Below are 56,729 nucleotides of genomic sequence, written 5' to 3'. Positions count from 1 at the left end.
TGTCGTCGAGCGTGACCGGGCGCTGCAACCGGGCGGCGAGCACCTCGCAGATCAGGTCGGGCACCTGGCCGCGCGGCCGCTGGCCCTTCAACCAGCGGGCGACCGCGGTGTGTTCGTAACGCAGCGAGAGCCCGCGTGCCTTTCCGGCTTGGTTGACGTGCGCGGCGAGCCCGGCGTGCGAGATGCCCGCTTCGTCGAGGATCGCGTCGAGCAGGGTGTTGGGCTGCATGGCTGCCCTCCGGCGGGCTCGCGGCGGACGGGACGGATGGTGCGCGTGGTGGCCGAGGGGCGCCGCGCGGCGGCCGACCGAACCTGGCGCGCCGTCACCCACCGCGTCCGTGGGAGCGGTAGCGGCTACTCCGTGCAATCACGCTGTCCGCAGATTACCGCGCCTGCCGCATTTGGGACCCTTCCGTTCACACGGGGTGTGAATCGACTGCCCCGATTCATCCCGTGCGTGCTCTGCCACCGCCCACCGCACGCGCGCTTGACTGGCAGTCCTGAAGGTCCGCGGATCGTCATCTCCCCCTCGACACCTGACGATCCATCCGCAACGCCGTCCGTCCGCCGCCTGCCCGACACACCTGCGGCGGGACGGACGGCGTTCTGCCGTCCGTCCCCATGCGTGGCCTGCGCGGCCGACGGCCACCACGGCCCTCTTCAAGGGGCGCGGGGAACTGCGCGCTGAGCCACGACGAGACCGGTGCTGTCGCCACCGACCCGACGGGGCTCTTGCTGTCGTGCCCGGTCTACCGGCCGGTGTCGGGCTGAGCGCGCAGTTCCCCGCGCCCCTTTCGGGCGCCTTCGGCGCCTCTCAAGGGCAGCGTAACGGCCGAGGGAAGGCGCCTACGCGCCGCCGCGCAGCACCGCCCCGTAGCGCTCGGTGGCGAGCGCCACCGCCGCGTCGCGCGCCGCGCTGGCCTCCTCGACGGTGAGCGTGCGGTCGGCGGCACGGAAACGCAGCGCGTAGGCCAGCGACTTCTTGCCCTCCCCGATCTGCTCACCGGTGAAGACGTCGAACAGCCGGAGGGACTCCAGCAGCGGGCCGGCGCCCTCCCGCAGCACCTCCTCGACGCGCGCGGCCGGCAGGTCGGCGTCGACGACGAGGGCGACGTCCTGGGTGGCGACCGGGAACGTGGAGATCCGCGGTGCCGGGACGAGCCCCTCGCCGGCCTCCTGGAGCCGGTCGAGGTCGAGCTCCATGGCACAGGTACGGGCCGGCAGCCCGAGGGCCTTGACCACCCGTGGGTGCAGCTCGCCCGCGTGCCCGACGACCTGGAGGGACGCCCCGGCACCGTCGGGCACGACGACGGCCAACTCGGCGCACCTGCCCGGGTGCCACGGCCCGTACTGCCCCTTGCGCACATGCAGGTCGGCGCCCGCCTCCCGGGCGATGGTGCGGGCCGCCTCGATCGCGTCGGCCCAGTCGGCGGGCCGGCCCCGGCCCCACCAGCCGGCCTGCTCGCGGCCACCGGCCAGGACGACGGCGACATGCCGCGGCTGGACCGGGAGCGCCTCGGTCAGCGCCACGATCTCGCCGTCGCCGGGACGCCGGTCGACCGGCAGCCGTGACGTGATCCGCTGCTCCTCACCGGAGTCGAAGACGCGGGGGTGGAAGACCAGGCCGGTCTCGAAGAGCGCCAGGTCGTTGCTGCCCCGGCCGTCGTTGCGGCGCAGCGCGCCGAGCAGGCCGGGCAGCAACGTGGTGCGCAGCGCCGGCTCCTCGTCGGAGAGCGGGTTCACCAGCGTGACGACCCGGCGGGCCGGGTCGTCGGCGTCGAGCCCGAGCTGGTCGAAGACCTCGGTCGAGACGAACGGGTAGGTGAGCGCCTCCACGTAGCCGGCACCGGCGAGCGCGCGGCCGACCCTGCGGTGCAGCCGCTGCCGGTCGGTGAGGCCGCGGCCGGCCGGCGGCCGGGGCAGCGTGGAGGGCAGGTTCTCGTAGCCCTCCAGGCGGATGACCTCTTCGGCGAGGTCGTTCGGGTCGGTGAGGTCGGGCCGCCACGAGGGCACGGTGACGACCAGCTCGTCCTGGCCCAGCACGTCGCAGCCCACCTGCTGGAGCCGGCGGACGACGGTCTCGCGGCCGTAGGCGAGGCCGGCGACGCGGTCCGGGTGGTCGGCCGGGATCGTGATGGTGCGCGGCGTGCTGGGGGCCACGACCTCGGTGACACCCGGGTCCGCGATGCCGCCGGCGAGCAGGACCAGCAGGTCGACGGTGCGCTGCGCGGCGGCGGGCGCGGCGAGCGGGTCGATACCGCGCTCGAAGCGCCGGGACGCCTCGGAGGACAGCTTGTGCCGGCGTGCGGTGCGGGCGACGGAGATCGGGTCGAAGTGCGCGGCCTCGATGACGACCTCGCTGCTGCCGCGTACCCGGCCCGTTTCCGGGTCGGGCACGGCGTCGGCGATCTCGGTGTTGGCACCGCCCATGACGCCGGCGAGCCCGATCGGGCCGCGGTCGTCGGTGATCACCAGGTCCTCGGGGTCGAGGGTGCGCTCGACGTCGTCGAGGGTGGTGAGCTTCTCGCCGGGCTTGGCGCGGCGCACCCCGATGGCGCCCGCGATGCCGGCCTTGTCGTACGTGTGCAGGGGCTGGCCGAGCTCCAGCATCACGTAGTTGGCGATGTCCACGGCCAGCGAGATCGGCCGCATGCCGGCCTTCTGGAGGCGCCGCTGGAGCCAGATCGGGGAGCGCGCCTCCGGGTTGAGCCCGGTCACGGTGCGGGCCGTGAAGCGGTCGCAGCCGTCCGGTTCGGCGATGGTGACCGGGTGCCCGAGGGCGTTGGCCGCCGGCACGTCGAGCAGCGCCGGGTCGCGCAGGGTGAGCCCGTAGGCGATGGCGGTCTCCCGGGCGATGCCGCGCATGGACAGGCAGTAGCCGCGGTCCGGGGTGACGGCGATGTCCAGGACCTCGTCGACGAGTTCCAGCAGCTCGATGGCGTCGCTGCCGATCTCGTGCTCGGGCGGCAGGACGATGATGCCGTCGTGGTCGTCGCCGACGCCCAGCTCCCGGCCGGAGCAGATCATGCCGCGCGACATCCGGCCGTAGGTCTTGCGCTCGGCGATCTGGAAGTCGCCGGGCAGGATCGCGCCGGGCAGGGACACGACGACCTTGTCGCCGACGGCGAAGTTGGTCGCACCGCAGATGATCTCCTGCGGCTCACCCGTACCGTTGCTGGTGCCGACGTCGACGGTGCAGTACCGGATCGGCTTCTTGAACTCGGTCAACTCCTCGATGGTCAGCACCTGGCCGACCACCAGCGGGCCCTTGATGTCGGCGCCGAGCTGCTCGACGGTCTCCACCTCGAGGCCCGCCGAAACCAGTCTGGCCTGCACGTCACGGCCGGTTTCCGTCGCCGGCAGGTCGACGTACTCCCGCAGCCAGGAAAGCGGGACCCGCATCAGATCTCCATCCCGAACGGCCGGGTGAACCGGACGTCAGCCTCGACCATGTCTCGCATGTCTTCGATGTTGTGGCGGAACATCAGCATTCGTTCGATCCCGAAGCCGAAGGCGAATCCGCTGTACTTCTCGGGGTCGACGCCGCAGGCGATCAGCACGCGCGGATTGACCATGCCGCAGCCACCGAGCTCGATCCAGCCCTCGCTGGAGCAGGTGCGGCAGGGCCGGTCGGGGTTGCCGACCGAGGCGCCCTTGCACACGTAGCAGAGCATGTCCATCTCGGCGGACGGCTCGGTGAAGGGGAAGTAGTTGGGCCGCAGGCGGGTCTTCATGTCGGGCCCGAAGAGCGACTGCACCATGTGGTCCAGGGTGCCCTTCAGATCGGACATGGTCAGGCCCTCGTCGACGGCCAGCAGCTCGATCTGGTGGAAGACGGGGGTGTGCGTGGCGTCCAGCTCGTCGGTGCGGTAGACGCGGCCGGGGCAGACCACGTAGACCGGCAGCTCACGAGCGAGCAGGGCGCGGACCTGCACCGGCGAGGTGTGGGTGCGCAGCACGATCCCGGAGCCGGACTCGTCGGCGGCGTCGCCGCCCTGCGGCCCCTGCACGAAGAAGGTGTCCTGCATCTGCCGGGCCGGGTGGTCGGGCGTGAAGTTGAGCGCGTCGAAGTTGAACCACTCGGCCTCGGCCTCGGGTCCCTCGGCGATCTCGTAGCCCATGGCGACGAAGACGTCGGCGACCCGCTCCATGAAGGTGGTCAGCGGGTGGCGGGCGCCGGGCGGGGTGCGGTCGTAGGGCAGCGTGACGTCGACGGACTCCTCGACGAGCACCCGGGCGTCCCGCTCGGCCTCCAGCTCGCTCTGGCGGACGGCCAGCGCCTTGTTGACCGCGCCGCGTGCCTGGCCGACCCGCTTGCCCGCTTCGGCCTTCGCCTGGGGCGGCAGTGCGCCGATCTCGCGGTTGGCGAGCGCCAGCGGGGAGGTGCCACCGGTGTGGGCGGTCTTGGCCTCCTGGAGCTGCTGGAGGTCGGCGGCGGCCGCGAAGGCGGCGAGCGCCTCGTCCCGCATGCGCTCGATCTCTTCCGGTTTCAGTGCCTCGACCTCGACGGGGTCGTACGACTTGTTGGGTGCCGACATCTCTTTCCGTGCTTCCGGTTGGCTTGGGGCACCCCCAGCGGCAGCTGAGGGTGGATGGTCCCCGTTTGTCGGTGTCCCGGCGCGTGCTGCGCCCGGCGGTCGCCTCGCGAGGGGCCGGCTCGAGGCCGGCCGGGGCTTGACGGGGGACGCAAGGGTGCCAGGGGCCGAGTCTAACGGGGTGGTGGTGCCCTGCGGTGCCCGCGGGATCCCTGGCGGCCTCAGGAGAGATAGGCCGGGATGCCCGCGGGCAAGGTAAATCGGAACTGCGCGCCGCCGCCGGGGGCGCGTCCGACGGTGATGGTGCCGCCGTGGGCTTCGACGATGCCCTTGACGATGTAGAGGCCCAGGCCCGTGCCGCCGCGCTTGCTGCCCCGCCAGAAGCGGGTGAAGACGCGGTTCATGGACTCCTCCGGAATGCCGGGACCCTCGTCGCTGACGGTGACCGTGGTGCCACAGCCGGCGCGCTCACGCGGTTCGGCCGACGGCTCCAGGTCGATGGTGACAGTACCCTCCCCGTGCCGCACCGCGTTTTCCAGCAGGTTGCTGAGCACCTGGTCGATCTTGTCCGGATCGGCCCACAGGTCCGGCAGGGGGTGGCGGACCCGGAGCAGGAAGCGGTCGGCGGGGCGACCGGCGGCGACGTGGGCCTGGATGTGGCGGGAGACCGCGGCGCCGATGTCGACCGGCTGCCGCCGCACCTCGAGCCGTCCGGAGTCGATCCGGGAGATGTCCAGCAGTTCGGCGATCAGCCGGGTGACACGGCCCGCGTCGGCGTCGACCGTCTCCAGCATCAGCCGCTTCTGGTCGTCGGTGAAGCGCTCCCACTTGGCCAGCAGGGTCGCGGTGAAGCCCTTGACGGAGGTGAGCGGGGAGCGCAGCTCGTGGGCGACGGTGGCGATCAGCTCGGCGTGGCTGCGCTCGGTGCGGCGGCGGGCCTCGGTGTCCCGCAGCGAGACGACCACCCGCCGTACCGGGCCCTTGGGCCTGGCGCGCACATAGGTGGCGGTGACGAGGACTTCCCTGCCGCCGGGCAGCAGCAGGTTCCGCTCGGGCTGGCCGACCCGGATGGCGAGGCCACCGTAGGGGTCGGTCAGCCGCCACCAGCGGCGGCCTTCGAGGTCTTCGAGGGGTAGCGCGCGCTCCAGCGGGGTGCCGAGCGCGTCGGCGGCACGGGTCGCGGTGATCCGGGCGGCGGCGGCGTTGAAGCAGACGACGGTGCCGGTCTCGTCGGCGATGACGAGGCCGTCGGGCAGTTCGTCCGGGTCGTAGCCGTGCGGCTCGGTGCCCGGCTGGTCCGCCTCCGCGCGGTGGGGCGTCCGCGGGCGCGGCGCCTGCTGTTTCTGCGCTGGCCTGCTGGTGCCGACGCCCATCCCCGTACCCCGCCTCTCCGACCCGTGATGGGGGTGTTTCCCGTGTCGAGCACCTGTTCCAGCACAGTCGAGGGCTCGGGGAGGCCCCCGAACCGGCCACACTACTAGCCTTCGGTGACGCTGCGGCACCCTCCGGCGGCGCGCTGTGCACGTGCGGAGGCGTAGAGGCAGACGGCGGCTGCGGTGGCCAGGTTCAGGCTCTCCGCCCGCCCGTGGATGGGCACGCGCACGACGGCGTCGGCCAGCGCCCTGGTCTCTTCGGGCAGCCCCCAGGCCTCGTTGCCGAACACCCAGGCGGTGGGCCCGCCCATGGTGCCCCGGTCGAGTTCGGTGTCGAGGTCGTGCGGGCCCGCCCCGTCGGCCGCGAGCACCCGCACGCCGGTCTCCCGCAGTGCCTGCACCGCGGTGTCGACGGGCACGCCGACGGCGACGGGCAGATGGAAGAGCGAGCCGACGGACGCACGGACCGTCTTCGGGTTGTAGAGGTCGACGGAGGCGTCGGTGAGCACGACGGCGTCGGCTCCCGCGGCGTCCGCGCAGCGCAGTACGGTGCCGGCGTTGCCGGGGTCGCGCACGTGGGCGAGCACGGCGACGAGCCGTGGCCGGGCGGCGAGCACCGCGTCGAACGGCGTGTCCAGGAAGCGGCAGACACCGACCAGGCCCTGCGGGGTGACGGTGGTGGAGATGTCCGCGATCACGGCGTCATCGGCGAGGTGGATCCGGGCGCCCTGGTCCCGGGCGTCCCCGATGATCTCGGCGTACCGCTCGGCGGCCTCGACCGTCGTGAAGAGTTCGACGAGTACCGGCCCGGACCCGCTCCGGTGCGTCACCGCCTCCCGCACGGCCTGCGGCCCTTCGACGAGGAACCGCTGCTCCTTGCCGCGTGCGTTCCGCTTGACCAGCCGTCGGGCGGCGGTCACCCGCGGGGAGCGCGGCGAGATCAGTTGGGGAGCGGCGGGCATGGGGCACCTTGGGTCTGGTCTCGGGGCCGGTCTTGGGGCTGGTCTTGGAGCCTGCCTCGCAGGGCCCGGCTTCTGGGGAGTCCAGGCTCTGGAGGTCCTGGCTCCTGGGCTCTGGCACTGGGGGAGGCCGTTCTTGGCTGTCCGGAGCGTGTCGGGGCCCCGACACGCTCCGGACCCGCGAGCCTGTGGCCCGCGGGTCCGGAGGTGTTACGGCATGAACCGGGCGTCGCCGATCAAGCCGCCTTGGGCGCGTTCACATCGCTGGGCAGGGCCTTCTTCGCCGCCTCGACGAGCGCGGAGAACGCGCTCGCGTCGTTGACCGCAAGGTCGGCCAGGATCTTGCGGTCCACCTCGATGTCCGCGGCCTTCAGACCCTGGATGAAGCGGTTGTAGGTGATCCCGTTGGCGCGGGCAGCGGCGTTGATGCGCTGGATCCACAGCTGGCGGAAGTCGCCCTTGCGCTTCTTGCGGTCGTTGTAGTTGTAGACGAGGGAGTGGGTGACCTGCTCCTTCGCCTTGCGGTAGAGGCGAGAGCGCTGGCCGCGGTAGCCGCTGGCCTGCTCAAGGATCGCCCGGCGCTTCTTGTGGGCGTTGACTGCCCGCTTGACGCGTGCCACGTGTTAACTCCTTGTAGCGGGGCCGGTGTGGGGTGTACTCATCCGGCCCGGTATCGACTTCGGTCCCGGTTTCGCGTCGCATGGCCCGGATCGGGCCGCGGCGTCACTTGCCGAGAAGCTTCTTGATCTTCTTGGCGTCGCCCGGGGCCATCTCGGCATTGCCGGTGAGGCGCCGCGTCAGACGGGACGACTTGTGCTCAAGCAGGTGGCGCTTGCCAGCGCGCTCACGGAGCACCTTGCCGGAGCCGGTGACCTTGAAGCGCTTCCTGGCACCGCTGTGCGACTTGTTCTTCGGCATGGCGCCGTACTCTCCTCGTCTTGGCACTCCGATGCCCGGTCCGCCGGGCCGGGCATCTTGGAAGTGTCAGATGTATCGGTGGGTATCTCTCCCGGGACCGGCTCTCCCGCTGCCCCTAGGGGCCGGGGAGAGGACCCCGGGACTCAGGCCTCGGCAGGCCGCTCGGCGGGCTCCTCGTCGGAAGCCCCACCGCGACCCAGCCGCTCGGCCTTGCGGGCGGCCTGAGCTTCACGGGCCTCGGCCATCGCCTCGGTCTTCTTCTTGTGCGGACCGAGAACCATGATCATGTTCCGTCCGTCCTGCTTCGCGTGGGACTCCACGAAACCGAGGTCCTGGACGTCCTCCGCGAGGCGCTCCAGCAGTCGGTAGCCCAGCTCGGGGCGGGACTGCTCACGGCCACGGAACATGATCGTGATCTTGACCTTGTCGCCCTGCTTGAGGAACCGGACGACGTGACCCTTCTTGGTGTCGTAGTCGTGCGGGTCGATCTTCGGCCGGAGCTTCATCTCCTTGATGACCGTGTGCGCCTGGTTCTTACGCGCCTCACGGGCCTTCATGGCCGACTCGTACTTGAACTTCCCGTAGTCCATGAGCTTGCAGACGGGCGGACGGGCGTTCGCCGCGACCTCGACCAGGTCGAGGTCGTACTCCTGCGCAAGCTCCAGGGCCTTGGCAAGCGGGACAATCCCGACCTGCTCGCCACTGGGACCGACAAGTCGCACCTCGGGAACGCGAATCCGGTCGTTGATGCGGGGCTCGGCGCTGATGGATCCTCCTCGGTAGCACCGCGCGACTCGCCTGGCGGACGGCCGCGCAACGTTTTCGTGTCTGTAAGACCTAACCGCGCCGGTACATGAAAAATGCCCCGGACGATCGCAAACGGGGCTCCTGTCGCTACCGGAGCACCGCACGCGTCGCGGGGCGCATCGGGCGGGTCGCGTCGTACGACGCTGCCGCCTGACCGGTGACCCGCCGTCCTCTGGACGGCCAGGTGGGAGATCGGAGCCTCCACTTGCGGGCCGGGCCCTGCCCCGCGGTTCGTCTCGCAAGTGCCTGCGAGCGATCGCGTGTGACAGTGTCCAGCCGGTCGTTACACAAGGTTAGCAGCTTCGGGCCGGTGCGGCTAACCGCGGGCACCGGAATCCCCGCGCCGGTCCGCAGGGACCGTGGCCCCGACGGGCCCGTTCGCCGTGCTGGCCCGCATCAGCCCGCCGCACCCCGGGCAGCCGCCGCCCGACCGCCGCGGGCGCCGGGCCCTCCGGCAGGCGCGGTGGGGCCTATGGTGGGGGCCCATGAGCGACGTCACGTCTTCCTCTCAGGTCACCGACGACCCGGCCGGCGACGGGGAGAGCCCCGATTTCGACACCCTGACCCGCGACATCGCGGACGTTCCCGCGGTCGAAGTGATCACCACGGTCGCGGTCCATCTGATGAGCGCAGCAGCGGTCAACCTCGGTCTCGCCGAGGGCGGTGCGCAGCACAAGGACCTGGACGAGGCCCGCAAGCTGATCCAGGCGCTGGCCGGCCTGGTCGAGGCGAGCGGCACGGACATCGGGGAGTTCCACGCGGCCCCGCTGCGGGACGGGCTCAGGTCGCTCCAGCTGGCGTTCCGCGAGGCCTCCGGCATCCCGGACGCGCCCGGGGAGGGCCCCGGCGAGGCGTACACCGGGTCCCCGTCAGCCTGACGGCCCGAGCGGGCGTCCGCCGCGCACGTGGCCGGGTCGGGACGCCCCCGGCCGGGGTTCAGGGGCTGGTCGTGGAGCGCTCGTACAGCGGGGCGCCCGCGGGGCGGTGCTCCGCCGGCAGCACGGCGAGGTCGAGGCCGCGCACCAGACGGGCCCGTAGCGTCTCGTCGGCGGCGAGCCGCCGCGCGAGCCCCTGCACCGCGTCCGCCGGCCGCTCGGCCGCCGGGTCGAGGACGAGCGCGAGGGTCCCGTCGGCGGGACCGGGCCCGAGGTGGGCACTGCGCACGGCGGGCTCGGCGGCGACGGCCGCCCGTACCGCCGCGCGCACGGCCCTGTCGGCAAGCGGATCGGCACCGCCCGACGGCGCCGCGAGGGACCGCAGCGCAGACCCGGTGAGCTGGTACGGAACGGGGCCCGCGAGGTCGATCACGATCGTGTCGGCCTGCTCGTGCAGCGCCGCTTGGAGCGCCTGGTGCAGCGGTACGGCGACGGGGCGGGCCGCCGGGTCCCAGCGGGCCAGCGCAGCGGTGGACGTGAAGGCGGGCAGTGCGGTGCGGCCCGCGGCCCTCAGCGTGGGCACCGCCATGTCGCTGGACTTCTCGCGCCGCAGCCCGGCCGCCGGGCCCTCGCCGACCTCCTCGGCCTCGCCGAGCACGGCGACGACGGGAACGAGCAGCCGGGCCTCCCGGAGCGCGTCCAGTACCGGCTGTTCGGCGGAGCGGTCCGCCGCCCACGCAGCGAGCGCCGCAGCCAGCCGGGGGTCGGCCGAGCCGTCGTCACCGGAGAAGCCCGAGTCGGGGATGTTCTTCTTCGCCACGGTCATCGACCCTATCCGCAGCCGGCGCGGGCGACGTCCGCCGGCCCGTACCGCGCGCAGGGGTCATCCACCGCTGGCGCCGGCTGCCGAACGCTGCCCCCGCTCACCACGCGCCCACGCGCGGGCACGGGAACCGTCAGAAGTCGTCCTTCTCCCGCAGGCTCCAGCCCTCCAGCAGCCGCCGCAGGCGCGGCGGAACACCCCGCCACAGGAACACGCCGGCGACGAGGAGCAGCGCCCCGAGGCTGCCGGCGACCGGGCCCACCCAGTCCATGGGGTCGCTGTCCGGCGCGTCCGGGCCGGGGCCGAAGTACTTCGCGCCGTACGCGGCTGCGTGCAGCGAATCCGGCTTCAGGCCGGCGCCGGCCTTGATCGCCGCTGCGGGGTCGACGAGGCCGTACCCGCGTGCGTCGTCCCGGCCGCCGTCGGGGGGTTCCCCGGCGGTGTCCTCCAGGAGCTTCTTGACCTGCGCCGGTGACAGATCCGGGTGGGCGGCGCGCACCAGGGCGACGGCGCCCGAGACGAAGGCGGATGCGGCGCTGGTGCCCCAGCCCTTGTAGTAGTGGCGGTCGGGGTCGATCAGGATGACGTCGACGCCGGGGGCGCTGACCGTGGCGTACCAGCGGCGGGTGGAGAAGCCGGCCCGGTCGTCGTAGCGGTCGACGGCGGTGACGGCGATCACGCCGGGGTACGCCGCCGGGTAGGAGATGTGGTCGCCCTTCTCGCCCCCGTTGCCCGCGGAGGCGACGACGACGGCGCCCTTCTTCAGGGCGTACTGCACGGCGGCGTCCTCGGAGGCCTCCGGGTGGGCGGAGGCGGAGTCGTCGCCGAGGGAGAGGTTGATGACGTCGGCGCCGTGGTCGGCGGCCCAGCGGATGCCGTCGGCGAGGGAGCCGCCACGGGTGTCGCGGGCCCTTTTGCGCTTCGGGTCGCCGTCCTCGAGGATCACCCGGACGGGCAGGATCTTCGCCTCGGGGGCGAGGCCCACGACGCCGTCGGCGCCGCCGGAACCATGCCCGTGACCGGCGACGATGCCGGCCATGGCGGTGCCGTGCCGGGCCCAGGTGCGGTCGCCGCGCTGCGCGCCGAAGCCGATCATGTCCTTGCCGGGCAGCACGTTGCCCTTCAGATCGGGGTGTTCGGCGTCCACTCCGGTGTCGAGGACGGCGACGGTGATGCCCTTGCCCTTGGTGGTCTGCCAGGCCTGGTCGGCGTGCACCGCGTCCAGGCCCCATTCCTGGATGCGGATGCTGTCGGCGTGGACGGCGGTGGACGGCAGCAGTACGAGTGCGGCGGCGATCAGGACCACGGCCGTCCCGCGCAGCTTCCCGGTCGTGGCGGGGCGTATGCGGTTCATCAAGGCTGTTGCTCCGTGTCCGAGGCCTTGGGGCCGGCGTGGGTGCGCAGGCCACGCTCCGTCCGGTCGAGGAGCCCCTGCGCCTCGTGGCCGAGGCCCGCCTGGGCCACGAGGGTGGTGGCCGTGGACTCCATGGCCTTCGCGGCGGGCTGGGGGTCCTGCACGGTGCGGCCGTCGGCGAACCCGGAGACCGCGTACACGAGGACCGGCATGTCGGTGCGGATGGACACCGCCCACGAGGCGCGTTGGGCGTCACCGAAGCCGGCGGCCGGGGTGCCCTTCGCGGCGTACGTGCGAGGCATCAGGTCCGTGCGCTGGTCCAGCCCGTCCTTGGTGAAGCGGCTGCGCAGGGCCCGCATGCCGGCGGCGTCGGCCTTGGTGAACAGCAGTCCGACGGTGGTGACGTAGCTGTGCGTGGCGTCGGTGTAGGTGGCGCGCAGCAGGCGCTGGCAGCCGACCGGGGCGAGCGCCTTGGACAGCAGCGGGTCGAAGGCGTGGGCGCAGTCGGAGTCCGGAGCCACCGCGAGCCGTTGCCAGGTGCGGTCGGCCTGGCCGGGGCCGGCGTTGTCGCCCTGCACGACGGGCGGGAAGAGTTGGTCGACCGGCGTGTTGTGCCACAGCCCGGCCGCGGCCTCGTAGGACTGTGCGGAGCCGGCGGCGGTGGAGCTGTCGCCGGTCAGCCAGCTCCCGGTGATGGCGCCGCCGATCAGGCCGACGCCGAGCACGAGGCAGGCTGCCGCGGCCACCGCACGCGGCCGGACTCCGTCGCGTACCGGGCGCAGCCGGGTGGTGTTGTCGTCGTAGGCCGCCGGCCGCGCGAAGAACACGAACGGGCGTCCGGAGCCGGGCTTCGGCGTCAGGTCGACGGCGCCCACGGCACGTCGCGATCCGGTGTCCTGGGTGGCGTCGTGCCGCGCGTCCGAGGTGTCTTCGGGCGGGTACGTCGGGAGCGCGGTGAGGCTGGAGGGAGAGGTGCCGGGTGGTTCGGTGGGGGGCAACGGCATTCCGGTGGTGGTGGTGACGGAAGGGTCCGGGGCGGCGATGGGACGCTCGGGTGCCGGTCTGGGGCCGGTCTGGGGCCCTGGGGTGGTGCCGGGCGGCGGAGCCGGGGTGGGGCCGGCGTGCTCGCTGGGTTCGGGCGGGGCCGTCGCGCCCGGTGGCGCGCCCGGCGGCGATGTGCCGTTCTGCCGCTTGCGGATGCGGACGGTGCCGGAGTCGGCGTCCGGATGGTCGGCCGGGAGCAGCGGTATCTCGAAGGCTCGGGCCTGGGCCTGGGACGAGCCCGTCGACGTCGAACCTGACGTCTGCGAGACCGGTGCCGGCGGTCCCGACGGCTGCGGGTTCGGGCGCCGTGCGTCCGACGGCCCTGGCTGCCGGGGTGGCGCTTCGGGCGGGAGCGGCGCGGTGCCGCGCGGAGGGGTCTGGGGGCGCGCCGGCATGGCCTGTTGGGGCGATGCGTCGGGCCGGCGCGGCGCGGCCTGCGGGGACGGCTCCCGGGAGTCGGGTGGGGCCGGCGGTCGCGGCGGCAGGTCAGCGGGCGCGGCACCGTCCGGGCCGATCGAGCCGCTCCCTCCGGTCGAGCCACCCGGGCCCGCTGAACCGCCCGATGCGGGCGGCACGTCCGGGCGGGACGGCACACCGGGCGACGTCGACGGAGGGGGCGGCAAGGGTATGGCTCCGGTGGACGTCCGTGCCACGGACGTGCTCCCCGCGGCCGGGGCCTCCACGGACAGGGCGCCCGAAGGCAGGGACCCCGTGGCCGAGGGCGCGGCGGAGCCGGTCCCGGTGGGCGTGGACCCCGGGTGCCCTGTGTCGTTGGCGGGCGACCGCCCCCCCACGGACTTGGAGCCGCTGGACGGACCTGCTCCCGAAGGCGTCGTGCCGCCGGTCCCGCCCGCGGCAGACGCCGCTGCCGTCGACGACGTGCTCACGGGGGGCATGCCGGGCACAGCCGTCGTGGCGCCGGTCGACGCGGCGGTGGTGGGCGCGGACGGGGGTGGGGCGTCGGGGAAACGGGAGCTGGCGGCGGGTGGCGGAGGGGGCGGTGGTGTGGCCTTGGGCGCCTCGGTGGGCTCCGGGCGCGGCGGAACGGGCGGGCGCTGCGCTTCCGTGCTCATGCACCCCCCGTTTCCTCGTCCCGGCAGCTGCCTCGGCGGGCGCCGCCCCCGCTCTAGTGCCGGACGATCGCCCTTCACGACAGACCTGTTGCGGTCTTTCGTGCGCGCCACTCTACGGGCTGATACGGGTGAAGGGAGAACCGGTCCGCAGGCCCGAGCAGATCTATCCGTATCATCCCTTTCGCCACTCTTCGACGTCTTCTCCCGCCTGCCTTCCGCTCTCCCGCCTGCTCCCCTCACCGCGGTCCCTGCGGCCCCTCCCTGGCCACTCCCGCGCCTCTCTCTTGCCCTCCCGCGCCTCATCTCCGGCACTTCTCCGGCCTTCTCCGGTTCCTCTCCGGCACTTCTCCGGTTCTTCGGCGCCTCTGCCGGCCGCTCCACCGCTCTCCTCGTCGTCTCGCTCGCCTCCGAACACCGGCGGTGGGCCATAACCTTGCGCTTCACGGCCCTGGCCTGAGCCAACGCGCTCTGGCAGGCTGCGGACATGACAGGCCCCTTTGCCGACCGGGCCCGGTACGACCGGGCAACCGCGCATCTCGACGCCCCGCTCGCCATCGTGGACCTGGACGCGTTCGACGCCAACGCGACCGATCTCGTCCGGCGCGCGGGCGGCAAACCGATCCGGGTCGCGAGCAAGTCCGTACGCTGCCGGGCGCTGTTGGAACGGGTGCTGGGGCGCGAGGGGTTCGCCGGGATCATGGCGTTCACCCTGGCCGAGTCCCTGTGGTTGGCCCGATCCGGTTTCGACGATGTGCTGCTCGCCTATCCGTCCGCTGACCGGCAGGCGTTCGCGGAACTCGCCGGTGACCCGAAGCTCGCGGCGGCCGTGACGGTGATGATCGACGATCCGGCGCAGTTGGACCTGATGGACGCGGCACGTGCCGGCGGTCGCGAGGCGATCCGGGTGTGCCTGGAGCTCGACACGTCCCTCCAGCTGTTCGGCGGGCGGGTCCGCATCGGCGCGCGCCGCTCACCGTTGCGCTCCCCCGACCGGCTCGCGGACCTGGCGCGCTCCGTGGCCCGGCGGCCTGGGTTCCGGCTGGTCGGGATCATGGCGTACGAGGCCCATATCGCCGGCGTCGGGGACCGTGTGCCGGGGCGGCCGATGCGGTCCCGGGCGGTACGGCTGATGCAGGCCGCAGCGCGTCGGGAGCTTGCGGGGCGGCGTGCGCAGGCGGTGCGCGCGGTGCGCGCGGCGGCGCCGGACCTGGAGTTCGTGAACGGCGGTGGCACCGGGAGCGTGCAGCACACCGCGGCGGAGGACGCGGTGACGGAGATAGCCGCCGGTTCGGGGCTCTACGTGCCACGGCTCTTCGACGCCTACACGTCCTTCACGGGCCGTCCCGCCGCCCTGTTCGCCCAACCGGTGGTCCGCAGGCCGGGCGTGGGGGTGGTGACGGTGCTGGGCGGCGGTTATCCCGCTTCGGGCGCGGCCGGCCAGGACCGGCTGCCGGTTCCGCATCTGCCGCCGGGGCTGCGCTACGACCCGCAGGAGGGCCCCGGTGAGGTGCAGACTCCGCTGCTCGGGGCCGTGGCCGACGATCTGCTGATCGGCGACAAGGTGTGGTTCCGGCACGCGAAGGCCGGGGAGCTGTGCGAGCGGTTCGACGTGCTGCACCTGATCGAGGGGGCGGCGGTGACGGCCACCGTGCCCACCTACCGCGGTGAGGGACACACGTTCCTCTGACACCTCGGACGCGGGCGCCTGCCGTCTGTCTACCGCCTGCCGCCTACCGCCATCCCGTCTGCTACCGCCCTACTGCGAAGGCCCGACGGTGTTGCCGACCCCGCCGCCCGTCCCGGAACCGTCGGTCGAGCGGATGCCCTTGGTGATCTTGTCCATGTCGGACAGCGGGGGCCCGTCCTTGCCGGCGTCGAAGACGAGGCGTACGCAGACCAGCGATTCGGTGCCCATGGTCGACGGGAACACCAGGGACTCGACGTAACCGCCGGGGCCCGCATGGGTCTTGACGCGCCAGCGCACCAGGTAGCCGGCCCGGCCGGCGACCGCGACGGAGCCCTCCTTGACCTTCTGGTGCGAGGAGATTCCGTCGTACGGGCGGTTCTTGAGTTCGTCGCGGTCGTAGGCGTGGTCGGCCGCCTTGGATATGTCCTGGCGTGCGACCGTCTTGGGGTCCGACGAGGCGCTGCCGGTCACGGGGCTGGAGGCCACCGAGCCGTGCCGGCACAGGTCGCCGTCGCCCGGGCACTTGTAGGTGCCGGGCGTGGTCAGCAGGATCGTGTCGTCGACGACGTACTCGGCCTTTTCCCAGCCGTCGAGCACGGGCAGCGTGATGCCGTCGAGGTCGTCCGTGACGATGGTCGGGTCGTCGGAGGACACCGGGGACGGGGACGACGTGGGAGAGCCGGAGGGGCTCTCGGTCGACCGGGTCACGGACGGCGAGGGCGAGGTGGAGCCGCCGGCGGAGTCGTCCCCGCCGCCGAGGAAGACGATGCCCGTGCCGATCGCGGCCACCACCACGATCAGGGCGGTGATGGTGAGCACGATGGTCCTGCTGCGGCCGCCGCCCTGCGGCGGCATCGGTGCCGCGGGACCGAACCCCATCGGGACCGTGGACGGCTCCGGGGGCCGCGGGGCGCGACGGTGCTCGGTCCAGGCGGACCCGTCCCACCAGCGCTCCGTGGACGGGGCCGACGGATCGGGGTACCAGCCGGGCGGAGGCGTCATGGTCATTCCGGCACTTTAGAACATTCCTTCCAGCACTGACGCGGCCCCGTCGCTACACCGACCACACCCGGCCATGCGCTGACGGACCGACGGGCCACGCGAGCACGTGACACCCGGGCCGTGGCGAACGAGGTCGGTGATGCACCCGTCGGTACGTGCGGCTAAAGCGGCGTCACATAGGCCCCCGAGATCCCTCCGTCGACGACGAACTCCGCTGCGTTGACGAACGAGGCGTCGTCGCTGGCGAGGAAGGCGACGGCGGCGGCGATCTCGGTGGCCTCCGCGAAGCGGCCGACAGGGATGTGCACCAGACGGCGCGCGGCCCGCTCGGGGTCCTTGGCGAACAGCTCCTTCAGGAGCGGGGTGTTCACCGGTCCCGGGCACAGGGCGTTCACCCGGATTCCCTCACGGGCGAACTGCACGCCCAGCTCTCGGGACATGGCGAGTACACCGCCCTTGGAGGCCGTGTACGAGATCTGGGAGGTGGCGGCGCCCATCAGGGCGACGAAGGAGGCCGTGTTGATGATGGAGCCGCGGCGCTGGCGGCGCATGTAGGGCAACGCGGCCTTGCAGCAGAGGTAGACGGAGGTGAGGTTGACCTCCTGTACCCGCTTCCAGGCCTCGAGGCTGGTCTCCAGGATCGAGTCGTCCTCCGGCGGGGAGATGCCCGCATTGTTGAAGGCGATGTCGACGGAGCCGTACGTGTCCTGTGCGGCCTTGAACAGCGCCTCGACCTGGTCGGCGCCGGTGACGTCCACGGGTACGAAGATGCCCCCGACTTCCTTGGCTGCGGCCTTTCCCGTGGGCTCGTCGATGTCGCCGCACACCACGTGAGCACCCTCGGAGGCGAGCCGGCGTGCGGCGGCGAGGCCGATACCGCTGCCCGCGCCGGTGATCACGGCGGTGCGGCCCACCAGGCGGCGGCAGACGATCCGGTCGGCGGACTCGGACGAAGCGATCGTGTTGTCGGGCATGGCTTCAGGCCTCCGTGGGGCGCGGACCCGCGGCATCGGGATCCGGGACGGGTGGGGCGTCGGGGGCGAGCGGTGCATCGGGGTCGGCACCGGGGGCGGGGGTGCCCGCGGGGGCGTCCATGGCGATGAAGACGTTCTTGGTCTCGGTGAAGGCGGTCAGCGCGTCGGGGCCCAGCTCACGGCCCAGGCCCGACTGGCGATAACCACCGAACGGGGTCCAGTAGCGGACGCTGGAGTGGGAGTTGACCGAAAGGTTGCCGGCGGCGACCGCAGCGGACACCCGCAGGGCGCGTCCCACGTCCCGGGTCCAGATGGAGCCGGACAGCCCGTAGGCCGTGTCGTTGGCCAGGCGGACGGCATCGGCCTCGTCCTCGAACGGCAGCACCACCGCGACCGGCCCGAAGACCTCCTCCACGGCGACCGGGGAGGCCGGGTCGACATCGGTGAGGACGGTGGGCTCGCACCAGTAGCCGGGGCCCTGCGGGGCGCTGCCGCGGATCGCCGGCGCCCCGGAGGGGAGGTAGGAACGCACCCGCTCCAGCTGGGTGCGCGAGATCAGCGGGCCCATCTCGGTGGCCGGGTCGCTCGGGTCGCCGACGGTGACGGCGCCGATGGCCGGGGCCAGCTGGGCCAGGAAGCGGTCCAGTACGGAGGACTGGACGAGGATGCGGGTGCGGGCGCAGCAGTCCTGGCCGGCGTTGTCCAGGAAGGCCAGGGGGGCGGTGGCCGCGGCGCGCTCGATGTCGGCGTCGGCGAAGACGATGTTCGGGCTCTTGCCGCCCAGCTCCAGGGTGAGCCGCTTCACCTGGCCGGCGCAGCGGGCCATGATCTCCTTGCCGACACGGGTGGAGCCGGTGAAGACGATCTTGGCGACTCCCGGGTGCTCGACGAGGGCGGTGCCCGCCACGGCACCGGCCCCCGGCAGCACCTGGAAGAGGTGCTCCGGAAGGCCGGCCTCCAGGGCCAGCTCGGCGATCCGGAGGGCGGTGAGCGGGGTGGTCTCGGCGGGCTTGAGGATGACCGCGTTCCCGGCGGCGAGCGCGGGGGCGGTGCCCCAAGCGGAGATCGGCATCGGGAAGTTCCAGGGGGCGATGACGCCGACCACGCCGAGGGGTTCGAGCAGGGTGACGTCGAGGCCGCCGGGCACCGGGATCTGGCGGCCGGTCAGACGCTCCACTCCCCCGGCCGCGTAGTCGAGCAGATCGCGGACATTGCCGGCTTCCCAGCGGGCGTTGCCGATGACGTGGCCGGCCTCGCGGACCTCGAGTTGGGCCAGCTCTTCCAGATGCGCGTCCACGGCGGTGGCGAAGCGCCGCAGCAGCCTGGCCCGGTCGCCGGGGGCGAGCGCCGCCCAGGTGCGCTGCGCGACGGCGGCCCGTCGAACGGCGGCGTGGACGTCTTCGGCGGTGGCGGCCCGGACGGTGGTGATGATCTCCTCGGTGGCGGGGTTGCGGACGACCAGCTCGTCCGGGGGTGCCGGGGTCGCGCCGTGCTGGGCGGCGGTGTCGGGGACGACGGCGGGCTCGGGCATCGCGGGCCTCACAGGCGTTCGAAGGAGCGCCGCAGCTCCCAGTCGGTGACGGCGGCGTCAAAGGCGTCCAGTTCGACGCGGGCCATGGTGCGGTAGTGGGCGACCACGTCCTCGCCGAAGGCGGCGCGGGCGATCGCACTGTCCTCCCAGAGCCGGGCGGCCTCGCGCAGCGTGGTGGGGACCTGCGGGTACTCGGCGCCGTAGGCGTTGCCCGGGCAGGCGGGCGGGAGCTCGAGTCGGTTCTCCATGCCGTGCAGTCCGGCGGCGACCATGGCGGCGACGGCGAGGTAGGGATTGACGTCGCCGCCGGGCAGCCGGTTCTCGAAGCGCAGGGACCGGCCGTGGCCGACGACGCGCAGTGCGCAGGTGCGGTTGTCGACGCCCCAGGCGACGGCGGTGGGTGCGAAGGAGCCCGGCTGGAAACGCTTGTAGGAGTTGATGTTCGGGGCGTAGAGCAGGGCGAACTCGCTCAGGGCGGCCAGCTGTCCGGCCAGGAAGTGCCGCATCACCTCGGACATCCCGTCGGGCCCGTCGCCGGGCATGGCGGTGTTGCCGCTGTCGTCCACGAGGGAGAGGTGGATGTGGCAGGAATTGCCCTCGCGTTCGTTGAACTTCGCCATGAAGGTGAGGGCGACGCCTTCCTGGGCGGCGATCTCCTTGGCGCCTGTCTTGTAGAGGGCGTGCTGGTCGCAGGTGGTCAGCGCGTCCTCGTAGCGGAACACGATCTCGTGCTGCCCGGGGTTGCACTCGCCTTTGGCGGACTCGACCTGGAGGCCGGCACCCGCCATCTCGTTGCGAATCCGGCGCAGCAGCGGCTCGATGCGGCCGGTGCCGAGGATGGAGTAGTCGATGTTGTACTGGTTGACCGGGGTGAGGTCGCGGTAGTGGGCGTCCCAGGCCTGCTCGTAGGTCTCCTTGAAGACGAGGAACTCGAGCTCGGTGCCGACCTGGGCGCGCAGCCCGTGGGCGGCGAGCCTGTCGAGTTGGTGGCGCAGTATCCGACGCGGTGCGGCGGCCACCGGGGAGCCGTCCTCCCACATGAGGTCCGCAAGGACGAGCGCGGTGCCCTCGTGCCACGGCACCCGGCGCAGGGTGGTGGTGTCCGGGTGCAGGGCGAAGTCGCCGTAGCCGAGGTCCCAGGAGGACATCGCGTAGCCGTCGACCGTGTTCATCTCGGTGTCCACGGCCAGGAGGTAGTTGCATCCCTCGGTGCCGTGGTGGAGGACCTCGTCCAGGAAGAAGCGGGCGGCGAACCGCTTGCCCTGGAGCCGGCCCTGCATGTCGGGGAAGGCCAGCACGACGGTGTCGATCTCGCCACCGGCGACGAGGGCCGTCAGCTCCTCGACGGTGAGCGGGGGTGTGCGGTCGGACACGGGACGCCTCCTTCGCTGCAACCGAGCCTTAAGGTATTGCTTTAGACCATTGGTTGGGAAGGGGGTGCAGGCGCATGTCGGGATCGGACGCGCACGATCCGCGCGCCCGGGGAAGCCAGGGCGGACACGCTCCCCACCCAGAAACCCGGCGCACGCCCCCGACGGCGAGCCACCGCCCCGTCGACAGCCACAGCCACAGCCACAGCCACAGCCACAAGGACGTAGCCGACGACCACGAGGCCCGGGGCTCCGGTGCCGAGGACCCCATGGCCCAGGCTTCCGGCGCCGAGACCCACGCGCCCGATGCACCGCCGACCCCCCAGGACGCCCTGGCCCCCGTACTGCGTCCGGTGCCGACCGGCAACGGCTTCGAGGCGGCGTTGGAGCAGATCCTCCAGGTGGTCCGGCTCGGCCTGGTCCCCGCCGGCGAGCGGCTGCCGGCCGAGCGCGATCTGGCGATCCGGCTCGGCATCAGCCGGGTCACCCTGCGCGAGGTGCTGAAGGTGCTCCACGACGAGGGCGTGGTGGAGTCCAGACGCGGCCGCTACGGCGGCACGTTCGTCCTGGCCAGGAACCGGGTGCCCGGCGAGGACGAGGTGCGGCGGCGGATCGGCGCCGTGGACGTGGCTGACCTGCTGCGCTTCCGCGCGGTGCTGGAGACGGGAGCCGTGGAGCTGTGCGCGGAGCGCCGGCTGACCGGGCGGGACGCCGAGCGGCTGCGCGCCGCCCTGACCCGTACGCAGGACGCACCGCTGGCCGAGTACCGCCGGCAGGACACCCGGCTGCACCTCACCCTCGCCGAACTCTCCGGCTCACCGCTGCTGACGGCGCAGTACACCACCGTGCGCGCCCAGCTCAACGAGTTGCTGGACTGCATCCCCCTGCTGGTGCGCAACCTCGAGCACTCCCAGCGCCAGCACTCCGCACTCGTCGACGCCGTGCTGAGCGGGGACGCGGACGGGGCGCGCGCCCTCATGAGGGAGCACTGCGCAGGCACGGCAGCGTTGTTGCGCGGCTTTCTCACCTGAGGGTTCGAGGGAAGCGAGCCGGAGCCGACGACGCCCAGGCCCCATGTGCAGCCCCCTTCGCCACCGAAGCCTGCTGCGCCGCCCGGGCCCGTGCGGCGCACGGCAAGCACCCACGCGCCGCGCCGCTCCCCGTCCCCGTTCCGCCGCACCGCAAAGGTATGGAACGATTCCATTGGCGCCGCTGATCACCCCCGGTCACCGGGGACCCGGCACCGGGACCGCACCGGCGCCGGTCCGGCGCCATCGCACGCAGGAGCAGGGAGAGGAGGCCCGGATGGACAGGCCGCTGATCGGCGTCAGCACCTATCTGGAGTCCGAAGTGCGGTGGGGAGTCTGGACGCTTCCCGCGGCGCTGGTGCCCGACGGCTACCGCCGTCTGGTGCAGTCAGCCGGCGGCATCGCCGCGCTGCTTCCGCCGGATGCCCCGGAGCACGCCCCGGCGGCGGTGACACGGCTCGACGGGCTGGTCATCTCGGGCGGAGCAGATGTCGACCCCGCCCGGTACGGCGCCGTGCGCGACCCGCGAACCGGGCCGCCCGCCCACGAGCGCGACGCCTGGGAGCTGGCCCTGATCGACGCCGCCCTGGCGGCCGGCACGCCGCTGCTCGCCATCTGCCGCGGTATGCAGCTGCTGAACGTGATGCTCGGCGGCACCCTCAAGCAGCACGTCGACGGGCACACGGGCGACCGCCCGGGCGTCTTCGGCCGGCACCTGGTGACGCCGGTGCCGGGCAGCCGCTGTGCCGCGCTGGTCCCGGAGCGGGCGAGCGTGCCCGTCCACCACCATCAGGCCCTGGACCGCCTCGGCTCCGGCCTGGTCGCGACCGCGCACGCCGCCGACGGCACCGTGGAGGCGGTGGAACTTCCGGACGCCGCCTGGGTGCTGGGGGTGCAGTGGCATCCGGAGATGGGGCACGACCCGCGGGTCATGCAAGGCCTCGTGCAGGCCGCTTCGCCAGTCGCGTCCTGAGCCAGCCGAGGGCCGCGACCCCCTGCGCGTGTTGGAAGGCGCGCACGGTGGGCAGCCCTGGCGGGGGTGGCTGGCGGGCATGCGTGACGAAATAGCCCGCCAATGCGGCCAGTACCGCCGTCACGCCGTCCGGGTCGGCGCGGCGGGCCAGCGGATGGGCCGTGAAGACCTCTTCGGGCGCCGGGCCGCCCTGGGCACGCACGCAAGGCAGCATCGTCAGCAGGTCGAACCAGGGTGCGGCGAGGGAGGCGTGCGGCCAGTCGACGAAGATCACCCGGTCATCGGCGGTGAGCAGGATGTTGTCGGCGCGCAGGTCGCCATGGGTGAGGGTGTCACCGGCGGCGTGCGCCGCCCAGGAAGCGCTCAGCTCGGCCAGCCGGTCGACATGGCGCACCGCCCACGGATCCAGGCCGTGGACATCTCCCGACGCGGCCAGTTGCTGCCATCCGGAGAACTGCTCGGCCAGCCGGACGGCGACGGGTGGCGCGTCGACCGGGGACGGGGTCAGGGTCGTGGCGAGGTCGTGCACCGCGCGCAGCACCCGGCCCAGCTCGTCGGCGCGCCAGGGCACGTGCGGCTGATGGCCCACGATGTCCTCGAAGACCAGGGCGACCCAGGTCCCGTCGTCGTAGGAGCCGAGCAGTTGGGGCGCGGCCACCCGGTCGGGCAGTGCGGCGGTGTTGCGCGCCTCGGTGCGGTGCATCCCGGGGCTGACCGGGTTCGCCTCCGTGCTCACGGCCTTCACGAAGGCCCGGCGGCCGTCGGCGGTGCCGATCCGGGCGGCCACGCCGGGTGAGAACCCGCCGCGCTGGGTGGTCGCCGTCGCCACCGGCGCACCCAGGATCGCGGCGACGGCGTCGCGTACCCGCCCCGGGAGGCCCTCCCAGGGGGTGCGCACGCCGGCCGCTGGCGGGGCGTCGACGGGAAACGGAGGCATGACGACATGGTCCGTGCTTCCCGGCCACCGCGCCACTCGAATATGGCGCCCCGCACTGCACCGCATGCGGCCGGGGACCACTCTGACCTGCGAATCCGGGAGATCATCAGGTGCGCCGACGGATGGCCTGGAGGCCAACTGGCCCAGCGTGCTCATGCCGCTACGTCCGAAGGCCGGCGCCGGACGGCGTCAGCGCTTGTCCTCCACCGCGTCGATGTGATCGGCCAGGGACACCACCACGATGCGGGTGTCCGGCTCCGTGGCGCGCCAGCGGTGCCGGACGCCGCCGGTCATGTACAGGGTGTCCCCGCGGCCCAGCCGGTAGGCGCTGCCCTCGGCCTCGACCTCCGCGGCACCGTCCGCCACATAGAGCAGCTCGTCGTTGCGGTGCTGGAACTCCCGGCCGGCGTCATGGTCGCCGGTGAACTCCGTCGCCTGGAGGTGGTGGTGCCCGCGCACCAGCTGCCGCACCACCGCGCCCCTGGGCAGGCCCTGGTCGTCACCGGCCCGGACGACGTCGACGCTGCGGGCCGGGTCGGCGGCGGCGAGCAGTTCGACCGCAGTGGTGCACAGGGCGTCGGCGACCTTCTCCAGGGAACGCATGCTGGGGCGCGCCCGCTCGTTCTCGACCTGGCTCAGGAAGGGCACGGACAGGCCGCTGCGCTCGGCGACGACGGCGAGGGTGAGCTCCAGGGCCCTGCGCCGCCGCCGGACGGCCGCGCCCACCCGAGGTGTCTCTTTGTCGTCCATCGCTCCGGCTCCCTCCCGTGCGTCATCGTTTCCTACCTTTGCGCAGTCTGCTCACTTCTCCATAGTCATGCGCATCGCCTGTGCACATGTGTACGGAGATCCGTCCCTCACCGTCTGCGATGGTGCCATCCTGCCCTGTGAAGTTTCCTGCACCCTACGCACGTTCGGTAAACGGTTCCCGCCGCCCGTCCATGCCGGGTTCGGCCACCGTGTCCGGGCCACGCGAAAGGGGTGGGTTCCGCGGTGTGCGGAACCCACCCCTTGTCTGTACCCGTGTGGGGCCCCTCGCCACAGGCGGGGCTCCCCGGATCCGGGGCCGGCGGTCAGCCGGGCACGGCAGCGGCGGTCAGCCGCTCACCGGCGCGAGCTGGTCCTCCAGGCCCGGGTGCGCGTCGAGCCAGTGGCGTGCCGACTCCTTCTCGTGTCCCGTGCCGCCCTTCTGGATCTCCACTTCGAGGGAGGCGAGCTGGGACTCGTCGAGATGGAACTTCTTCAGCCAACCGTTGAGCTCGGGGAACTTCTGGCCGAAGCCCTTGTGGGCGACGGTGTGGATCTGCTCGCCCTTGCCCCAGGCGACCTTCGGGTCCTTGAGCTTCTTCAGGTCGTACTTGCCGTACGCCCAGTGCGGGGTCCACAGGGGGACGACGACCGGCTGCTTCTTCTTGATCGCCTGATCCAGCTCGGCCAGCATCGACGAGGTGCTCGACGCGACCACCTTGTACTCGCCGTTCAGACCGTAGGCCGGCAGGACCTTGCTCTTCAGCATGGACATCTCACCGGCGCTCGACTCGATGCCGATGATCTTCCCGCCGAACATGCCGCCCTTGCCCTTCAGGTCGGCCAGCGAGTTCACGTCCTTCACGTACGACGGAACCGTCAGCTCCAGGGACGTCGGACCGTACCAGGGGCCCACGTCGACGAGGTCCTTCTTGAACCTGTTCCAGTACGCCTTGTGCGTGTTGGGCAGCCAGGAGTCCGTCTGGACGTCGATGTCGCCCCGCGCTATGGACGTGTAGAGCGGTCCCGGGTCGACCTGCTTGACGGTCGTCTTGTAGCCACGGTCCTCCAGGATGTTCTCCCACAGATAGGTGGAGGCGATCGCCTCGTCCCAGGGGAAGTAACCCATGTTGACCGTCTTGCCGGCGTCCTTGCCCTTCTGGGCGGTGCCGCCGGGCACCGGGGCGAGCTTGTCGACCATGGTCGGGTTCTTCTTCAGCCAGGCCTTGACGCCGTCCTGCTCGTGGCCCTGCCCGGCGTCCTGGATGGCGTTCTCCAGGCTGGTCAGCTGGCCCTCGTCGAGCTTGAACTTCTTCAGCCAACCGGCGACCGTCGGGTCCTTCTGGGCGAAGCCCTTGTGGGCGACGGTGTGGATCTGCTCGCCCTTGCCCCAGGCACCCTTCGGGTCCTTGAGCTTCTTCAGGTCGTACTTGCCGTACGCCCAGTGCGGGCTCCACAGCGGAACCACGATCGGTTCCTTCTTCTGGATGGACCGGTCCAGCTGCGCCAGCATCGACGAGGTGCTCGACGCGATCACCTTGTACTCGCCGTTCAGACCGTAGGCCGGCAGGACCTTGCTCTTGAGCGTGGACATCTCGCCGGCGCTCGACTCGATGCCGATGACCTTGCCGCCGAACGTGCCGCCCTTGCCCTTCAGGTCGGCCAGCGAGTTCACGTCCTTCACATAGGACGGAACCGTCAGCTCCAGGGACGTCGGGCCGTACCAGCCGCCGAGGTCGTCGAGCTTGCTCTGGTACTTGTCCCAGTAGGCCTTGTGCGTGGTGGGCAGCCAGGAGTCCGTCTGGAAGTCGATGTCGCCGCGCGCCACGCCCGAGTAGAGCGGTCCCGCGTCGAGCTGCTTCAGATTGACCGTGTAGCCGCGCTGTTCCAGGAGGTCCTTCCACAGGAACGACGTGGCGATGCCCTCGTCCCAGGGGATGTAGCCCATGTTGATCGTCTTGCCGGCACCGACCTTGCTGCCCGCCTCGGAGCCCCCGTCGGATCCGGAGTCGGCCAGGTTCAGGCCGCCCGCGGCCAGTGCCAGGACCAGGACACCGACCATCGCGACGGTGGTGCCGGGCTTGTAGTGGGCCAGCTTCAGGCGGCGCACGGAGGCGGCGGCCTTGGCGGCGGCGCGCCGGCCGAGCGGCGAGACGCGCTCGTTCAGGGCACCGGTCATCCGGTCCAGGTACATGGCGAGGATGACCACCGCGACACCGCTCTCCGCGGCGAGGCCGACCTGGAGCTGGGTGATCGCGGCGTAGACCTGCTCGCCGAGGCCTTCGGCGCCGGCCATGCCGCCGATGACCACCATCGACAGCGCCAGCATGATGACCTGGTTGATACCGGCCATGATCGTCGGCAGGGCGAGCGGCAGCTGCACCCGGGTGAGGGTGTCGCGGGGCGCGGTGCCGAACGCCTCGGCGGCCTCCACCAGCTCCCCGTCGACCTGCCGGATGCCCAGCTCGGTCATGCGGACGCCGGGCGGCATCGAGAAGACGATGGTGGCGATGATGCCGGGCGTGGTGCCCACGCCGAAGAACATCACGCCGGGGATCAGGTACACGAACGCCGGCATGGTCTGCATGACGTCGAGCACCGGACGGATGACGGCACTGACCTTGCTGTTGCGCGCCGCCCAGATACCCGTCGGCACCGCGATGACCACGGTGATCACCGCGGCCACCACGACCAGCGAGAGCGTGGCCATCGCGTCGTCCCACAGCGACAGCGAGTCGATCAGCGCGAAGCCCACGAAGGCCAGCACGCCGGGCAGCAGGCCGCGCAGCCAGAAGGCGATGACGGCGAGGATGGCGGCCATCAGCAGCGGCTCGCCGCCGCCGAGCACCGTGTCCACACCGTGGTACATGCCGTCCAGAACGGCCTTGATCAGGTCGAACAGCCAGCCGAGGTGGCCCTGGAGCCAGTCGACGGCGTTTTCCACCCAGTCGCCGAACTCGATCCTAGGCACCGGCGATCACCTTGCCCTGGCCGTCGCCCCGGTCGGAGGCGACCTTGGAGACCTTGCCCTGGGAGCCGTTGCCGTTGCCGTGGCCGTTGTGGTCCGCGGGCGTCATCGGCTCACCGAGCACGGCCAGCAGCCGTGAGCGGGGCACGACTCCGGTGAGCTCGCCGTCCTCGGAGGTGACGGCGACGGCGGTGCCGCTGGTGGAGCAGGGCGTGAACAGCTCGATGATCGGGGTGTCCTCGTGGACCGTGGCCGGTGCCGCGGCGAGCACGTCCTCGGGGGTCCGCAGCGTCTTGCCGTCCACCGCGGTGCCCAAGGCGCTCTCCGGGTCGGCCATGATCGCGCCGGCCGTGAGCACCCGGGAGCGGTCCACGTCCTGGGTGAAGGCCGCCACGTAGTCGTTGGCCGGAGTCACCAGGATGTCCTCGGCGGTGCCGATCTGGACGATCTGGCCGTCGCGCATGACGGCGATCCGGTCGCCCAGGCGCATGGCCTCGTTCAGGTCGTGCGTGATGAAGACGATGGTCTTCTTCAGTCGCTTCTGGAGTTCCAGCAGCTGGTCCTGCATGTCGCGCCGGATCAGCGGGTCGAGCGCGCTGAAGGACTCGTCCATGAGCAGCAGGTCGGCGTCGGTGGCCAGCGCGCGGGCCAGGCCCACGCGCTGCTGCATGCCGCCGGACAGCTCGTCGGGCCAGGACTTCTCCCAGCCCGCGAGGCCGGCCAGCTCCAGGGCCTGCGCGGCGCGCTTCTCGCGCTCGGCGCGCGGCACGCCCTGCACCTCGAGGCCGTACGCGGCGTTCTCCAGGACGCTGCGGTGCGGGAAGAGGGCGAAGTGCTGGAAGACCATGCTGATCTTCTTGGAACGCACCTCGCGCAGCTCTCGCGCGCTCAGCTGGGTCAGGTCCTGCCCGTCGAACCGCACATGTCCTGCGGTGGGCTCCAGCAGTCCGTTCAGCATGCGCAGCAGCGTGGACTTGCCGGACCCCGACAGACCCATCACGACGAAGATCTGACCGGGTTCGACGGTGAAGGAAGCGTCAATAACCGCGGCGGTCGTTCCAGCGGCACGCAACTCCTCCCGGTCGGCTCCGTCACGGAGCTGTTTCACCGCGCTATTGGGTCGTCTGCCGAACACTTTGTAGAGGTGCTCGGCTTGCAGCATGGACACATATACCTCTCGGGTCGCACCAGAACGGCCCGTCTCCCCCGCCGACGGGCCATGGAGCGGCACGGGGTCGTCCCGCGTGACCGGGCTGTTTCGGTGGGAAACGCACCCGGGTCCGCTCCGATTGCGCGCCTGCCCTGAGTTAGATGTTGCAAACACGTAAGTGCTCCAGTTCACAGAGCATCCACATTCGTGAAGGCTCCTTACGTTTGTGACCCAGGGCGGAGGCAACGGGCGAACGGGCGTACCGGCCCGGACACCCGGCGGTGTGCCGGCGCGTCGCCGGTCCCTGTCAGCGTCGTCGGTCCCTGTCGGTGTCGTCGGCCCTGTCAGCGTCGTCAGCGTTGTCAGTGGAGTGGGGCATGATGCGGAGCGTGACTCAGCGAACCCGTCGGCTCATGCTGCTCGACACCGCCTCCCTGTACTTCCGGGCCTACTTCGGCGTCCCCGACTCCGTCCGCGCACCGGACGGCACCCCGGTGAACGCGGTGCGCGGGCTGCTGGAGTTCATCGACCGCCTGGTGCGCGACCACCGTCCGCACTCCCTGGTGGCCTGCATGGACGCGGACTGGCGCCCGGCCTGGCGCGTCGAGCTGATCCCCTCGTACAAGGCGCACCGCGTCGCCGAGGAGGTACCCAGCGGTGCCGACGTCGAGGAGGTCCCCGACACGCTCTCGCCACAGGTGCCCGTGATCGAGGACGTGCTGGACGCCCTCGGCATCGCCCGCGTCGGCGTCGCCGGCTACGAGGCGGACGACGTGATCGGCACCTTCACCACCCGGGCGACCACCCCGGTCGACATCGTCACCGGCGACCGCGACCTCTTCCAGCTCGTGGACGACGCGCGCGAGGTCCGCGTCCTGTACCCGCTGAAGGGCGTGGGCTCGCTCCAAATCACCGACGAGTCCCTGCTGCGCCAGAAGTACGGCGTCGGCGGCGCGGGCTACGCGGACCTGGCGCTGCTGCGCGGCGACCCCAGCGACGGGCTGCCCGGGGTGCCCGGCATCGGCGAGAAGACGGCCGCGAAGCTGCTGGCCGAGTTCGGCGACCTGGCCGGCATCCTCGCCGCGGTCGGCAAGCCCGCCGCCAGGCTCACCCCCACCCAGCGCAAGCGGCTCACCGAGGCAGCGCCCTACCTCGCCGTGGCACCCAAGGTGGTCCGGGTCGCCGCCGACGTCCCGCTGCCCGCGGTGGACACCGAGCTGCCGCGCGCGCCACGGGACCCCGCCGCGCTGGACGAGCTGGCGACCCGCTGGGGGCTCGGCGGCTCCCTGCGGCGCCTGCTGGACACGCTGGCCCAGTGACCAGGTGCCCCGGTGCCAGGTGACCCGGCGACCCGGCGACCCGGCGACCCGGCGAGCACGGTCCGGTCGCCGGCCGCCGTCGACGCAACCGGGTGCCGCCCGGAACTCCCGAGACGCCCGAGATCCAGGGTGATAGCTTAGGCTTACCTAATCAATTGTGGATCACCGGGAGGTCGAAGATGGCAGATCGTCCGGCACGCAAGCCACGCCAGGTGCGCCAGGCACAGGTCCTGCGCACCGAGCGGCTCACCCCGCACATGCAGCGCGTGGTGCTGGGCGGCGAGGGCCTCGCGGCCCTTCCCGCGGGAGAGTTCACCGACCACTACGTCAAACTCCTGTTCGCGCCCGAGGGCGTGACCTATCCGGAGCCCTTCGACCTGGAGCAGATCCGCGAGCAGCTGCCGCGCGAGCAGTGGCCAGCGACCCGCGCCTACACCGTGCGCGCCTGGGACCCGAAGGAGCCGGCGCTCACCGTCGACTTCGTCATCCACGGCGACGAGGGAATGGCCGGGCCGTGGGCACTACGCGCCAAGCCCGGCGACACCGTGCGGTTCCTCGGCCCGGGCGGCGCGTACGCTCCCGCCCAGGACTCCGCCTGGCATCTGCTGGCCGGGGACGAGAGCGCGCTGCCCGCGATCGCCGCCGCCCTGGAGGCCCTGCCGGACGGGGCACGTGCCCACGCCTTCATCGAGGTCGCCGACGAGCAGGAGGAGCAGAAGATCGCGACGGCGGCGGACGTCGTCTGGCTGCACCGCGCGGACCGCCCCGTCGGCGAGGCCCTGATCGAGGCGGTGCGCACGCTGGACTTCCCGCCCGGACACCCCCAGGTCTTCGTGCACGGCGAGGCCGGCTTCGTGCGGGACCTGCGCCGGTATCTGCGCATCGACCGGCAGATCCCACGGGAGCTGCTCTCGGTCTCCGGTTACTGGCGCCTGGGCCACGACGACGAGAGCTGGCGGGCCTCCAAGCGGGCGTGGAACGCACAGGTGGAGGCCGAGCAGGAGACCACGGCCGTCTCCTGACACCCCCGCGGGCGGTACCCGTGGCATCCCGCCGGCGCTGCCGTGGCCGGCCCGGGGCGCGTCCGGGCCGGCCACGGCAGCGCCCATCAGGGTGCGGCTGGCATCCGGGTGCGTCCCGGCAACGGCCCGTCGGCCGGGCGCACACGTCCCGCGCGACGCACCGCACGGCGTCCCGAGCCCCCATCGAGGCCCGGGACGCGACGCGGCCGGCGCGCCTAAACCGACTTCTGGTACGCCTTGAAGCTCCGCGTCGACAGCCACACCGCGGCGACCGCGAGCACCAGCAGGGCGCCCCCTCGGGTGAGCACATCGCCCCAGTCCGGGTCGGCGGACATCGCGGAGCGGCCCGCGACCATCGCCCAGTTGAGTGGGTTGAAGTCCGCGATGTGCCGCATCCAGCCGGGCATCTGCGCCGGCGCCATGAACGCCGTGGACAAGAACGTCAACGGCAGCAGCAGGAACGTGTTGACGCCGATGATCGACTCTCGCTGGCGCACCACCATGCCCAGCGCGTTCGACAGCGCCCCGAACACCGTGCCGAGCAGCACCGATGCGGCGACCAGGATGACGATCCCGCCGAACCCACCGGGATACTCCGCACCGCCCAGCATGCCCAGCAGCACGATGATCACGGACTGCACCACGATGCTGATGCCGTTCTGCACGACGTTCCCGTTCATCAGGGCGCCGCGGTTGGCGGGGGTGACGAGGAACCTGTTGAGGGTGCCCCGCTCGATCTCCTCCAGGGTGCCCATCCCGGTCCACATGCTCGACCCGAGCGCGCTCATCACGACGATGCCCGGCACCAGGTAGTCCAGGTAGGAGGTGGTGCCGAAGCCGCCGAGCTCGACGACCTTCTTGAACAGGTTGCCGAACAGGAAGAGCCAGACGACCGGCTGGATCAGCGTGATCAGCAGATACGCGGGTTGGCGCGCGATCGCCATCAGCTGCCGCTGGGTCATGTACCAGGTCTGCGTGAGGGTGTTGCTCATCGTGCACCGCCTGCCGTCGTGAGGTCGTCGGTTCGCTCGCCGCCCGGCCCTGTCGGACCGTCCCCGCCCGCGCCGGGCGTCCCCGCGGCTTCGGCCGCCGCCTCCGCTTCGGCGTAGCGCCGGCCCGCGTACCGCAGGTAGACGTCGTCGAGGGAGGGGCGGGCGACGGTGGCGGCGGCGACCGTGACCCCGGCGCCGTCCAGCGCGGCGAGCAGCGCCGGCACCGCGGCCGGCCCGTCGTCGGCGCGTGCGCTGATGCGACGGCCTTCGAGCTGTATGTCATGCACTCCGGACACCGCGTCGAGCACGGGCCGCAGCAGGGTGCCGCCCGCCTCCCCGAGCGCCTCGCCCAGCTCCAGGTGGACCGCGTCACCCCGCAGTTCGCCCTTGAGGCCGTCGGGCGTGCCCTCGACGACGACCCGGCCGCGGTCCACGATGGCGATGCGCTCGGCGAGCCGGTCGGCCTCTTCGAGGTAATGGGTGTTGAGCAGGATGGTCAGTCCCTCGTCACCGGCGAGCCGGGAGATCTCCTCCCACATGGCGGCGCGCGCCTCCGGGTCGAGGCCGGTCGTCGGCTCGTCCAGGAACAGCACCGTGGGCCGGTGCACCAGGCCGAGGGCCACGTCCAAGCGGCGCTGCATGCCGCCCGAGTAGCCCTTGACCTGGCGGTCGGCCGCGTCCGCCAGGCCGAAGCGCTCCAGCAGCTCGCCGACCCGGCGGCGCAGCATGGCCCCGTGCACCCCGTAGAGCCGGCCTTGCAGTTGGAGGTTCTCGCGTCCGGTCGCCACCGGGTCGGAACCGGACTTCTGGGCGACCACCCCGATGGCGCGGCGCACCCGGCCGGGGTGGCGCAGCACGTCGTGGCCGGCGACGGTGGCGGTGCCCGAGTCGGGGCGGGCCAGGGTGGTGAGGATCTTGACGGTGGTCGACTTGCCCGCGCCGTTCGGCCCGAGCAGGCCGAAGACGGTGCCGGGTGCGACGGTGAGGTCCATGCCGCCCAGGGCGGTGACACCGCCGGGATAGGTCTTGGTCAGCTGGTGCGCCGCTACGGCCGGCGCAGAGGTGCTCATGACGACGACTCTCCTTGGAGTGTGAGCGTGGTCGGATACGGCCGGGGCCCGGGCGTGCGCCGGGTTCCTGGCCGTCCTGCCGAACCGATGCGGAAGGAGAGCGCCGGGCTATGGTGGGTGTGCTGCACCTCCATGGCCTGGCCTGCTGCACCGCAGGTCCGGTCTGGTGTTGCGACCCCGGCGGGCGCTGCTGCAACAGCTCCCGTCGGGGTCCTTCTGCTGGGACGTCTAGGACATCTCCTGCTGTTCGAGATCCTTGAACTCCGGTGGGACCTCCCCCGTCTCGTGGAAGTGGCGCCAGGCCTGGACACCGTCGAGTGTGCCGTCATGCAGCTCGGCGAGGAGCCCGCGCAGCCAGGTGACCTGGGCTTCGGCCATGTGGACCTGGTATTCGATCTCCACCAGGAAGAGCCGGGGCAGCTTCTCGGTGAGCTTCTGGAGCCCGCCGCGCGCGGCAGCCGCCTGCACCTCCAGCGCCGTCAGTCGCTCCTCCAGCAGCGCGGTGACGTCGTCGGGGTGGAGTACGCCCATCAACGACAGCGCCGTCTCGAAGATCGGATACTCGCGGGCCGGCACGGCCAGCAGGTCGGACAGCCACGCGATCATCTCTTCGCGACCCGCATCGGTGATGCCGAAGACCGTGCGCTCCGGTCGGTTGCCCTCCCGCCGGACGTCTTCGACGGCCACGAAGCCGTGTTTCTGGAGGTTCTGCACCACGGTGTAGAGCGAGCCGTAGTTGATCTTCAGGCTGGCGTCCTTGCCGCGTCTGCGCAGCGTCTGGGCGATGTCGTACGGATGCATGGGTCGCTCGGTGAGCAACACCAGCACCGCGAGCGCCAGCGGATTGCCCAGCTTGCGACCGCGCCCGGGTCCGGGCACGGGCATGCCTCCCTTCACTTCCGTGGGCGGGGCGCGCGAACACCCCGAAGCAATATCCGTGTGCGAATATATCGCGATCTTCAGCGAGGGGTCAATCCACGATGTATCGCGAATCCACGGCTCTTCGTCGGTGCGCCCCGTACCCTTGATCGTGATGAGACATCGGCGCCGTGCGGCCCTGCCGCCCCTCCCCCAGCGCGACGGCATCGACCCTGTTCGGGTCCGGATGCCGGTCGGTGGCGGGTGGGCGACCGTGCGTGACCATCTGGTGGCCCGGCTCGCGCCCGGCGCCGAGGTGATCGACGCGATGCTGCTCCACGGCGCGTTCGTGACCGACGACGGCCGGCCCGTGGCGCCGGACGCGCCGTATGTGCCGGGCGCGTCGGTGTGGTTCCACCGCGAGCGGCGTCCGGAGACCCCGGTACCGTTCCCGCTGCGCGTGGTGCATCGCGACGAGCACATCGTCGTCGTCGACAAGCCGCACTTCCTGGCCACCACGCCGCGCGGCAGTCATGTCACCGAGACGGCGCTGGTGCGGCTGCGGCGGGAGCTGGGCATCTCCACCCTCAGCGCCGCCCACCGGCTGGACCGGCTCACCGCCGGTCTTGTGCTGTTCACGGTGCGGCCCGAGGAGCGCGGCGCGTACCAGACCCTCTTCCGCGACCGGCAGGTCCACAAGGAGTACACCGCCATCGCGCCCTACGATCCGGGGCTCACCCTGCCGCGCACGGTGTGCAGCCGTATCGAAAAGGAGCGCGGCGTGGTGGCGGCACGTGAAGTGCCCGGCGAGGCGAACGCCGTCAGCCGTGTCGAGCTCCTGGAGCACCGGGCGGAGCTCGGACGCTACCGGCTGCTGCCGCACACCGGCCGCACCCACCAGTTGCGCGTGCACATGAACGCCCTGGGGTTGCCGATCCTCGGTGACCCGTTCTTCCCCGAGCTGACGGGCCCCGTGGCGGACGACGACTTCCGCCGCCCGCTCCAACTCCTCGCCCGCACGCTGGCGTTCACCGACCCGGTGACCGGGCACGCCCACCGCTTCACCAGCGGACGGGAGCTGACGGCCTGGACGGCGTACGAGCGGTGGCAGGGGGCTCATGAAGCGGACGAGGCGCCGTCAGCGGTGGCGAACGGCGCCTCGTAGGGCATACCCGCAGGGTGCCCGGCCCGGCGTCAGTCGCCGCGCCACCAGCGCAGCAGCCGCTCCCATACGCCGCGGGGTGCGGTCCCCGCGGGCTGTGGTGTGACGGACGGTGCCTGCGCGGCCGGTGGGACCGGGACCTCGGGCGGCAGGTCCGGCCCGGCTGCCGGGTTCGGTGCCGCCGAGGTGATCTGCCAGTCGGTGTCCTTGCCGCCGCCGGAGCCGGCCGTGCCGGCGGTCGGGCGCCGCATGACGTCCTGCGGGGGCTTCGGCGCAAAGGTGACCGGCAGGGCCACCAGGTGCCGCGAGAGGATCGAAGCGGTCCAGCACAGATCCTCCTCCGGCACGGCGAGGTGCACGTCCGGAAGCCGGGTCAGCAGCGCGTCGATACCGGTGTCGGCGATGGCACGGCCGATGTCCTGGCCGGGGCATTCGTGCGGGCCCCCGCTGAAGGCCAGGTGGGAACGGTTGCCCTGCATGTGCGCACCGGGTTCGGGGCGCACCACCGGGTCGGCGTTGCCCGGCGCGATGCCGAGCATCAGGCCGTCTCCGGCCCTGATCCGCCGGCCGCCCAGCTCGGTGTCCTGCTTGGCGACGTAGGTGAGGATGGCGCTGAACGGCGGCTCGTCCCACAGGGACTGCTCGACCGCCTCCGGCACGGTCATCTGGCCACCGTTGAGCTGGGCGCGGAACCGCGGGTCGGTCATCACGACGCGGAGCACGTTCGCGATGAGGTTGGCGGTGGCCTCGAAGGACGCGATGAGCACCAGCCGCAGATGCTGGGCCACCTCGTCGTCGGTGAGCTGCGAGGGATGGGTGAGGAGCGCGCCGGTGAAGTCGTTCTCGGGGCGCTGCCGCCGGCGGGCGACGAGGCGCTCGAGTGCGGCCATCACATAGGCGTTGCTCTCGATGGCGGTCTCGGTGCCCTTGATCATGTCGCGGGCGGCCTGCACCATGCGCTCGTTGTACTCCTCGGGCATACCGATGATCTGGCACATCACCATCATCGGCAGATGCTCGGCGAACTGGGTCACCAGGTCGGCGGTGCCGTCCTGGCAGAAGTCGTTGACGAGACGCTGGCTGTAGCGGTGGATGAAGCGGCGCACGCCGCGGTGGTCGATGCTGGCGATGGCGGCGGTGACGGCACCGCGCAGCCGCTGGTGCTCGCCGCCCTCGGTGAAGGAGCAGATCGGCTGCCAGGAGAAGACCGGGGCCAGCGGATGGTGCGGTCCTGCGGTGCCGTCCTGGATGGCGCGCCACTGCCGGGTGTCCCTGGTGAAGTGCGACGGCGTGCGCACCATGTGCAGGTTCTCGGTGTGCCCGAGCACCGCCCACACCGGCACGTCGTTGTGCAGCAGCACGGGCGCGACCGGGCCGTGTTCGGCGCGCAGTTTCTCGTACAAACCGGCGAGGTCGCGCTGGGCCTCGCTGTCGTGGATGCGGAACAGTCCGCCGGGGCCGGTACTGGCGGAGGACGGGTGTGCCGGGCAGCCCGGTGGGGGGAGGGGCGCCGGCTGGCCCGGGTCGGGGTGGGAGGGGGAGTCAGTCACGGTGATCGCTCCGGGAAATGGCGGAAGTCTTTTCGGTGGGCCCGTGTCAGGGTGCGGCCGTCGTCAGGGTGTGCAGGAACCGCATCAACGTCATGAGGACGTCCCGGCTCGACGCCCTGGCGCGCGCGTCGCAGTGCACGATCGGCACGTCCTCGGGCAGGTCGAGCGCGTTGCGCAGCTCGTCGACCGGGTAACGGGGCGCGTCGGGGAACTCGTTGACGGCGACGACGAACGGCACACCGCGCTCCTCGAGGCGGCCGATGACGTCGAAGCTGACCTCCAGGCGCCGGGTGTCGATGAGGACCACGGCACCCAGCGCGCCTTCGAAGAGGCCGTTCCACAGGAACCAGAAGCGTTCCTGCCCCGGTGTGCCGAAGAGGTAGAGGACCAGCTGGTCGGTGATGGTGATGCGGCCGAAGTCCATGGCGACGGTGGTGGCCGTCTTGGTGGCGGAGCCGTAGTCGTCGTCGACGCCGATGCCCGCCTCCGTCATGGTCTCCTCGGTGGTCAGCGGCCGGATCTCGCTGACCGACCCGACCAGGGTCGTCTTGCCGACCCCGAAACCACCCACGATCACGATCTTCACCGCGGCCGTGGCCGTGTCCGGCAGCACGTCCTCGCTCCTGGGGCCCGTGATCGTGTCAGAGCTTTTGAAGTCCATGCATCACCGCTTCGAGAAGGGAACGGTCCGGGAGCGTCGAGCGGACGATCGGGGCACGCGCCACCACCAGGTCGTCCGCCAGCAGCTCGGTCAGCAGTACGGTCACCACGCTGAACGGCAGATTGAGGTAGGCCGAGATCTCGGCCACGGACAGGGGGGTGGCGCACATCCTCAGCAGGGCGGCCTGCTCGGGCCCCGCGGTCGGCGGCGGCCCGGCACGCGCCACGACCAGGGTGACCAGGTCGAGCGGGGCGCGCCCCGTGCCGTCAGGACCTCCCGTGAGGACGTATAACCGCTCGGGGTTGCCGTCTGCTTCGGGTTCAGAAGTGCGCCGCTGTCGTTGCGGCGGTGTCATACGACCTGCCCGTCGTGGCGCGGCGGACTGGTCAGATGGGCACCGATGCGGGCCACCAGGTTCCGCATCCGGTTGCTGATGAGGCCGGCGTCGACGGTCTCGTCGGCGAGCACGGCGAGGTAGGCACCCGAGCCGGCGGCCATCAGGTAGAAGAAGCCGCCGCTGATCTCGATGAGGACCATCCGCATCCGGCCGTCGCTGTCCGGGATCTCGGAGCCCACCGCCGCCGCGAGGCTCTGGAGCCCGGCGCAGGCGGCGGCGAGCCGGTCGGCGGCGTCGGGCTCGCCGCCGTGCCGTGCGATGCGCAGTCCGTCGGCGGACAGCACCACGACCTGGCGTATGCCCGGGACGCCGTCGGCGAGCTCTTTGAGCATCCAGTCGAAGTTGGCGCGCTGCTGGATCACTTGAGGTCCCCTTCGTCCGCCACGTCATCGGAGTCTGTACGGGCCGGCGGATGGGCGCCGGCGCGCGGCACGCCGGCGGGCGGGGCCCCGGCGTCCTCGGCGTCGCGTCCGGAGCCGCCGGCGGACGCGGTGGCATGACCGGCTCCGGCGGCTCGGCCGGCGTCGGTGTCGCCGCCGGACCCGTGGTCCGTGTCGCCGCCCGGGCGGGTGTCCCGCTGCGGCGCGCTGCCGGGCTCGTCGCCGGTGACGCCGTTCATGAAGGCCGCGACCCACAGGCCCGGTTCGGGCTCGGACCCGTTGCGCAGTCCCGGCTGGCCCCCGCGTGGTGCGGAGACGGAGGCGCCGGCCTGGCCGGCTCCCCCTGTCGCCGCTTCCTCGGCGCGGGCTTCGGCGATGCGCTGGCGCAGCGGGGTCTTCACCCTGCTGCGGCGCTGCGGCAGGCCCATCGGGGTCCACTCGGTGACCACGGGAGCGTCGTCGGAGGCCGGGGTGTCCCGGGCGGGCGGCAGCGGGGGCGAGGGCACCGGTCCTGTGGGGCGGCGCTTGCGGCTGGCCTGCGGGGCGATCAGCTCTCCGTCGTCGCCCATCCGCGGCACCGCGGAGGCGCCGATGCCGTGTGCGAGACCGGGTGCCGGGCCGGTGGTGAGCATGGTGTGCGGCGCGACCAGGACGGCGCGCACACCGCCGTACGCGGACTGCCGCAGCGACACCTTCATGTCGTACATCCGGCAGAGCCGCCCCACGACGGCCATGCCGAGCCGGGGGGTCTCGCCGAGGTCGTTGAGGTCGATGCCCGAGTGGGCCTGGGCGAGGATCCGCTCGGCACGGGCACGTGCCTCCTCGCTGAGGCTGACCCCGCCGTCCTCGATCTCGATGGCCACCCCGGTCTGCACCTCGACCGCGGTGACGTGCACCTTCGTCTGCGGCGGCGAATACCGGGTGGCGTTGTCGAGGAGTTCGGCGCAGGCGTGGATGAGGGGCTCGACGGCGGTGCCCTTGACGGCGACCTTCACCACCGAGTGCAACTCGACGCGCTGGTACTCCAGGATCCGGGACATCGCACCGCGCAGCACGCTGAACAGCGGTACGGGCTTGGGCCACTGGCGACCGGGGCGGGCACCGCCGAGCACGGCGATGCTGTCGGCCAGCCGGCCGATGAGGGCGGTGCCGTGGTCGATGCGCAGCAGGTCGTCGAAGACCTCCGGATTGCGCCCGTGGTCCTCCTCCATGCCGCGCAGTTCCGCGGACTGCTGGTGAACGATGGCCTGAACGCGACGGGCGATGTTCACGAAGGCACGCTGGGTGGATTCGCGCAGCGCCTCTTCGTCGTCGACGGTCTTCAGCACGGAGTGCAGCAGGGCGCGCTGCGGAACGGGGAGGTCACGGTAGCCGGGGTCCTCGTCCACCACGGCCCGGACGACCTCGTCGGGGGACTCGCCCTGCTTCAGGCGGAAGATCGCGTCGGGGATGAGCCGGCTGCTGAGCCGCTGCGTCTCTTCGTCGTGGAAGGCGATGCGCCGCTCCAGAAATGCGAGCCGCTCGGTGAACTCGGCGCGGAGCCTGCCCACGATGCGGCCACGGCGCACGGCCTCGGCGGCCACGAGGAGCACCAGCAGGGTGCAGACGCCCCCGCACATGCCAACGGCAAGCCGGGCTGGTCGCGTGACGGTGCTGACGGCGACCGCCGTGGCCACCACCATCAGCAGGGCGGGGGGTAAGAGCACCCGTATGTAGGGCAGCTGACGTTCACCGGGAGGCGATTGATCACTCACCATGTATGCCTCGGAAGGATTGGCTGACAAGAGCTGACTGGACTGGATCGGTGGGAGCGGTGCGAGGAGGTGTCTCGGCGGGGTGCCGGCACCACGGCGGCATCACAAGCGAGAGGAAACACAGGAATTGCGACTTTTCACGTGATTGTGGACAGACGTAAGGAAGGGCCCATCGCGGACTCAACTCGGGGCGTTGCGGAGGAGCTTAGTCCGACAGGAACATCACCGTGTCATATTCCACGAGCATCCAGAGGAGCGAACCGAGAGGGATAGACTCGGCCAGCCACAACGCTCGGTGCGTGTACATTACACACGGAGTGATGACCGAAGGCCGTGATCGGCTACGCTGCGTACCAGGGGCCACCACACGTCACTCGGGACACACCACAAGCCCGGGGGGCCCCGCCGACGATCCGCCGCGAGCACCCCCCAGGAAGCCAGGGACGCGACCTCAGACCTTCGGAACCGACGCCGGGTCAGCCCACGGACGAGTACGCCACAACGCCCCGCAGCAGTGCGTCAACCGCCTTCCGGGCGCTCTTCGGCACGGTGGACGCCTCGGTCGGGGCAGCCGCGGAGATCTGGCCGAGCACGTCGATGACCTGCTTGCACCAGCGCACGAAGTCGCCCGCGGGCATCTCCACCTCGCGCAGCACCTCGTCCAGGCCCTTGCCGCCGGCCCACATGTAGGCGGCCCAGGCGAAGCCGAGATCGGGCTCGCGCTGGCCGACGCCCTCCGCCTGGTTGATCCGGAACTGCTCTTCGAGGGCGTCCAGACGGCCCCAGATGCGCACCATCTCGCTGAGTGCCGACCGGGCCGCGCCGGACGGCAGCTTGGGCGCCAGGGCATCGTCACCGACCCGGGACTCGAACACCAACGCCGAGACGCACGCGGCAAGTTCGGCCGGGTCGAGGCCCTCCCAGACGCCCTCGCGCAGGCATTCGCTGGCGAGCAGGTCGAGTTCGCCGTAGAGCCGGGCCAGGCGCTTGCCGTGCTCGGTGACCTCGTTGCCGCGCAGGTAGTCCAGCTCGGTCAGCAGGGAGACGATGCGGTCGAAGGTGCGGGCGATGGTGTTGGTGCGCCCCTCGATGCGGCGCTCCAACTGGCGGGTGTCGCGCCGCAGGCGGTGGTAACGCTCGGCCCAGCGGGCGTGGTTCTCCCGGTCGCTGCACCCGTGGCAGGGGTGCGCCCGCAGCTCGGCACGCAGGCGGCTGATCTCGCGGTCGTCGGCGGCGGCCGAGCGCTGCTTGCGGTGCCGTTCGGGCACGATGTGGCCGGCCTTGGAGCGCAGCGCCGAGGCCAGGTCACGGCGTGACTGGGGGCTGCGCTGGTTGAACGACTTGGGGATGCGCATCCGTTCCAGCGGCTCCACCGGTACCGGGAAGTCCGCCGATCCGAGCCTCTTGACCTGCCGCTCCGCCGTCAACACCAGGGGCCGCGGGCCGTCCTGGTAGTCGAAGCCACGATGCCCACCGACCCGGCCGGCGGGCACCCCCGGGTCGAGTACCAGGGCGAGCCCGGCGAACTTTCCGGTGGGCACGTGGATGACGTCGCCGGGGCGCAGCTTCTCCAGCGCCGCCGCAGCCTGGGCGCGCCGCTGCGCCGCGCCCTGCTTGGCCAGCTCGGTCTCCCGGTCCTTCAGGTCGCGACGCAGCCGGGCGTACTCCTCGAAGTCGCCGAGGTGGCAGGTCATGGCCTCCTGGTAGCCCTGGAGTCCTCCCTCGTTGCGCTGTACCTGGCGGGAGATGCCGACGACCGACTTGTCGGCCTGGAACTGCGCGAAGGACGTCTCCAGCAGCTCGCGCGAGCGGTGCCGGCCGAACTGCTCGACCAGGTTGACCGCCATGTTGTACGACGGCTTGAAGCTGGAGCGCAGCGGGTAGGTGCGGGCGCCGGCGAGACCCGCCAGGTGCTCGGGGTTCATGGCCCGCTGCCAGAGCACCACGGCATGCCCCTCGACGTCGATGCCGCGGCGGCCCGCACGACCGGTCAGCTGGGTGTACTCGCCCGGGGTGATGTCGGCGTGCTGCTCGCCGTTCCACTTGACGAGCTTTTCCAGGATGACGGATCTGGCGGGCATGTTGATACCGAGGGCGAGGGTCTCGGTGGCGAAGACCGCCTTGACCAGGCCGCGCACGAACAGCTCCTCGACGACCTCCTTGAAGGTGGGCAGCATGCCCGCGTGGTGGGCGGCGATGCCGCGCTCCAGACCTTCCAGCCACTCGTAGTAGCCGAGGACGTGCAGATCCTCGCGGGGGATGGAGGCGGTGCGCTCCTCGACGATCTCGCGGACCCGGTGGCGGGCCGATTCGTCGTTCAGCCGCAGACCGGCGAAGAGGCACTGCTGGACGGCGGACTCGCAGCCGGCGCGGCTGAAGATGAAGGTGATGGCGGGGAGCAGGCCTTCGGAGTCGAGCCGCTCGATCACCTCGGGGCGGCTCGGCGTCCAGATCCGGGAGCGCTGGCGGCGCTCGCGCTCGCGGTCCGCCTCGCGCAGCGCCCTGCCCCGTCTGCGCCCCGGGCCGAAGGCGGGGCGGGTGGCGTCCGTCCTGGCCAGGCGGGTGAGGTCGGGGTTGACCGCGCGCTTGCCGCTCTCGCCCTCCTCGAAGAGGTCGTACATCCGCCGTCCGGCGAGCACGTGCTGGAACAGCGGCACCGGCCGGTGCTCGGAGACGATCACCTGGGTGTCGCCGCGCACGGTGTCCAGCCAGTCACCGAACTCCTCCGCGTTCGACACGGTGGCGGAGAGGGAGACCAACGTCACCGACTCCGGCAGATGGATGATCACTTCCTCCCACACCGCGCCGCGGAAGCGGTCCGAGAGGTAGTGCACCTCGTCCATCACGACGTAGCCGAGGCCGCGCAGTGTCTCGGAGCCCGCGTACAGCATGTTCCGCAGCACCTCGGTGGTCATGATGACCACAGGGGCGCCCGAATTGACGCTGTTGTCCCCGGTGAGCAGGCCGACCTGGTCGGCGCCGTACCGCTTGGCCAGGTCCGAGTACTTCTGGTTGGAGAGCGCCTTGATGGGGGTGGTGTAGAAGCACTTCTTGCCCTGCTGTAGCGCAAGGTGGACGGCGAACTCCCCGACGATCGTCTTGCCGGAGCCGGTCGGTGCGGCCACCAGTACGCCTTTGCCGGCTTCGAGGGCCTGGCAGGCCTCGGTCTGGAAAGGGTCCAGATCGAAGTCGTACATCCCGCGGAAGCTGCCCAGCGCGGTGGCCTGCTCGGCGGCGCGCTTCCGGGCTGCCGCATATCGCTCGGCCGGTGAGAGGTCCTCAGTCATCGTACTTTCGAGCCTACCCGCCCCCTGTGACAGAGCACGATCATTATCGGGATCGCCACGTCTTGCCTGGTCAAGCCGGCAGGTGTACGTCGACGGTGCGCCGCTGCGGGGTGGCGCCCGCGTGCCCCCCGCGTGCTGCGCGCCGGAATCACGGCCCCTCGGCGCCCCCGCGGCTACGGGACGAGCACCCGGACGGCCGCCGGAACCACCTCCGCGGTGATCGGCAGGGGACCGAGCAGCTCCCCGTCCGCGTACCCGGTCACCTCCGGCGCGGCCAGCTCGATCCGGGCGGCGCGGTGCACGGTGACGACGGGATGATCCAGGTGGGTGCCCTTGTAGACGCGCGGGAAGACCCGCAGGAGCGTCGCCCGGCTGCAATCGCCGACGACGGTGATGTCGAAGAGCCCGTCGGTGAGGTCGGCTCGTGCGCAGATCTTCATTCCGCCGCCGTACGAGGGCCCGTTGCCGACCGCGACCAGCGTCGCCTCGGTCTCCCGTACCTCGCCGCCGTCGAGGGTGATGCGGTACGGCAGCGGCCGGAACGCGGCGAGTTCGGCGACCATCGCCACGTCGTACCGCAGGCGCCCGGTGGGCCACTTCATGCGGTTGCCGCGGTCGTTGACGCGGGAGTCGAAGCCGGAGGCGAGGACGGTGCCGAACCACTGCCCGGAGGCACGGCCCAGGTCGACCGCGCGCGTACGGGCGCCCTTGAGCGCTTCGGCGACCAGCCGGCCGGCCGCGGCGGGCTCGCGCACCGGCAGGCCCAGGGAGCGCGCGAAGTCGTTGCCGGTGCCGACGGCGACCACGCCGAGCGGGATACCGGTGCCGGCGACCGCCTGGAGCGCCAGGTGCACCATGCCGTCGCCGCCGACGACCACCAGGGCTCCGGTGCCGTCCCGGACGGCCTCGCGCGCCCGGTGCAACGCGTCGGTGGCGTCCACGCCGACGACGGTGCGCACCGAGAACCCGGCGGCACGCAACGCGGCCGCGGCTGGTTGCGCCGCGTGGGCGCCCCGGCCGCGGCCTGCGGTGGGGTTGACGAAGAGGCTGATCTCGCTGGTCACTGGGCATCCCCTGGCCGAAGTCTGGGGGCAGGACACTACAAGACGGCCGGATACGGTATGCAGTCCGGTCAGGTCACGTCGTCATAACCGTTGATGCGGTTGCCTTCGCCGGAGGCCTGCTCCGGCAGGGCGGGGCCGGCCGAGACGGACTCCGCCTCGTCGATGTCGTCCGGGGTGAGGTCCAGCTCGGACGCTTCGTCGTCGCCGGGTCCTGCCTCTTCGGCACGGGCCTTTCGGCGGTCGTTGGTGAGCGAGAAGATCGTCGCCGCGAAGTACAGCACCCAGATCGGGCCGGCCAGCGCCAGCATGGTGATCGGGTCCGTACTGGGTGTGGCGATGGCGGCGAAGAGCGTGATGCCCATGATCATGCCGCGCCACCAGCTCAGCATCCGGCGCCCGGTGAGCACTCCGGTGAGGTTGAGCATCACCAGCAGCAGCGGCAGTTCGAACGAGAGCCCGAAGATCACCACCATCCGGGTGATCAGGTCGATCAGCTCGTCGAGCGGCAGCTGGTTGTCCAGGCCGCCGGGCGAGAAGCCGAGCAGTACCGTCGCCATGGTCGGCAAGGTCTTGTAGGCGAAGAACGCTCCGCCGAGGAAGAGCGGCACGCCGGTTCCGACGAAGGCGCGGGCGTACCTCTTCTCGTGCTGGTGCAGACCCGGGGCGACGAAGCCCCACAGCTGGGAGAGCCAGATCGGCGAAGCACCGATGACACCCACCATCAGGGACACCTTCAGCGCCAGCGTGAACGGCGTCAGCAGGCCGTTCAGGACGATGCGGGCGCATGTCCCGTGGTCCTTGGCAGCCAGGTCGCTGAAGCTGGCATGACACCCGACGGCGTCCAGGATCGGGTTCGTGAAGAACTCGATGATGTCCTTGTAGAAGAAGGCGGCGATGATCGTGACGACGATGATCGCCACGACAGCCTTCGCGAGCCTGTTGCGCAGCTCACGCAGATGCTCCCCGAGGGGCATCCGCCCCTCGGGGTCCTTCTCCTTTTTCTGGGCAGACCTGAGCAACCCACGTCCTCATCTCATGCTGCGGGCCATCGGAGAGACCTGGGAGCGTCTCAGCGCTGCGTGGTGTCCGTCGGCTCAGAGACCGGGCGGGAGCTGCTGACGTCGCCGGGGGCCGCCTGGATGGTGCGCTGGGCCTGGTCCGGCACCGGCGGGTCGGCGGGCGCCTGCTGGCCACCGTCCGACTTCATCGCCTTCGCTTCGCTCTTGAGGATCCGCGCGGACTTGCCGAGCGAACGGGCCATGTCAGGAAGCTTCTTCGCACCGAACAGCAGGACGAGGACGACGAGAATGAGAATGATCTCGGGGGCGCCGAGCCTTCCGAACATAGTCTTTACCTTCTCACCGAGGCGGCGGGGGACGGGATGCGGTCCGATCTGCCGGACACATGTCCGACCGCATGCTGGCAACGATCGTAACCCTCAGGGGTGAACGACCAGCAAGCTCGGAGCGTACTCCCGGCTGTGGTCCGCGCCTCGTCCCCGGACCACGATCAGCAGCGTACCCGCATGCCCCGCCCTGCTGACAGGCCATCGCGGGCGGTGATGCCACACACCAGCACCACGTTTCGGGCACACCTCCCGACCAGCCACCCGACACAGCAGGTCAGCGACGCCGCCGGAGGCGTGGCGCAGGAAGGAAGTCGGTGACTCGATTCAGCCGAGCTGCGAGGCCGGGAGCGGTGACTCAGCGCAGGTCAGCGCCGGCTCGTGCCGCGGAGGCGGCGGCCCGCTCCAGGTCCGCAGCGGCGCGGTTGACGCGCTGCGCCGAGTCCGTCACCTGCCGACTGAGCTGCTCGGCCGCCACGAAGACCCGCACGGCCAGCACACCGAGCACGGCAAGACCAAGAAAACCCACGGCAATCGCAAGCATCGCCCAGAACATGCGCCGAGCCTAGGGGGTGTGCAGCCGCAGGGTGCGCACCCCGCCGTCGGTGAGCAACTGCACGATCCGCTCTCCTGCGGGCTTGCGCACCGCCGACTCGCACTCGGGGCAGGTGAACGAATAGAACGTCGTCTTCCGGGAGGCGCCGATGGCCAGCCGCAGTGCGTCGGCGGCGAGCTCGAACCTGGCGCGGCAGTCCGGGCACTCCGCCTTGAACAGCACCGGGCCCACCGAGGCGAGCCCGGGCCCGCCCCCCGCCACCTGCCCGACATCGCCCGTGCCGGGGCCGGCCGAACCGGAAGCGCCCGGGCCGGAGAGGACCGACGTGCTCAAAACTTCTGCTCCTGCCTGTGGGGGGAAGCCGTGGGAGTGCCGGGAGTGGGCACGGGGGCGCCCGGGGTGGCCGTCGGGGAGGCGGCAGGGGGCACGTCCTCGTACGCCGGAGAGAGGTCCTCGTACGCCGCGAGGGCCGCGGCCGCGGCTTGCTGGGCGCTCTCGGCGAGGGCACGGGGTGCGACGATGCGCCCGTCGCGGCCGAGCCGCAGGGCGAGCCTGCGCAGCGAGGCCGGGTCGGGGGTGCGCAGGGTGATGCGCAGCCCGCCCTCGGGCAGCTCCTCGGCGCTGTCGTGCGGGTAGTACTCGGCGACCCAACGACCACCGGGGCCCACCTCGACGACCACCTCCGGGTCTTCGGCGGCGGGCTGCACCAGGCCCTCCGACAGGTCCCGCAGCTCGATCTCGGGCGGCTGCGAGGGCTCGTCGAGGATCTCGATCTCCGCGACCCGGTCGAGCCGGAAGGTGCGGCGGGCCTCCGAGCGGCGGCACCAGGCCTCCACGTAGGTGTGCCCGATGCTGACCAGCCGGATGGGGTCGATCTCGCGCTCGGTGACCTCGTCACGTGCCGGCGAGTAGTAGCGGATCCACAACCTGCGCCGCTCGGAGATGGCGCGGTCCACGTCCGCGAAGACACCGCCCTCCGACTCGAAGGTGACCGACAGCCGCGCGCTGGCGCCCGCCACCTCGCCGGCGGCGGACTCCAGCTTGGCCGTGGCGCGCAGCAGCGCCCGCCGGTCGCCCTCCCTGAGGCCCGGCAGCATGGCCACGGCGCGCGCGGCCACCAGCAGCGCGGTGGCCTCGTCGGCGGCGAGCCGCAGCGGCTCGGCGGCCTCGGCGGCCAGCGCCCCCGGGTTGCGCCACCAGATGCGGTCACCGTCGGTGTCGATGTCGAGCAGGTCCCCGCCACGGAAGCTGGTGCCGCACATCGGCAGCACGTCGAGATCGGAGATCAGCTCGTCCTCGGTGATCCCGAAGGCGCGCGCGACATCGCTGACGTGGGCGCCGGGGCGCTCCCGCAGGTAGGTCACCAGGGAGAGCATCCGGCGGGTCTGGTCGATGGCGTTGGGCGCCCGGGTCGGCCGTGGGCGGTCCGAGCGTGCAGGTGTGGCGTGCATCGTGCTTTCCCTCCCCGTCAGCCCTTGGCCACCGCGCGCAGCCGGTCCACGACGTCGGCCCGCAGCTCGGCGGGCTCCAGCACCACCACGTCGGGGCCGAACTCGACCAGCCAGGCGTCCAGGCCGTGCCCGTACGGAATCTCCAACTCGTCCCACCCATCCCCGAGTTCCCGCACCGAGTGGGCCTTGGCCCGCAGCGGGTAGCCGGCGCCGGAGCGCAGCCTGATCCGGGCCTGCCGGTCGGCCGACTCGCCCGCCCAGCCCGCCACCGTCTCCCGCACGGTCACCTGGTCGGGCACCGGGGCCGTGAACCGGCCACCGCGGCTCCTGACCCGGCCGGTGATGCGGGAGAGCCGGAAGACCCGTTCGGCGCGCCGCTCGCGGTCCCATCCGGCCAGGTACCAGTGACCGTGCCAGCACTCCAGCGCCCAGGGCTCCACCAGCCGCTGCTCGGGGTGCACGGCGGTGGCCTTGCGGTAGTCGAAGGCGACCGGGCGGCGGTCGCGGCAGGCCAGCATCAGCGGCTCGAAGGCGGCCTCGTGGGCGGGGATACGCGGTTCCAGGGCGCTGTGCGTCTCATAGGGGTCGACGTCTTCGGGCAGGCCGGCGGCGCGCAGCTTCTGGAGGGCGCCGCTGGCGGCCCCGGCGAGCCTCGCCTGCTGCCACACCTTGGCGGCCAGGCCGAGGGCGGCAGCCTCTTCGGCGTCCAGCGAGATGGGCGGCAGGCGGTTGCTGTCGCGGCGGGCGAGGTAGCCGACGTCGCCGTCGAGGTTCTCCACGGTCTCGATGACCAGGCCGAGTTCGCGCAGATCGTCCTTGTCGCGTTCGAACATCCGGTTGAAGGAGTCGTCCGATCCCGCCGCGCCGGCCGATCCCGCCGTGGCCGACCCCGCCGCGCCCGCCTCCAGGTAAGCCTCGATGGAGTCGCGCAGTTCACGCTTGGTGAGCGGGCGCCGTGTTCCGAGCAGGCACAGCGCAAGGTTCATCAGCCGCTCTGCCTTGGCAATGGCCATCGACGCCCTACGTCCTCTCGGTCAGCCCTTCGCAGGCCCGACCGTACCCCTCCTGGCCGTCGCGGCAAAAGCGAGGACCCGCGCCCTTGAAGGCACGGGTCCTCACCGGTAGGGGGGAGACGGCACGGGACGGCGCTGCGCGCGTGCCGTCAGCCGGCTCCGGCCGGCACCGTCAGACGGCCACCAGGTCGCAGACGAAGATCAGCGTCTCGCCGGGGGCGATACGGCCGCCACCGGCGCCCCGGTCCCCGTAGGCGAGGTGGGCCGGAATGATCAGCTGGCGCCGGCCGCCGACCTTCATGCCCTGTACGCCCTGGTCCCAGCCGGGGATGACCTGCCCGACCCCGAGCTGGAACTGAAGGGGGGTGCCGCGGTTCCAGCTGGCGTCGAACTCTTCTCCGGTGGAGAAGGCCACGCCCACGTAGTGGACGGAGACGGTGTCGCCCGCCTTGGCCACCGGGCCGTCGCCTTCCCAGATGTCCTTGATCTCGAGGTCCGCCGGCGGCTCGCCGCCCGGGAAGTCGATTTCGGGCTTGTCGATGCTCACGTCACCTGCTCCTGCTCGCTGCGAATGGGCAATGCGGGACAGTCTCGCACCCCCGGTCCGCAAACTCACATCGCCGCGAGGATGTCCACGACGAAGACCAGGGTCGAGTTGGCCGGCAGGGCCTCGCTCTGGGCCTTGTCCTTGTAGGCCAGCTCCGGCGGGATGACCAGCAGGACCCTGCTACCCACCTTCTTTCCCACCAGACCCTTGTCCCAGCCATCGATGACCTGGTGCTCACCGATCACAGTGGAGAACGGTGCGCCCGAGTTGTACGAGGAGTCGAAGAGGGTGGCCTTGGGCTTGCCCTCGTTGATCTTCCAGGCCGCGCCGCTGTACTGCATGGTCACCGTCTGGTCCTTCTTGACCTCGGGCCCCTTGCCCTCGATGAGGACCCGGTCCACCAGGTCCTTCGGCGGGTTCTTCTTCGGCACCGAGATCACCGCGGGCTCCGGCTTGTCGGCCTTGATCTGCGGCAGGTCGGACGGGATGGGGGCCTGCTTGCCCTCGGCCGTGTTCGGGATGATCTTCTCGATGTCGAGGACCAGCACGATGGTGTCGCTGCCCTTCACCCCGAGGTTCTGGTTGCCCTGCTTGCCGAAACCCGCGCTGGGCGGCGCCACCACCAGGACGCGGCCGCCCACCTTCTGGCCCAGCACCGCCTGCGAGAAGGCCGGGATGATGGTCTTCTGGCCGGCCGGGATGACCTGCGGGGCGGCACCCTTGTCGTACGAGCTGCCCAGGCTCTTGCCGCCCTGCCACACCTTCCCGGTGTAATGGGCGACCACCAGGTCCTGCTTCTTCACCTGGGCGCCGGTGCCCTCCTGGAGGGAGTGCACGACGAACTTCCCGCTCGGCGAGCCCTTGGGGATGGCGATGTCGGCGGCCTTGCCCTTCTTGCCGTTCACCTTGGGCATGGGCGGCGCCGTCGCGACCGGCTTGAGGTCCGCGGCCTGGGTGGACTGACCGGGGCTCGGTGACGCGGCGGACTTCTTGGTACTCCCGGAGTCCCCTCCCCCGCAGGCGGTCAGCGCCAGGGCCGGCACGATGAGCAGGGCAGCAAGTCGGCGTCGCACGTGGCATTCCTCGGGTCGTGGGGGTGTGTCCGCGGGCACACTCTACGGCCGAGGCCTCGCCTCACGAAGCACGGCATGCACAAGGGCCCCGTAGCGCGTACATACGGGGCCCTTGTACAGATCTCCTGACAAGATGCCAGATCACGCGGATAGCGTGACAAGACTCACATTCCGGCGATGAGCTTCTCCACTCGATCGTCCACGCTGCGGAACGGGTCCTTGCAGAGCACCGTGCGCTGCGCCTGGTCGTTGAGCTTCAGGTGCACCCAGTCGACCGTGAAGTCACGGCGCTGCTCCTGGGCCCGCCGGATGAAGTCACCGCGCAGCCGGGCCCGGGTGGTCTGCGGCGGCACCGACTTGCCCTCGAAGATCCGCAGGTCGTCGCAGACCCGGGCCGCCTGCCCCTTGCGCTCCAGCAGGTAGTACAGGCCACGACGGCGGTGGATGTCGTGGTAGGCGAGGTCTATCTGGGCGACCCGCGGATGCGACATGGTCATGTTGTTCTTCGCGCGGTAGCGCTCGATGAGCTTGTACTTCATCACCCAGTCGATCTCGGTGTCGATCTTGTCGAGATCCTCCGACTCGATCGCGTCCAGCGAGCGGCCCCACAGCTCCAGCACCCGCTCCACCGTGCCGGTGCGGATGCCACGGCGCTCGCAGAAGTCCACGGCCTTCTCGAAGTACTCACGCTGCACCTCGAGCGCGGACGCCTCCCGGCCACTGGCCAGCCGGACCTTGCGGCGGCCCGTGGTGTCGTGGCTCACCTCGCGGATGGCCCGGATCGGGTTCTCCAGCGTGAGGTCCCGCATCACCGTGCCGGCCTCGATCATGCGCAGCACCAGGTCGGTCGCCCCGACCTTCAGCAGCATCGTCGTCTCCGACATGTTCGAGTCGCCGACGATCACGTGCAACCGACGGTAACGCTCGGCGTCCGCATGCGGCTCGTCACGGGTGTTGATGATCGGCCGGGAACGCGTCGTGGCGGAGCTGACGCCTTCCCAGATGTGCTCGGCCCGCTGGCTGACGCAGTACACCGCGCCACGCGGGGTCTGCAGCACTTTGCCAGCGCCGCACAACAGCTGTCGTGTGACGAGGAACGGAATGAGAATGTCCGCGAGCCGGGAGAACTCGCCGTGGCGCGCCACCAGATAGTTCTCATGGCAGCCGTACGAGTTCCCTGCCGAATCGGTGTTGTTCTTGAACAAATAGACGTCGCCGGCGATGCCCTCCTCATGCAGGCGGCGCTCGGCGTCCACGAGCAGGCCTTCCAGGATGCGCTCACCCGACTTGTCGTGCGTGACCAGCTCGGTCACGCTGTCACACTCCGGCGTGGCGTATTCCGGATGCGACCCGACGTCGAGATAGAGACGGGCACCGTTGCGCAGAAACACATTGCTGCTTCGGCCCCATGACACGACACGGCGGAACAGGTACCGCGCCACCTCGTCGGGAGACAGCCGGCGCTGTCCCCGGAACGTACACGTGACGCCGTACTCGTTCTCCAACCCGAAAATGCGGCGGTCCATGACTGAACATTACGCCTGATGCCGTGCACTGAAACCGGCTTCGGGGGCACCATTTCGATCATTTTCCACGGCCACCTCACCGCCGGGTACCCGCTGCGTAGCTGCGAGGACCCCATTCGTGGCCAGCAGAACCAGGAACGCCGCGGCCCCGGCGCAGCCCGGCACGGCGAACCCCCAGCCCGCCCCGCCCCGCTCCACCACGGGTCCCGCCGCCGCGGTGCCCAGCGACCCGCCGACCGTGAACGTCGTCACCAACCACGAGAACGCCTCCGTCACCGTGCCCCGCGGCGCATGACGGTCCACCACGATGAACGCGCATGCGATCGCCGGCGCCAGGGACAGCCCCGCCAGCACCGCAAGCCCCGTCATCGCCACCGCCCCCGGCATCGCGAGCAGCGGCACGTACCCCGCCGCCAGCAGCGCCAGGAGCACCGTCAGCCGGCGCTCCGGAGCCCCCGCCCACTGCCGCGCCCCGTAGGCGGCGCCTCCCACCAGCGCCCCGAAGCCCAGGCCCGCCATCAGCCAGCCGTACACCACGTCCCCACCGTGCCCGTCCGCGTACGACACCCCCGCCACCGCGATCGAACCCAGCGCCACACCCACGAACAGGAACGCGCCCAGCAGCGCCAGGAGCCCCGGTGAGCGCAGCGCGCCCAGCCAGTGCGCCTCCCGCGGTGCCGAACGCCACTCACGCGACGGCCGGGACACCAGCACCGACACGGCGCCCAGCACCCCCAGCAGACTGATCAGCAGCACCGCCACCCGGGCCGACCACAGCGACACGCACAGGCTCACCAGCAGCGGGCCCAGGGTGAACATCACCTCCTGCGCCACCGCGTCCATCGCGTACGCCGTGTGCACCTCCGACTCGTCCCGCAGGATGCTCGGCCACAGCGCCCGCAATCCGCCCTCCAACGGCGGCGTCGCCAGCCCTCCGAGGACCACGGCCGCGTACGCCGCCGGCAGCACCTCCGTCCCCACCACCGCGAAGGCGACCATGGCCAACGCCGAGCCCAGTGCGGCGGGCAACTGCACCCGCAGCTGCCCGTACAGGTCCACCAGCCGGCCCAGCAGCGGCTGCCCCACCGCGTTGGCCACCCCGTACGCCGCCGCAAGCCCGCCCGCCAGGCTGTACGAGCCGCCCTCGGACCGGACGAACAGCAGCACCATGATCGACGACGTGGCGTTCGGCAGCCGCCCCAGCAGGGTGCCCGCCAGCAGCCGCATGGCGTGTCTCGTCCTCAGGATCCGCATGTATCCGGCGGCCATGCCCGTGCCCCTCCCTGTCCCACACCTGTCCCACACCTGGACATACGGCCGCTCACACGACGGCGGGCGGCGGCGCGCCGACGCCGGGCGCCCCCTCGGGCGGCCTGCGACGGATCCGTTCGATCGGGTTAGTTTTACGTATAACGTCTTGCGTCATACGTATCATCTCCGCTGTCCGCGGTCCACCGAATAACCTCACGCGCACCCGCGCCCCGGCCACCTGGCTGGAACCGGCACCCGCGCAGCCCCGGACCGCCCGCACCACACGGAGGCACACACCCGGTGACCACCGGAGAACCCCGCACAGGGCAGCCGTCGCCGCCCGGCGCCAAGCCCACCAGCCGCGATGTCGCACGCGCCGCCGGCGTCTCCCAGGCCGCCGTCTCCCTGGTCCTCAGCGGCAAGTGGCGCGGCAGGGTCTCCGAGCCCACCGCACACCGCGTCCGCACCGCCGCACGTGACCTCGGCTATCGGCCCAATCTCGCGGCCCGGAGCCTACGACTGGGCGAGACCCGCACCGCGCTGCTGGTCGTCCCCGCGCTGACCAGCGAATTCTTCACCCGCGTCCACACCGGCGCGGCCCGTGTGGCTGCTCAGCACGCCTTTGGTGTCGTCCTCTACCCCGCCCCACCCGGCGACCAGCGCAGCCACCCCTCCCCGCCCGCCGGGCACGCCGGCCAGTCGGTTCCGGCGCCCCTGATCAGCGACCCGTTCGCGTCCGCGCCCGCCGCCATCGACGGTGTCATCGCCTCCTCCATGGCCGCCCACGCGCTCACCGCCATCCGAGGCGACCGGCTCCCCCTGGTCATGCTCGACAGCGACCCCGGCGGCGAACCGGGCGCCGTCACCGTCAACCCCGACATCGCCGACGGCATGCGGCAGGTGGCCCGGCATCTGCTGGACCTCGGCCACCGCCGTTTCCTGCACCTCGCGGCCGCCGTCGACTCCTGGACCTTCCAGGTCCGCGCCCGGACCCTCGCCGGCGCCCTGGACGGCACCGGAGCCGAGCTGCGCACCGTGCACACGCCGCTCACCATCGACGACGCACGCGCAGCCGTGCACACGGCGCTCACCGCCGCCGCGGCGCCCCGGCCCACCGCGGTCGTCTGCGACGACGACATCCTCGCGGTGGGGGCCTGCAAGGCCGTGCGCCGCCTCGGCCTGCACGTCCCCGGGGACCTCTCCGTCACCGGCTTCGACGACCTCACGCTCGCCACCGCCGTCGAGCCGGAACTCACGACGGTGCGGCTGCCCGGGGAAGACGTCGGCGAACACGGCATGACCGCCCTGCTGGGCCTCCTCGAGGGCCGCACCGGCGCACCCGACACCCTGCCGGTCCGGCTGATCACGCGCGCGTCGACCGGACCGCCCCCGTACGGGACCTGAGGCCCGCCTGGACAGACGAGGCCCGGCCACCCAACCGGGTGACCGGGCGCCGGTCATGTGCTTTTCGCGTGTCCTGCCGCGCGGTTCAACCGTCGCCGGGATGCGACCTCAGTCGTCCGTGGCGGTGGAGGAGTCCTCGCCCGAGGAGTCGGAACCGTCCGACGTGCCGGACGAGCCCTCATCCGAAGCGTCGTCCGAGGAGCCGCCCTCGTCTGCCGAGCCGCCCTTCTTGCCCGACGACGGGGTCGACGACTCGTCACCCGCTTCCAGCAGCCGTGCCAGTTCCCGCCCGACGACGCGCTTGAACTTGCGCTGCTGCGGCCGTGTCCGGTCCAGCACCGCCACTTCGAGGCGCTCGGCCGGGATCTCCCGCTCGCTGCCGTTGGTGTCACGCGACAGCGCCTGCACGGCCAGGTGCAGCGCCTGGGCCAGCGTCATGCCGTCCCGGTGGCGCTGGTCGAGATATCCGCTGATCTGCTCCGCATTGCCGCCCACCGCGACCGCACCGTGCTCGTCCACGATGGAACCGTCGTGCGGCAGGCGATAGATCTGGTCGGCATCGGGGGTCTCCCCCACCTCCGCGACCACCAGCTCCACCTCGTACGGCTTCTCCGCCGCACTCGAGAAAATCGTGCCCAGCGTCTGCGCATAGACGTTCGCAAGACCGCGCGCGGTCACGTCGGCCCGGTCGTACGTGTACCCCCGCAGGTCCGCGTAGCGGACACCACCGATCCGGAGGTTCTCGTACTCGTTGTACTTCCCGGTCGCCGCGAATCCGATCCGGTCGTAGATCTCGCTGAACTTGTGCAGCGCACGGGACGGGTTCTCGCCGACGAACACGATGCCGTCGGCGTACTGCAGCACGACCAGGCTGCGGCCCCGGGCGATGCCCTTGCGCGCGTACTCCGCCCGGTCGGCCATGGCCTGCTGAGGTGAGACATAGAACGGCGTCGACACCGGCTGTCCGTCCCTTTCAGTCAGAAGTTCTGTCAGAGTTGAGTCGATCGGGGCTCTCGCCGACCGGCGACAGCCCCGATCGGAGCCGACAGCTCGGATATCAGAGCAACGAGGCCCGCGGACCGTCCGGCTGCTCCAGGCGCCGGTCCAGGATCGAACGGGCGATCTCGGAGGACTCCTCCTCGGTCAGCCTCCGGAACCCCTCCTCGTTGATCACCGTGACCAGCGGGTAAATGCGCCGTGCCACATCCGGGCCGCCCGTCGCCGAGTCGTCGTCCGCCGCGTCGTACAGCGCCTGAACCACCAGCGTCAATGCGTCCTGCTCGGTCAGGTCCTCCCGGTAGAGCTTCTTCATCGCCCCCCGCGCAAAGATCGAACCCGAGCCCGTGGCGGCAAACCCCAGGTGCTCCTCGGAACGGCCGCCGGTGACGTCGTAGGAGAAGATCCGGGCCTTCTGGCGGTCCACGTCCCACCCCGCGAAGAGCGGAACCACGGCGAGACCCTGCATCGCCATGGCCAGATTGGACCTGATCATGGTGGAGAGCCGGTTCGCCTTGCCCTCCAGCGACAGGGTGGTGCCCTCCACCTTCTCGAAGTGCTCCAGCTCGAGCTGGAAGAGCTTCACCATCTCCACGGCGATACCCGCGGTGCCGGCGATACCGACCGCGGAGTACTCGTCCGCCGGGAAGACCTTCTCGATGTCGCGCTGCGCGATCATGTTGCCCATCGTGGCTCGCCGGTCACCGGCGAGCACCACACCGCCCGGGTATGTCACGGCCACGATCGTCGTGCCGTGCGGTGCCTCGATCGCGCCCTTCACGGGCGGCAGGGCACGGTTCGCCGGCAGTATCTCGGGCTGGTGATCGGAGAGGAAGTCCACGAAGGACGATGACCCGGGCGTCAGGAAGGCAGCTGGTAGACGCCCGGTGCTACGAGGATTGGCTTCCACTTCTTTCCTTCCAGATAAGCGACTGCCCGACGGACAACGTCGGGATCGTCGCCCAACTTGCCGATGGCTGAATTGCAGTTGAAGCACAGTACGCCACGGACCCTACCCGTCTTGTGGCAGTGATCCACATGCACAGCAGGGGCTGCCAGACAGATCACACAGCCCCTGCCGGATTGCGGTGTCTCGTCACCTTCGGCCTCGGTGACGCCGTGCTGACGTGTGAGTGGCCGACTCGAGCTTCGGCGTCTCGGCGCAAGGCGGTGCCGAGACACCGAGCCATCGAAGGACGATCGAGTGCGATGCCGGTCGGAGTGCGGCCTGATCCCACCGCAGCCCGCCAGCACCACCTTCACATCGAAGGGGAAACGGCCTTACTGGCCACCCTTCTGAACGAAGGAGCGCACGAAGTCCTCGGCATTATCCTCCAGGACATCATCGATCTCATCCAGCACAGAGTCGACATCATCGCTCAGCTTCTCCTGGCGTTCCTTGAGGTCGTCCGATGCCTGCGCATCCTGTGTCTGCTCCTCCACCTCTTCGGTGGAGTGCGTGGCCTTCTGCTGTCCGCCGCCGGTGTCCTTGGTTGCCATGACCCTCTCCCCGCTCGGTTCGAGACTTCGACTTCGACAAATCGGCCGTCACTGTCACTGTCGTACAAGATCAGACCCTACAAGGCGGGTCTGACATCGGCCCTGCAGTTTCTGCAACGTCCGGGAGCCACCTCGATGATTCCCTGACCGTTGCTTTTTCAGCCCTGGTCCGGTGCCCCGGTCCGGTGAGCGGGCCGTCGGCCCGGGCGGGCCGGGTCCGTGCCGGTGGCCGGTTCAGCCGCCGGAGAGGACCCGGACCAGTTCTTCTGCCGTGCGGCAGCGGTCCAGTAGTTCCTTGACGTGATCACGTGTGCCGCGCAGCGGCTCCAGGGTGGGTACCCGCTGGAGGGAGTCCCGACCGGGCAGGTCGAAGATCACCGAGTCCCAGGAGGCGGCGGCCACATCGTCCGCGTACTGGTCCAG

52 protein-coding genes (2 of these 52 running past the window's edge) are annotated in these 56,729 nt (G+C 71.4%); 8 read left to right on the top strand and 44 right to left on the bottom strand.

Annotated elements, in window-relative coordinates; translation table 11 throughout:
* From NQO67_RS27030 to infC, 8 genes are all read right to left on the bottom strand, one after another.
* A protein-coding gene (locus NQO67_RS27030) for an NsdA family TPR-like regulatory protein (protein ID WP_255952879.1) crosses the window boundary here: on the bottom strand, positions 1 to 229 show its beginning. Its footprint begins 1,112 nt before the window's first position; only the first 229 of its 1,341 coding nucleotides appear in the window; its start codon is at positions 227 to 229; its stop codon lies off the left edge, out of view.
* A gap of 617 nt (positions 230 to 846) precedes the next feature.
* Positions 847 to 3,402 (bottom strand): phenylalanine--tRNA ligase subunit beta, encoded by a 2,556-nt coding sequence (pheT, locus tag NQO67_RS27025; protein ID WP_255952878.1) that lies wholly within the window; start codon positions 3,400 to 3,402, stop codon positions 847 to 849.
* On the bottom strand, positions 3,402 to 4,538 hold the full coding sequence (gene pheS, locus NQO67_RS27020; RefSeq protein WP_255952877.1) for a phenylalanine--tRNA ligase subunit alpha: 1,137 nt from the start codon (positions 4,536 to 4,538) through the stop codon (positions 3,402 to 3,404). The genes pheT and pheS overlap by 1 nt, the downstream gene beginning before the upstream one ends.
* Positions 4,539 to 4,756: 218 nt before the next feature.
* Positions 4,757 to 5,908, bottom strand: a complete 1,152-nt coding sequence (locus tag NQO67_RS27015; RefSeq protein ID WP_255952876.1) for a sensor histidine kinase — start codon at positions 5,906 to 5,908, stop codon at positions 4,757 to 4,759.
* Positions 5,909 to 6,012: 104 nt separating this feature from the next.
* Complete coding sequence (locus tag NQO67_RS27010) at positions 6,013 to 6,870, bottom strand: TrmH family RNA methyltransferase (protein ID WP_255952875.1); 858 nt, start codon at positions 6,868 to 6,870, stop codon at positions 6,013 to 6,015.
* A gap of 233 nt (positions 6,871 to 7,103) precedes the next feature.
* On the bottom strand, positions 7,104 to 7,487 hold the full coding sequence (gene rplT, locus NQO67_RS27005) for a 50S ribosomal protein L20 (protein ID WP_255952874.1): 384 nt from the start codon (positions 7,485 to 7,487) through the stop codon (positions 7,104 to 7,106).
* A gap of 103 nt (positions 7,488 to 7,590) precedes the next feature.
* Entirely contained in the window at positions 7,591 to 7,785 is a 195-nt protein-coding gene (gene rpmI, locus NQO67_RS27000; RefSeq protein ID WP_165257477.1) for a 50S ribosomal protein L35, read from the bottom strand.
* Positions 7,786 to 7,928: 143 nt separating this feature from the next.
* On the bottom strand, positions 7,929 to 8,552 hold the full coding sequence (gene infC, locus NQO67_RS26995) for a translation initiation factor IF-3 (RefSeq protein WP_255952945.1): 624 nt from the start codon (positions 8,550 to 8,552) through the stop codon (positions 7,929 to 7,931).
* A 525-nt stretch (positions 8,553 to 9,077) separates the two neighbouring features.
* Between infC and NQO67_RS26990 the strand changes: the two genes are divergently transcribed.
* Positions 9,078 to 9,470, top strand: a complete 393-nt coding sequence (locus NQO67_RS26990) for a DUF1844 domain-containing protein (protein WP_255952873.1) — start codon at positions 9,078 to 9,080, stop codon at positions 9,468 to 9,470.
* A gap of 58 nt (positions 9,471 to 9,528) precedes the next feature.
* Here NQO67_RS26990 and NQO67_RS26985 read toward each other — a convergent pair whose 3' ends face one another.
* The 3 genes from NQO67_RS26985 to NQO67_RS26975 form a co-directional block, all read right to left on the bottom strand.
* Positions 9,529 to 10,287, bottom strand: a complete 759-nt coding sequence (locus NQO67_RS26985) for an SseB family protein (RefSeq protein ID WP_255952944.1) — start codon at positions 10,285 to 10,287, stop codon at positions 9,529 to 9,531.
* 136 nt (positions 10,288 to 10,423) lie between these two features.
* On the bottom strand, positions 10,424 to 11,644 hold the full coding sequence (mycP, locus tag NQO67_RS26980) for a type VII secretion-associated serine protease mycosin (RefSeq protein WP_255952872.1): 1,221 nt from the start codon (positions 11,642 to 11,644) through the stop codon (positions 10,424 to 10,426).
* Positions 11,644 to 13,083, bottom strand: a complete 1,440-nt coding sequence (locus tag NQO67_RS26975) for a hypothetical protein (protein ID WP_255952871.1) — start codon at positions 13,081 to 13,083, stop codon at positions 11,644 to 11,646. Before NQO67_RS26975 ends, mycP begins: the two co-directional genes overlap by 1 nt.
* A 1,162-nt stretch (positions 13,084 to 14,245) precedes the next feature.
* Here NQO67_RS26975 and NQO67_RS26965 point away from each other — a divergent pair.
* Complete coding sequence (locus NQO67_RS26965) at positions 14,246 to 15,448, top strand: amino acid deaminase/aldolase (RefSeq protein WP_255952870.1); 1,203 nt, start codon at positions 14,246 to 14,248, stop codon at positions 15,446 to 15,448.
* A 69-nt stretch (positions 15,449 to 15,517) separates the two neighbouring features.
* Here NQO67_RS26965 and NQO67_RS26960 read toward each other — a convergent pair whose 3' ends face one another.
* From NQO67_RS26960 to NQO67_RS26945, 4 genes are all read right to left on the bottom strand, one after another.
* Positions 15,518 to 16,456 (bottom strand): DUF2510 domain-containing protein, encoded by a 939-nt coding sequence (locus NQO67_RS26960; protein ID WP_255952869.1) that lies wholly within the window; start codon positions 16,454 to 16,456, stop codon positions 15,518 to 15,520.
* 155 nt (positions 16,457 to 16,611) lie between these two features.
* Positions 16,612 to 17,424, bottom strand: coding sequence for a 3-oxoacyl-ACP reductase (locus NQO67_RS26955; protein WP_255952868.1), 813 nt, complete (start codon positions 17,422 to 17,424; stop codon positions 16,612 to 16,614).
* A gap of 4 nt (positions 17,425 to 17,428) precedes the next feature.
* Complete coding sequence (locus tag NQO67_RS26950) at positions 17,429 to 18,955, bottom strand: aldehyde dehydrogenase family protein (protein WP_255952867.1); 1,527 nt, start codon at positions 18,953 to 18,955, stop codon at positions 17,429 to 17,431.
* An 8-nt stretch (positions 18,956 to 18,963) separates the two neighbouring features.
* Positions 18,964 to 20,328 (bottom strand): glutamine synthetase family protein, encoded by a 1,365-nt coding sequence (locus tag NQO67_RS26945; RefSeq protein ID WP_255952866.1) that lies wholly within the window; start codon positions 20,326 to 20,328, stop codon positions 18,964 to 18,966.
* A gap of 266 nt (positions 20,329 to 20,594) precedes the next feature.
* Between NQO67_RS26945 and NQO67_RS26940 the strand changes: the two genes are divergently transcribed.
* Positions 20,595 to 21,356, top strand: a complete 762-nt coding sequence (locus NQO67_RS26940) for a FadR/GntR family transcriptional regulator (RefSeq protein WP_255952943.1) — start codon at positions 20,595 to 20,597, stop codon at positions 21,354 to 21,356.
* 274 nt (positions 21,357 to 21,630) lie between these two features.
* On the top strand, positions 21,631 to 22,326 hold the full coding sequence (locus NQO67_RS26935) for a gamma-glutamyl-gamma-aminobutyrate hydrolase family protein (protein ID WP_255952865.1): 696 nt from the start codon (positions 21,631 to 21,633) through the stop codon (positions 22,324 to 22,326).
* On the opposite strand, the gene NQO67_RS26930 is transcribed toward NQO67_RS26935, so the two are convergent.
* From NQO67_RS26930 to NQO67_RS26915, 4 genes are all read right to left on the bottom strand, one after another.
* Complete coding sequence (locus tag NQO67_RS26930; RefSeq protein ID WP_255952864.1) at positions 22,283 to 23,263, bottom strand: aminoglycoside phosphotransferase family protein; 981 nt, start codon at positions 23,261 to 23,263, stop codon at positions 22,283 to 22,285. The two genes, NQO67_RS26935 and NQO67_RS26930, sit on opposite strands and share 44 nt — an antisense overlap.
* A gap of 189 nt (positions 23,264 to 23,452) precedes the next feature.
* Entirely contained in the window at positions 23,453 to 24,013 is a 561-nt protein-coding gene (locus NQO67_RS26925; protein WP_255952863.1) for a helix-turn-helix domain-containing protein, read from the bottom strand.
* 346 nt (positions 24,014 to 24,359) lie between these two features.
* Entirely contained in the window at positions 24,360 to 26,981 is a 2,622-nt protein-coding gene (locus NQO67_RS26920) for an ABC transporter permease/substrate binding protein (protein ID WP_255952862.1), read from the bottom strand.
* Positions 26,974 to 28,146 carry a quaternary amine ABC transporter ATP-binding protein gene (locus NQO67_RS26915; RefSeq protein WP_308295701.1) on the bottom strand — a complete coding sequence of 391 codons (1,173 nt, stop codon included), beginning with the start codon at positions 28,144 to 28,146 and terminating at the stop codon, positions 26,974 to 26,976. The genes NQO67_RS26920 and NQO67_RS26915 overlap by 8 nt, the downstream gene beginning before the upstream one ends.
* A 362-nt stretch (positions 28,147 to 28,508) precedes the next feature.
* On the opposite strand from NQO67_RS26915, the gene NQO67_RS26910 reads away from it, so the two are divergent.
* Together NQO67_RS26910 and NQO67_RS26905 are read left to right on the top strand one after the other, a co-directional pair.
* Entirely contained in the window at positions 28,509 to 29,447 is a 939-nt protein-coding gene (locus tag NQO67_RS26910) for a 5'-3' exonuclease (RefSeq protein ID WP_255952942.1), read from the top strand.
* Between the two features lie 179 nt (positions 29,448 to 29,626).
* Positions 29,627 to 30,469, top strand: coding sequence for a siderophore-interacting protein (locus NQO67_RS26905; protein WP_255952860.1), 843 nt, complete (start codon positions 29,627 to 29,629; stop codon positions 30,467 to 30,469).
* A gap of 215 nt (positions 30,470 to 30,684) precedes the next feature.
* On the opposite strand, the gene NQO67_RS26900 is transcribed toward NQO67_RS26905, so the two are convergent.
* The 3 genes from NQO67_RS26900 to NQO67_RS26890 form a co-directional block, all read right to left on the bottom strand.
* Positions 30,685 to 31,461 carry an ABC transporter permease gene (locus tag NQO67_RS26900; protein ID WP_255952859.1) on the bottom strand — a complete coding sequence of 259 codons (777 nt, stop codon included), beginning with the start codon at positions 31,459 to 31,461 and terminating at the stop codon, positions 30,685 to 30,687.
* Positions 31,458 to 32,531 carry an ATP-binding cassette domain-containing protein gene (locus NQO67_RS26895; protein ID WP_255952858.1) on the bottom strand — a complete coding sequence of 358 codons (1,074 nt, stop codon included), beginning with the start codon at positions 32,529 to 32,531 and terminating at the stop codon, positions 31,458 to 31,460. The genes NQO67_RS26900 and NQO67_RS26895 overlap by 4 nt, the downstream gene beginning before the upstream one ends.
* Before the next feature lie 228 nt (positions 32,532 to 32,759).
* Positions 32,760 to 33,416, bottom strand: a complete 657-nt coding sequence (locus NQO67_RS26890) for a PadR family transcriptional regulator (RefSeq protein ID WP_374119141.1) — start codon at positions 33,414 to 33,416, stop codon at positions 32,760 to 32,762.
* A gap of 148 nt (positions 33,417 to 33,564) precedes the next feature.
* Here NQO67_RS26890 and NQO67_RS26885 point away from each other — a divergent pair, with 148 nt between their 5' ends.
* On the top strand, positions 33,565 to 34,554 hold the full coding sequence (locus NQO67_RS26885; RefSeq protein ID WP_255952856.1) for an RluA family pseudouridine synthase: 990 nt from the start codon (positions 33,565 to 33,567) through the stop codon (positions 34,552 to 34,554).
* Between the two features lie 29 nt (positions 34,555 to 34,583).
* Here NQO67_RS26885 and NQO67_RS26880 read toward each other — a convergent pair whose 3' ends face one another.
* The 17 genes from NQO67_RS26880 to NQO67_RS26800 all read right to left on the bottom strand — a co-directional run bounded on the left by NQO67_RS26880 (position 34,584) and on the right by NQO67_RS26800 (position 52,424).
* On the bottom strand, positions 34,584 to 36,101 hold the full coding sequence (locus NQO67_RS26880; RefSeq protein WP_255952855.1) for a cytochrome P450: 1,518 nt from the start codon (positions 36,099 to 36,101) through the stop codon (positions 34,584 to 34,586).
* 46 nt (positions 36,102 to 36,147) lie between these two features.
* On the bottom strand, positions 36,148 to 36,762 hold the full coding sequence (locus NQO67_RS26875) for a GTP-binding protein (protein WP_255952854.1): 615 nt from the start codon (positions 36,760 to 36,762) through the stop codon (positions 36,148 to 36,150).
* On the bottom strand, positions 36,743 to 37,117 hold the full coding sequence (locus NQO67_RS26870; protein WP_255952853.1) for a DUF742 domain-containing protein: 375 nt from the start codon (positions 37,115 to 37,117) through the stop codon (positions 36,743 to 36,745). The genes NQO67_RS26875 and NQO67_RS26870 overlap by 20 nt, the downstream gene beginning before the upstream one ends.
* Positions 37,114 to 37,521: a roadblock/LC7 domain-containing protein gene (locus NQO67_RS26865; protein WP_255952852.1), complete on the bottom strand. Its 408-nt coding sequence runs from the start codon at positions 37,519 to 37,521 to the stop codon at positions 37,114 to 37,116. The genes NQO67_RS26870 and NQO67_RS26865 overlap by 4 nt, the downstream gene beginning before the upstream one ends.
* Complete coding sequence (locus NQO67_RS26860; protein ID WP_255952851.1) at positions 37,518 to 39,296, bottom strand: ATP-binding protein; 1,779 nt, start codon at positions 39,294 to 39,296, stop codon at positions 37,518 to 37,520. Before NQO67_RS26860 ends, NQO67_RS26865 begins: the two co-directional genes overlap by 4 nt.
* A gap of 473 nt (positions 39,297 to 39,769) precedes the next feature.
* Entirely contained in the window at positions 39,770 to 42,580 is a 2,811-nt protein-coding gene (locus NQO67_RS26855; protein ID WP_255952850.1) for a DEAD/DEAH box helicase, read from the bottom strand.
* Between the two features lie 173 nt (positions 42,581 to 42,753).
* Positions 42,754 to 43,644 (bottom strand): diacylglycerol kinase, encoded by an 891-nt coding sequence (locus tag NQO67_RS26850; RefSeq protein ID WP_255952849.1) that lies wholly within the window; start codon positions 43,642 to 43,644, stop codon positions 42,754 to 42,756.
* 68 nt (positions 43,645 to 43,712) lie between these two features.
* Positions 43,713 to 44,663 (bottom strand): twin-arginine translocase subunit TatC, encoded by a 951-nt coding sequence (gene tatC / locus NQO67_RS26845; RefSeq protein WP_255952848.1) that lies wholly within the window; start codon positions 44,661 to 44,663, stop codon positions 43,713 to 43,715.
* 50 nt (positions 44,664 to 44,713) lie between these two features.
* A complete protein-coding gene (gene tatA, locus NQO67_RS26840) occupies positions 44,714 to 44,989 on the bottom strand; it encodes a Sec-independent protein translocase subunit TatA (protein ID WP_255952847.1) in 276 nt (91 codons plus the stop codon).
* Between the two features lie 358 nt (positions 44,990 to 45,347).
* Positions 45,348 to 45,545: a hypothetical protein gene (locus NQO67_RS26835; protein WP_255952846.1), complete on the bottom strand. Its 198-nt coding sequence runs from the start codon at positions 45,543 to 45,545 to the stop codon at positions 45,348 to 45,350.
* A gap of 9 nt (positions 45,546 to 45,554) precedes the next feature.
* Positions 45,555 to 45,806, bottom strand: a complete 252-nt coding sequence (locus tag NQO67_RS26830) for a hypothetical protein (RefSeq protein ID WP_255952941.1) — start codon at positions 45,804 to 45,806, stop codon at positions 45,555 to 45,557.
* A gap of 68 nt (positions 45,807 to 45,874) precedes the next feature.
* Entirely contained in the window at positions 45,875 to 46,996 is a 1,122-nt protein-coding gene (locus tag NQO67_RS26825) for a helix-turn-helix transcriptional regulator (RefSeq protein WP_255952845.1), read from the bottom strand.
* 17 nt (positions 46,997 to 47,013) lie between these two features.
* Entirely contained in the window at positions 47,014 to 48,009 is a 996-nt protein-coding gene (locus tag NQO67_RS26820) for a helix-turn-helix transcriptional regulator (RefSeq protein WP_255952844.1), read from the bottom strand.
* Between the two features lie 172 nt (positions 48,010 to 48,181).
* Positions 48,182 to 48,556 (bottom strand): FKBP-type peptidyl-prolyl cis-trans isomerase, encoded by a 375-nt coding sequence (locus NQO67_RS26815; RefSeq protein WP_255952843.1) that lies wholly within the window; start codon positions 48,554 to 48,556, stop codon positions 48,182 to 48,184.
* 65 nt (positions 48,557 to 48,621) lie between these two features.
* Positions 48,622 to 49,629, bottom strand: coding sequence for an FKBP-type peptidyl-prolyl cis-trans isomerase (locus tag NQO67_RS26810; RefSeq protein ID WP_255952842.1), 1,008 nt, complete (start codon positions 49,627 to 49,629; stop codon positions 48,622 to 48,624).
* A gap of 164 nt (positions 49,630 to 49,793) precedes the next feature.
* A complete protein-coding gene (pafA, locus tag NQO67_RS26805) occupies positions 49,794 to 51,155 on the bottom strand; it encodes a Pup--protein ligase (RefSeq protein WP_255952841.1) in 1,362 nt (453 codons plus the stop codon).
* A 9-nt stretch (positions 51,156 to 51,164) separates the two neighbouring features.
* On the bottom strand, positions 51,165 to 52,424 hold the full coding sequence (locus NQO67_RS26800) for an MFS transporter (RefSeq protein ID WP_255952840.1): 1,260 nt from the start codon (positions 52,422 to 52,424) through the stop codon (positions 51,165 to 51,167).
* A gap of 282 nt (positions 52,425 to 52,706) precedes the next feature.
* On the opposite strand from NQO67_RS26800, the gene NQO67_RS26795 reads away from it, so the two are divergent.
* Positions 52,707 to 53,810 (top strand): LacI family DNA-binding transcriptional regulator, encoded by a 1,104-nt coding sequence (locus NQO67_RS26795; protein WP_255952839.1) that lies wholly within the window; start codon positions 52,707 to 52,709, stop codon positions 53,808 to 53,810.
* Positions 53,811 to 53,918: 108 nt separating this feature from the next.
* On the opposite strand, the gene prcA is transcribed toward NQO67_RS26795, so the two are convergent.
* The 5 genes from prcA to dop form a co-directional block, all read right to left on the bottom strand.
* Positions 53,919 to 54,767, bottom strand: coding sequence for a proteasome subunit alpha (gene prcA, locus NQO67_RS26790; RefSeq protein ID WP_255952838.1), 849 nt, complete (start codon positions 54,765 to 54,767; stop codon positions 53,919 to 53,921).
* Between the two features lie 100 nt (positions 54,768 to 54,867).
* On the bottom strand, positions 54,868 to 55,716 hold the full coding sequence (prcB, locus tag NQO67_RS26785; protein WP_255952837.1) for a proteasome subunit beta: 849 nt from the start codon (positions 55,714 to 55,716) through the stop codon (positions 54,868 to 54,870).
* Positions 55,668 to 55,988: an endonuclease VII domain-containing protein gene (locus NQO67_RS26780; protein ID WP_255952940.1), complete on the bottom strand. Its 321-nt coding sequence runs from the start codon at positions 55,986 to 55,988 to the stop codon at positions 55,668 to 55,670. The genes prcB and NQO67_RS26780 overlap by 49 nt, the downstream gene beginning before the upstream one ends.
* Positions 55,989 to 56,087: 99 nt before the next feature.
* Positions 56,088 to 56,306 carry a ubiquitin-like protein Pup gene (locus NQO67_RS26775; RefSeq protein ID WP_255952836.1) on the bottom strand — a complete coding sequence of 73 codons (219 nt, stop codon included), beginning with the start codon at positions 56,304 to 56,306 and terminating at the stop codon, positions 56,088 to 56,090.
* A gap of 234 nt (positions 56,307 to 56,540) precedes the next feature.
* Positions 56,541 to 56,729 carry the final stretch of a depupylase/deamidase Dop gene (dop, locus tag NQO67_RS26770; RefSeq protein ID WP_255952835.1) on the bottom strand. The gene runs 1,323 nt beyond the window's last position, so the window shows 189 of its 1,512 coding nt (coding positions 1,324-1,512); the start codon falls outside the window, past its right edge; it ends in the stop codon at positions 56,541 to 56,543.

Source organism: Streptomyces odontomachi (assembly GCF_024435355.1).
Classification (GTDB): domain Bacteria; phylum Actinomycetota; class Actinomycetes; order Streptomycetales; family Streptomycetaceae; genus Streptomyces; species Streptomyces odontomachi.
Note: the sequence above shows the minus strand (reverse complement) of the source record. Positions and strands in the feature narration are given on the sequence as shown.

Excerpts from the sequence above, each read along its gene's own strand:
- NQO67_RS26950 (WP_255952867.1), bottom strand. The coding sequence starts at position 18,955 with ATGCCCGAGCCCGCCGTCGTCCCCGACACCGCCGCCCAGCACGGCGCG.
- pheS (WP_255952877.1), bottom strand. The coding sequence starts at position 4,538 with ATGTCGGCACCCAACAAGTCGTACGACCCCGTCGAGGTCGAGGCACTG.
- mycP (WP_255952872.1), bottom strand. The coding sequence starts at position 11,644 with ATGAACCGCATACGCCCCGCCACGACCGGGAAGCTGCGCGGGACGGCC.
- NQO67_RS26955 (WP_255952868.1), bottom strand. The coding sequence starts at position 17,424 with ATGCCCGACAACACGATCGCTTCGTCCGAGTCCGCCGACCGGATCGTC.
- NQO67_RS26835 (WP_255952846.1), bottom strand. The coding sequence starts at position 45,545 with ATGTTCTGGGCGATGCTTGCGATTGCCGTGGGTTTTCTTGGTCTTGCC.
- NQO67_RS26965 (WP_255952870.1), top strand. The coding sequence starts at position 14,246 with ATGACAGGCCCCTTTGCCGACCGGGCCCGGTACGACCGGGCAACCGCG.
- NQO67_RS26825 (WP_255952845.1), bottom strand. The coding sequence starts at position 46,996 with ATGCACGCCACACCTGCACGCTCGGACCGCCCACGGCCGACCCGGGCG.
- NQO67_RS26875 (WP_255952854.1), bottom strand. The coding sequence starts at position 36,762 with ATGGACTTCAAAAGCTCTGACACGATCACGGGCCCCAGGAGCGAGGAC.
- NQO67_RS26890 (WP_374119141.1), bottom strand. The coding sequence starts at position 33,416 with ATGCCCGTGCCCGGACCCGGGCGCGGTCGCAAGCTGGGCAATCCGCTG.
- NQO67_RS26935 (WP_255952865.1), top strand. The coding sequence starts at position 21,631 with ATGGACAGGCCGCTGATCGGCGTCAGCACCTATCTGGAGTCCGAAGTG.
- NQO67_RS26900 (WP_255952859.1), bottom strand. The coding sequence starts at position 31,461 with ATGAGCAACACCCTCACGCAGACCTGGTACATGACCCAGCGGCAGCTG.
- NQO67_RS26930 (WP_255952864.1), bottom strand. The coding sequence starts at position 23,263 with ATGCCTCCGTTTCCCGTCGACGCCCCGCCAGCGGCCGGCGTGCGCACC.
- NQO67_RS26820 (WP_255952844.1), bottom strand. The coding sequence starts at position 48,009 with ATGGCCATTGCCAAGGCAGAGCGGCTGATGAACCTTGCGCTGTGCCTG.
- pheT (WP_255952878.1), bottom strand. The coding sequence starts at position 3,402 with ATGCGGGTCCCGCTTTCCTGGCTGCGGGAGTACGTCGACCTGCCGGCG.
- NQO67_RS26940 (WP_255952943.1), top strand. The coding sequence starts at position 20,595 with ATGGCCCAGGCTTCCGGCGCCGAGACCCACGCGCCCGATGCACCGCCG.
- NQO67_RS26855 (WP_255952850.1), bottom strand. The coding sequence starts at position 42,580 with ATGACTGAGGACCTCTCACCGGCCGAGCGATATGCGGCAGCCCGGAAG.
- rpmI (WP_165257477.1), bottom strand. The coding sequence starts at position 7,785 with ATGCCGAAGAACAAGTCGCACAGCGGTGCCAGGAAGCGCTTCAAGGTC.
- NQO67_RS26975 (WP_255952871.1), bottom strand. The coding sequence starts at position 13,083 with ATGCCGGCGCGCCCCCAGACCCCTCCGCGCGGCACCGCGCCGCTCCCG.
- NQO67_RS26960 (WP_255952869.1), bottom strand. The coding sequence starts at position 16,456 with ATGACCATGACGCCTCCGCCCGGCTGGTACCCCGATCCGTCGGCCCCG.
- NQO67_RS26775 (WP_255952836.1), bottom strand. The coding sequence starts at position 56,306 with ATGGCAACCAAGGACACCGGCGGCGGACAGCAGAAGGCCACGCACTCC.
- NQO67_RS26925 (WP_255952863.1), bottom strand. The coding sequence starts at position 24,013 with ATGGACGACAAAGAGACACCTCGGGTGGGCGCGGCCGTCCGGCGGCGG.
- NQO67_RS26910 (WP_255952942.1), top strand. The coding sequence starts at position 28,509 with ATGCGGAGCGTGACTCAGCGAACCCGTCGGCTCATGCTGCTCGACACC.
- NQO67_RS26885 (WP_255952856.1), top strand. The coding sequence starts at position 33,565 with ATGAGACATCGGCGCCGTGCGGCCCTGCCGCCCCTCCCCCAGCGCGAC.
- NQO67_RS27010 (WP_255952875.1), bottom strand. The coding sequence starts at position 6,870 with ATGCCCGCCGCTCCCCAACTGATCTCGCCGCGCTCCCCGCGGGTGACC.
- NQO67_RS26860 (WP_255952851.1), bottom strand. The coding sequence starts at position 39,296 with ATGGTGAGTGATCAATCGCCTCCCGGTGAACGTCAGCTGCCCTACATA.
- NQO67_RS27015 (WP_255952876.1), bottom strand. The coding sequence starts at position 5,908 with ATGGGCGTCGGCACCAGCAGGCCAGCGCAGAAACAGCAGGCGCCGCGC.
- tatA (WP_255952847.1), bottom strand. The coding sequence starts at position 44,989 with ATGTTCGGAAGGCTCGGCGCCCCCGAGATCATTCTCATTCTCGTCGTC.
- NQO67_RS26800 (WP_255952840.1), bottom strand. The coding sequence starts at position 52,424 with ATGGCCGCCGGATACATGCGGATCCTGAGGACGAGACACGCCATGCGG.
- NQO67_RS26905 (WP_255952860.1), top strand. The coding sequence starts at position 29,627 with ATGGCAGATCGTCCGGCACGCAAGCCACGCCAGGTGCGCCAGGCACAG.
- NQO67_RS26870 (WP_255952853.1), bottom strand. The coding sequence starts at position 37,117 with ATGACACCGCCGCAACGACAGCGGCGCACTTCTGAACCCGAAGCAGAC.
- NQO67_RS26990 (WP_255952873.1), top strand. The coding sequence starts at position 9,078 with ATGAGCGACGTCACGTCTTCCTCTCAGGTCACCGACGACCCGGCCGGC.
- NQO67_RS26895 (WP_255952858.1), bottom strand. The coding sequence starts at position 32,531 with ATGAGCACCTCTGCGCCGGCCGTAGCGGCGCACCAGCTGACCAAGACC.
- pafA (WP_255952841.1), bottom strand. The coding sequence starts at position 51,155 with ATGGACCGCCGCATTTTCGGGTTGGAGAACGAGTACGGCGTCACGTGT.